This is a genomic window from Streptomyces sp. NPDC003697 (assembly GCF_053587115.1).
In genome coordinates this window covers 1-41,602 of the sequence record NZ_JBSFNN010000059.1, presented here as the reverse complement: position 1 = coordinate 41,602, position 41,602 = coordinate 1, and the positions used below count along the sequence as shown (strand labels likewise).

General features: G+C 75.1%; 34 protein-coding genes and 1 pseudogene. 23 read left to right on the top strand and 12 right to left on the bottom strand.

The window, feature by feature from the left end:
* Positions 1 to 253 precede the first annotated feature (253 nt).
* Positions 254 to 1,534 (top strand): annotated as a pseudogene (locus ACWDNY_RS22010) (hypothetical protein); the annotation flags it as partial.
* A gap of 984 nt (positions 1,535 to 2,518) precedes the next feature.
* Here the strand turns inward: ACWDNY_RS22010 and ACWDNY_RS22005 are convergent.
* Positions 2,519 to 3,415 carry a MaoC/PaaZ C-terminal domain-containing protein gene (locus ACWDNY_RS22005; RefSeq protein ID WP_451647489.1) on the bottom strand — a complete coding sequence of 299 codons (897 nt, stop codon included), beginning with the start codon at positions 3,413 to 3,415 and terminating at the stop codon, positions 2,519 to 2,521.
* Positions 3,416 to 3,779: 364 nt separating this feature from the next.
* On the opposite strand from ACWDNY_RS22005, the gene ACWDNY_RS22000 reads away from it, so the two are divergent.
* From ACWDNY_RS22000 to ACWDNY_RS21970, 7 genes are all read left to right on the top strand, one after another.
* Complete coding sequence (locus ACWDNY_RS22000; RefSeq protein WP_451647488.1) at positions 3,780 to 5,177, top strand: sensor histidine kinase; 1,398 nt, start codon at positions 3,780 to 3,782, stop codon at positions 5,175 to 5,177.
* The gene (locus ACWDNY_RS21995) at positions 5,174 to 5,815 is read left to right on the top strand and encodes a response regulator (protein ID WP_451647487.1); all 642 of its coding nucleotides are present in this window, start codon (positions 5,174 to 5,176) and stop codon (positions 5,813 to 5,815) included. The genes ACWDNY_RS22000 and ACWDNY_RS21995 overlap by 4 nt, the downstream gene beginning before the upstream one ends.
* A gap of 241 nt (positions 5,816 to 6,056) precedes the next feature.
* Positions 6,057 to 7,787, top strand: a complete 1,731-nt coding sequence (locus ACWDNY_RS21990) for an MFS transporter (RefSeq protein ID WP_451647486.1) — start codon at positions 6,057 to 6,059, stop codon at positions 7,785 to 7,787.
* A 197-nt stretch (positions 7,788 to 7,984) separates the two neighbouring features.
* Positions 7,985 to 8,647 carry a class I SAM-dependent methyltransferase gene (locus ACWDNY_RS21985; protein ID WP_451647485.1) on the top strand — a complete coding sequence of 221 codons (663 nt, stop codon included), beginning with the start codon at positions 7,985 to 7,987 and terminating at the stop codon, positions 8,645 to 8,647.
* Between the two features lie 10 nt (positions 8,648 to 8,657).
* Entirely contained in the window at positions 8,658 to 9,638 is a 981-nt protein-coding gene (locus ACWDNY_RS21980) for an N-acetylmuramoyl-L-alanine amidase (RefSeq protein ID WP_451647484.1), read from the top strand.
* A gap of 157 nt (positions 9,639 to 9,795) precedes the next feature.
* The gene (locus tag ACWDNY_RS21975) at positions 9,796 to 10,554 is read left to right on the top strand and encodes a DUF5336 domain-containing protein (protein WP_451647483.1); all 759 of its coding nucleotides are present in this window, start codon (positions 9,796 to 9,798) and stop codon (positions 10,552 to 10,554) included.
* A gap of 178 nt (positions 10,555 to 10,732) precedes the next feature.
* On the top strand, positions 10,733 to 11,026 hold the full coding sequence (locus tag ACWDNY_RS21970; RefSeq protein ID WP_451647482.1) for a hypothetical protein: 294 nt from the start codon (positions 10,733 to 10,735) through the stop codon (positions 11,024 to 11,026).
* A gap of 55 nt (positions 11,027 to 11,081) precedes the next feature.
* On the opposite strand, the gene ACWDNY_RS21965 is transcribed toward ACWDNY_RS21970, so the two are convergent.
* From ACWDNY_RS21965 to ACWDNY_RS21955, 3 genes are read right to left on the bottom strand one after another with little or no spacing between them, the layout of a single operon-like run.
* Positions 11,082 to 12,152: a prenyltransferase/squalene oxidase repeat-containing protein gene (locus ACWDNY_RS21965; protein ID WP_451647481.1), complete on the bottom strand. Its 1,071-nt coding sequence runs from the start codon at positions 12,150 to 12,152 to the stop codon at positions 11,082 to 11,084.
* Positions 12,149 to 12,937, bottom strand: a complete 789-nt coding sequence (locus ACWDNY_RS21960; RefSeq protein ID WP_451647480.1) for a methyltransferase domain-containing protein — start codon at positions 12,935 to 12,937, stop codon at positions 12,149 to 12,151. Before ACWDNY_RS21960 ends, ACWDNY_RS21965 begins: the two co-directional genes overlap by 4 nt.
* Positions 12,931 to 14,418, bottom strand: a complete 1,488-nt coding sequence (locus ACWDNY_RS21955; protein WP_451647479.1) for a glycosyltransferase family 4 protein — start codon at positions 14,416 to 14,418, stop codon at positions 12,931 to 12,933. The genes ACWDNY_RS21960 and ACWDNY_RS21955 overlap by 7 nt, the downstream gene beginning before the upstream one ends.
* A 205-nt stretch (positions 14,419 to 14,623) precedes the next feature.
* Between ACWDNY_RS21955 and ACWDNY_RS21950 the strand changes: the two genes are divergently transcribed.
* From ACWDNY_RS21950 to ACWDNY_RS21920, 7 genes are all read left to right on the top strand, one after another.
* Entirely contained in the window at positions 14,624 to 15,289 is a 666-nt protein-coding gene (locus ACWDNY_RS21950) for a TetR family transcriptional regulator (protein WP_451647478.1), read from the top strand.
* A gap of 387 nt (positions 15,290 to 15,676) precedes the next feature.
* The gene (locus tag ACWDNY_RS21945; RefSeq protein ID WP_451647477.1) at positions 15,677 to 16,903 is read left to right on the top strand and encodes a prenyltransferase/squalene oxidase repeat-containing protein; all 1,227 of its coding nucleotides are present in this window, start codon (positions 15,677 to 15,679) and stop codon (positions 16,901 to 16,903) included.
* Positions 16,903 to 17,607, top strand: coding sequence for an SCO2322 family protein (locus ACWDNY_RS21940; RefSeq protein ID WP_451647491.1), 705 nt, complete (start codon positions 16,903 to 16,905; stop codon positions 17,605 to 17,607). The genes ACWDNY_RS21945 and ACWDNY_RS21940 overlap by 1 nt, the downstream gene beginning before the upstream one ends.
* Positions 17,608 to 18,308: 701 nt before the next feature.
* On the top strand, positions 18,309 to 19,400 hold the full coding sequence (locus ACWDNY_RS21935; RefSeq protein ID WP_451647476.1) for a CbiQ family ECF transporter T component: 1,092 nt from the start codon (positions 18,309 to 18,311) through the stop codon (positions 19,398 to 19,400).
* Entirely contained in the window at positions 19,397 to 21,394 is a 1,998-nt protein-coding gene (locus tag ACWDNY_RS21930; protein WP_451647475.1) for an ATP-binding cassette domain-containing protein, read from the top strand. Before ACWDNY_RS21935 ends, ACWDNY_RS21930 begins: the two co-directional genes overlap by 4 nt.
* Positions 21,391 to 22,302, top strand: coding sequence for an ECF transporter S component (locus ACWDNY_RS21925; protein WP_451647474.1), 912 nt, complete (start codon positions 21,391 to 21,393; stop codon positions 22,300 to 22,302). Before ACWDNY_RS21930 ends, ACWDNY_RS21925 begins: the two co-directional genes overlap by 4 nt.
* A 336-nt stretch (positions 22,303 to 22,638) precedes the next feature.
* Complete coding sequence (locus ACWDNY_RS21920; RefSeq protein ID WP_451647473.1) at positions 22,639 to 23,055, top strand: aggregation-promoting factor C-terminal-like domain-containing protein; 417 nt, start codon at positions 22,639 to 22,641, stop codon at positions 23,053 to 23,055.
* A gap of 250 nt (positions 23,056 to 23,305) precedes the next feature.
* Here ACWDNY_RS21920 and ACWDNY_RS21915 read toward each other — a convergent pair whose 3' ends face one another.
* Complete coding sequence (locus ACWDNY_RS21915; RefSeq protein ID WP_451647472.1) at positions 23,306 to 25,339, bottom strand: bifunctional glycosyltransferase 87/phosphatase PAP2 family protein; 2,034 nt, start codon at positions 25,337 to 25,339, stop codon at positions 23,306 to 23,308.
* A gap of 390 nt (positions 25,340 to 25,729) precedes the next feature.
* Between ACWDNY_RS21915 and ACWDNY_RS21910 the strand changes: the two genes are divergently transcribed.
* Positions 25,730 to 27,112, top strand: coding sequence for an MFS transporter (locus tag ACWDNY_RS21910; RefSeq protein WP_451647471.1), 1,383 nt, complete (start codon positions 25,730 to 25,732; stop codon positions 27,110 to 27,112).
* A gap of 70 nt (positions 27,113 to 27,182) precedes the next feature.
* On the top strand, positions 27,183 to 27,854 hold the full coding sequence (locus ACWDNY_RS21905; protein WP_451647490.1) for an O-methyltransferase: 672 nt from the start codon (positions 27,183 to 27,185) through the stop codon (positions 27,852 to 27,854).
* A gap of 6 nt (positions 27,855 to 27,860) precedes the next feature.
* On the opposite strand, the gene ACWDNY_RS21900 is transcribed toward ACWDNY_RS21905, so the two are convergent.
* Complete coding sequence (locus ACWDNY_RS21900) at positions 27,861 to 28,253, bottom strand: hypothetical protein (protein ID WP_451647470.1); 393 nt, start codon at positions 28,251 to 28,253, stop codon at positions 27,861 to 27,863.
* A 137-nt stretch (positions 28,254 to 28,390) separates the two neighbouring features.
* Here ACWDNY_RS21900 and ACWDNY_RS21895 point away from each other — a divergent pair, with 137 nt between their 5' ends.
* Complete coding sequence (locus tag ACWDNY_RS21895) at positions 28,391 to 28,798, top strand: DnaJ family domain-containing protein (protein WP_451647469.1); 408 nt, start codon at positions 28,391 to 28,393, stop codon at positions 28,796 to 28,798.
* A gap of 288 nt (positions 28,799 to 29,086) precedes the next feature.
* Here ACWDNY_RS21895 and ACWDNY_RS21890 read toward each other — a convergent pair whose 3' ends face one another.
* Positions 29,087 to 29,434, bottom strand: coding sequence for a hypothetical protein (locus tag ACWDNY_RS21890; protein ID WP_451647468.1), 348 nt, complete (start codon positions 29,432 to 29,434; stop codon positions 29,087 to 29,089).
* Positions 29,435 to 29,823: 389 nt separating this feature from the next.
* A complete protein-coding gene (locus ACWDNY_RS21885) occupies positions 29,824 to 30,477 on the bottom strand; it encodes a hypothetical protein (RefSeq protein ID WP_451647467.1) in 654 nt (217 codons plus the stop codon).
* A 135-nt stretch (positions 30,478 to 30,612) separates the two neighbouring features.
* On the opposite strand from ACWDNY_RS21885, the gene ACWDNY_RS21880 reads away from it, so the two are divergent.
* Positions 30,613 to 31,113 (top strand): GNAT family N-acetyltransferase, encoded by a 501-nt coding sequence (locus ACWDNY_RS21880; RefSeq protein WP_451647466.1) that lies wholly within the window; start codon positions 30,613 to 30,615, stop codon positions 31,111 to 31,113.
* A 16-nt stretch (positions 31,114 to 31,129) separates the two neighbouring features.
* On the opposite strand, the gene ACWDNY_RS21875 is transcribed toward ACWDNY_RS21880, so the two are convergent.
* Positions 31,130 to 33,214, bottom strand: a complete 2,085-nt coding sequence (locus ACWDNY_RS21875; RefSeq protein ID WP_451647465.1) for an MDR family MFS transporter — start codon at positions 33,212 to 33,214, stop codon at positions 31,130 to 31,132.
* A gap of 160 nt (positions 33,215 to 33,374) precedes the next feature.
* On the opposite strand from ACWDNY_RS21875, the gene ACWDNY_RS21870 reads away from it, so the two are divergent.
* Complete coding sequence (locus tag ACWDNY_RS21870; RefSeq protein ID WP_451647464.1) at positions 33,375 to 34,796, top strand: peptidoglycan-binding protein; 1,422 nt, start codon at positions 33,375 to 33,377, stop codon at positions 34,794 to 34,796.
* Between the two features lie 564 nt (positions 34,797 to 35,360).
* Here the strand turns inward: ACWDNY_RS21870 and ACWDNY_RS21865 are convergent.
* Positions 35,361 to 36,020: an HAD-IA family hydrolase gene (locus ACWDNY_RS21865; protein WP_451647463.1), complete on the bottom strand. Its 660-nt coding sequence runs from the start codon at positions 36,018 to 36,020 to the stop codon at positions 35,361 to 35,363.
* Positions 36,021 to 36,187: 167 nt separating this feature from the next.
* On the bottom strand, positions 36,188 to 36,769 hold the full coding sequence (locus ACWDNY_RS21860) for a TMEM165/GDT1 family protein (RefSeq protein WP_451647462.1): 582 nt from the start codon (positions 36,767 to 36,769) through the stop codon (positions 36,188 to 36,190).
* Between the two features lie 627 nt (positions 36,770 to 37,396).
* Here ACWDNY_RS21860 and ACWDNY_RS21855 point away from each other — a divergent pair.
* The 3 genes from ACWDNY_RS21855 to ACWDNY_RS21845 all read left to right on the top strand — a co-directional run bounded on the left by ACWDNY_RS21855 (position 37,397) and on the right by ACWDNY_RS21845 (position 40,883).
* Complete coding sequence (locus ACWDNY_RS21855) at positions 37,397 to 38,041, top strand: HNH endonuclease family protein (RefSeq protein ID WP_451647461.1); 645 nt, start codon at positions 37,397 to 37,399, stop codon at positions 38,039 to 38,041.
* Between the two features lie 77 nt (positions 38,042 to 38,118).
* Positions 38,119 to 39,894: an alkaline phosphatase D family protein gene (locus ACWDNY_RS21850; RefSeq protein ID WP_451647460.1), complete on the top strand. Its 1,776-nt coding sequence runs from the start codon at positions 38,119 to 38,121 to the stop codon at positions 39,892 to 39,894.
* A 374-nt stretch (positions 39,895 to 40,268) separates the two neighbouring features.
* Positions 40,269 to 40,883, top strand: coding sequence for a DedA family protein (locus ACWDNY_RS21845; protein ID WP_451647459.1), 615 nt, complete (start codon positions 40,269 to 40,271; stop codon positions 40,881 to 40,883).
* A 244-nt stretch (positions 40,884 to 41,127) separates the two neighbouring features.
* On the opposite strand, the gene ACWDNY_RS21840 is transcribed toward ACWDNY_RS21845, so the two are convergent.
* Positions 41,128 to 41,376 carry a DUF2277 domain-containing protein gene (locus tag ACWDNY_RS21840; RefSeq protein ID WP_451647458.1) on the bottom strand — a complete coding sequence of 83 codons (249 nt, stop codon included), beginning with the start codon at positions 41,374 to 41,376 and terminating at the stop codon, positions 41,128 to 41,130.
* Positions 41,377 to 41,602: the final 226 nt, after the last annotated feature.

Genomic DNA, 41,602 nt, shown 5'->3' with positions numbered 1-41,602 from the left:
GCAGTCATGGGCCGCATCGTACCTACGCCCCCGTAAGTCACCCGTCAGGGGCACCGCTCAACAGGGGCAACGCAAAAAGTTCTTCAGTCCTGCCCGGGGCGGCAAAGGGCCGCGACCGACGGCGGCCAGCACACCCCGCCCCGTTTCCTCAGGCGAATCACGCTCCGGACACCCTTATGTGTGAAGCCACCGCCAGCCGCTCTCACGTCTGTGCGTACGAAAACTACCGTTCGTCGCCGGAGGTGACCGAACGATGACGGCCTGTGCGTCTGCCAAGCTCTCGCCCACGTTCGACCAAGGGGTGGCCCCGCCGCCGACGGCGGGCCGCGGGCACGGCGGTGGGACGCGGGCAGGCTGCACGATCACCGTGGACGGCGCCTACGCCGCCCGTCTCGCGGGCGGCGGCGACTCCCTGTACCCGGAGCGCTGGACGCTGGACGGTCCCGAGCCGTACGCGGTTCCGCTGCCCGGCAGCCGGCCCGAGGAGCCCGGCACGGAGGTGCAGCCGATGGGCGACGGGCGGGTCCTCATCCGCCGGCCGGTGGCGGGCCTGCACGTCTTCTCGCTGCTGTACCCGACCGGTCCCGGCACCGGTGAGCTGCCGCTCGGCACGGTCGAGTGCCCGGACGGCACCTGCCTGCGGCTGCTGCCCCCGGTGCCGGGCGGGGGGCGGGCGTACGCGCTCGCCGTGGGCGTGCGCTCCACCGCGGTGTGGCGGGTGGCGGGCGGCGGCTTCGGGCCGCAGCTGCTGGCCGAGGTGCCGGGGCGCTGCTCGGGCGGAGCCTGGCTGGACCGGCAGGGCCGGATGCTGGCCCTGGACCGGGAGACCGGCGGGCGGACCAAGGCGGTGGTGGTCGACCTGGAACGCGGCGGCGAGGTGTCGCCACTGCTGCAGATCGCCGCCGACAGCGACGACCGACTCCTCCTCGCCGACCCCGACAGCGGGCTGCTGCTCGTCGGCTCCGACGCGGCGTCGCCCGGGCAGGAACGGTTGGGCTGGGGCGTGCTGGGCAGCACCCTGCCGGTGCGCTTCCCGGAGTGCCTGCGGCTGCCCGACTGCGTGGTCACGCCGTTCGCGATCCAGCCGGGGCAGATGCTGACGCCGGAGCAGTGCGGGGTGGCGCTGCGCATCGACGGCGCGCTCGGCAGCTGGGTCGGTGTGTGGCGGCCCGCCGAGCGGCAGGTGTGCCATCTTGCGGCGCCGGAGGGCTGGCTGGCCGGGTCCGGGCTCTGGACGGCGGACGGGGTGCTCCGTCTGCCGTATGCCACGGCGTCGGTGCCGTGCGGGGTGGCCCACTGGGAGGCACCGCTGCCGGGGGCCGCCCGGGAGGCGCGGGGGGCTCGGGTGGCGGTGCCGGCCGGGGCACGCTGGGCCCCGCAGGGGCCGGACGGTACGGCGGACGCGCCGCTGTGGGCGCCGGCCGGAGCGAAGCCGGCGTCGGGCGGGACGCGCCGGGCACTGGGCGGGCCGGACGGGACTGCGGACGGACCGCGTCGGGTGCCGGACGAGGCCGCGGACGCACCGCGTCGGGTGCCGGACCAGGCGAACGCGGCGCCCGGCGAAGGACACCGGGCGCCGGACGAGCCGGACGGGGCCGCCGACGCACCGCGTCGGGTGCCGGACCGGCCCATGGGCGCCGCCGCGCCGCCGCGTCGGGTGCCGGACCAGGTCGACGCGGCGTCCGGCGAGGCGCGCCGGGTGCGGAGCGGGCCGGCCGCGGCGGCGCGCGGACCGCGCTGGGTGCGGGAAGGGGCGGGCGCGGTGCTGGAAGGGGCGCGGTGGGTCGAGGTGCGGCGTACCGCGCGGCCGGGTGACGGCTCCTGGCCGGGCGCGGAGCGGAACGTGCCGGGCGGCGGCTCGGGTTCGGCGGGCTCGGGCCTGAACCTCTTCCTGGACGGGGCGCGTTCGGGTGCCTCGCGGGTCACGCTCGTTCCCCGGCCGTCGGGGGTTCCCATGCTGCCCCCGGGGCCGGGGGTGCCGTCCTCGCCGCCGGCGGACGGGGCGTACGACATGCCGGAACCGGCGTCGGCGGCGCCCGGCGCGCCGCGGCCCGTCCCCCTGCAGCAGGCGCCGCTGACGGGACGTACGGCAGGCCGGTAACGAAGTCGTGCCGATACGCGTGGGCGCCTGGATTTCGCCCGAGGTGTGCCGGTTAGACTCGCCCGGCTGTACGAAGGATCATGGTTGACGGGGTGAATTCTGCCGATGAGCGACGCCAGCACGACCCAGCCGTTCGAGGCCGAGGTCCAGGGTTTCCAGGAGGCCCAGGGGCACGGCAAGCACCGTGGCCCGGTCTCGCCCAGGACGGTGAGGCGGCCCCGCGGGGCCGTCACCGCAGGCCGGCGGCCGAGGAATCCGAAGCGGCTGCCTGACGGTACGTCCGTGACGAGCGGGCCCCGTCCTTCCCCAGGGAGAGACGGGGCCCTTCCACGTGCCGTGGTCCCCGTGCGGAAGGCCCGGCAGGGCCTCGCCCGGTGCCGTACCGGGACGCTCGCTCCCGCAGCGGTGCCGGCCGTCTCAGGAGAGGCCGACGACGCCGGTGAGCACGGGGGCGTCGGCCCGCTCGACCGCGGTCGCGGCCACCCGTACCGCGGCCGCGCCCGTGTCCGTGCTCCCCGCCGCACTCCCGCCTCCGCCCCGCTGCCGCCACATGCGCAGACGCAGGGTCTCCCCCGGGTACACCACCCCGGCGAAGCGGGCGGCCCAGGAGCGCACACGGGTCACGTCGCCGTCGAGCCGCGTGTCGACGACGGCCTTCAGCGTCAGGCCGTAGGTGCACAGGCCGTGCAGGATCGGCCGCTCGAAGCCGGCGCGGCGGGCGAAGACGGGGTCGGCGTGCAGGGGGTTGGCGTCTCCGCAGAGGCGGTACAGGAGGGCCTGGTCGTCGCGGGTCGGCCGTTCGGTGACGGTGTCCGGTGCGCCGGTGGGCGGCTCCGGGCGGACCGAGGGGCCGCGGTCGCCGCCCCAGCCGCCCTCCCCCCGGACGAAGATGTCGGCCTCGGCGGTCCACAGCGGCCCGTCGGCGTCGGCGGCCTCGGTGCGCAGGACGAGGAGGGCCGCGGTGCCCTTGTCGTGCACGGCGGTGATGCGGTCGGTGGTGGTGGCGGTGCCGCGCACGGGAATCGGGCGGTGCAGGGTCAGCGACTGGCCGCCGTGCAGGACGCGGGCGAGGTCGACGTCGACGCCGGGCAGGGACAGGCCGCTGATCACTCCGGGTGGGCCGCCGCCGGCGACGGTGGCGAAGCTCGGCAGGACGTGCAGCCGGTCCTCCAGCGTGTAGCGCAGTTCGCCGGGGGCGGTCGCGGGGACGCCCGCGCCGATGCCCAGGTGGTAGAGCTGGACGTCCTTGCGGTCCCAGGTGATCCGGCCGGTCCTGGGTGCGGCGGCCAGTGCCTGGGCGGGGTCGATGGGCATGTGGCTCCTGATCGCTGACGAGGGCGGCGGGACACCGACGGGACGGCACGACGTGCGGCCGGGGACGGTCCCGTCCGGTCCGGCCAGGGACCGGCCCGGAGAGCCGGCACCGTCCCGGGCGGGCGCACGTCACGGCCGGGTGCCGTCGTCGCGTGACCGCGGGCCGGGGATCGTGCGGAGGGCCCCGGGCGTGAGCTGCCGGCCGTGACAATTGTCCTGCCCGGGACCGTACAAGCGCCTCTGCCGGCCCGGCGCACCGCCCGCGTACCGTCGTCGTCAGGACGACGGCCGGCACCGGTCCGGCGGGCCGTCGCGGTGTCGTACCGCGGCGGCACGGGGATCGTCTGAACGGGGGGTCACGGACATGACGTGGTGGCGAACGGTCTCGGGCCGCCGGGACGCCCGGCGGTCGGCGTGTGCGGAACACAGACGGCACGTGCCGCGGTTCAGGGCGCGGCTGCGGCAGGCCCGGAAGGCCGGGGAGCCGCTGGAGGAGCCGGGCCCGCCGCCCAGCGGTTTCGCCCTGCTGCCCTGGCTGCTGATGGGCATGGGCGCCTTCTCCAACATCTTCCAGGGCAGGACGCCCAATCCGTGGATCGGCATCGCCGGCCTGGTCGTCTTCAACTCGCTGTACATCCACGTGAGCTTCCGCGCCTTCTGCAGGAAGACGCGCGAGGCGGCCTCGACGCGGTGGGCGCTGGCTCTCATGGCCGCGGTGACGTGCGGGCTGGCGCTCGGTTACGGCGGCTCCTGGCTGCTGTTCTTCCCGCTGCTCGGGCTGGCGACGGGGGCGATCCTGCGCGGCCGGTGGCTCGGCCGGACCGGCATCTCGCTGGGCCTGGCCGCGGGCGCGGTCGCCGCTCTGCACGAGGGCTGGGACGGGATCGACATCGCCTACGCCACCTTCCTGTCGACGATGGTGACGGCCGCGCTGCTGAGCCTGTCGGAGGCCGTGCGGGAGCTGCGGGCGGCGCGCGAGGAACTGGCCCGCCGAGCGGTGGAGCGGGAGCGGCTGCGCTTCTCCCGCGACCTGCACGACCTGCTCGGCCACACGCTGTCGGTGATCGTCGTGAAGTCGGAGGCCGCCCGGCGGCTGGCCCACCGGGATCTGGAGGCGGCGCTGACGCAGGTGACGGACATCGAGTCGGTCGGCCGTCAGGCCCTCACCGAGATCCGCGAGGCGGTCACCGGGTACCGCGAGGGCAGCCTGTCCACAGAGCTGGACCGCGCCCGCTCGGCGCTGGCCGCCGCCGGTATCGAGGCCGTCGTGGAACGGTCGGGGGTTCCTCTGTCGGCGCGGACCGAAGCCCTGCTGGGGTGGGTGGTGCGGGAGGCGGTCACCAACGCGGTGCGGCACAGCGGCGCCGGCCGCTGCGAGATCAGCGTCGAGGGCACCGCGGAACGGGTGCGTCTGACGGTCGCCGACGACGGGTCCGGGGCGGCCCGCCCGCCGGCCGGGGCGACCGCGGCGGCATCACCGGCCCCTTCGGCCGGCTCCGCCCCGTCCCCCTGGGCCTGCGGGGCGGGAGGCACCGGCCTGAAGGGCCTGACCGAACGCCTCGCGGCGGCGGGCGGCTCACTGCGGGCCGGCCCGTCACCGCACGGCGGCTTCACGGTCGCCGCCGAGCTGCCGGGGGACGGCGACCTGGGCACGGACGGCGCCGGCTTCCCCGGGAGCGGCGAACTCGGCACGGACGGCGAACTCCCCGCCCACCGTCGGCGGGACCCGGCCAGGACCGCGGCCCCTACGCTGCGCCCGTGAACGAGATGCCGCGCGAGCACCGGCCCGCCACGTCGGTCCGGATCCTGCTCGCCGAGGACCAGGGCATGATGCGCGGCGCGCTGGCCCTGCTGCTCGGCATGGAGGACGACATGGAGGTCGTCGCCCAGGTGGCGGCGGGGGACGCGATCGTGGACGCGGCGCTGCTGCACCGCCCCGACGTGGCCCTGCTGGACATCGAACTGCCGGGCCGCAGCGGACTGGACGCCGCCGCCGATCTGCGCGGGCAGGTGCCCGGCTGCCGGGTGCTGATCCTGACCACCTTCGGCCGGCCCGGTTATCTGCGCCGCGCCCTGGAGGCGGGCGCGGCGGGCTTCCTGGTGAAGGACGGGCCGGTGGAGGAGCTGGCCGCCGCGATCCGCCGGGTGCTCACCGGGGAGACGGTGGTGGACCCGGCGCTCGCCGCGGCGGCCCTCAGTGCCGGCCCGAGCCCGCTCACCGCCCGCGAGTGCGACGTGCTGAGGGCCTCGGCCGACGGGGCGACCGTCGCCGACGTCGCCGCCGCGCTGCACCTGTCGGAGTCGACCGTCCGCAACTACCTCTCCTCCGCCATCGGCAAGACGGGCACCCGCAACCGCACGGAGGCGGTACGGGAGGCCCGGCACCAGGGATGGCTGTAGGGCGAAGGCTCGTGGGGGAAGCCCTTCACCCCGTCCGGCCGGGACGGTTCTCCCCCGCGGGCCCACGGTCGCGGCCGGCCTGACGGGCCGTCAGATGCTCACGAAACGGTCAAGGATTCGTTAGGACGCCGAAGCAACGGAATAGGTGCCTCGGCGAACGAGGTTGACGTCTGCGGCCGTCCCGCACGGTCCCTGCCGACCTCATTCACCTCACGGCCGGAGGCCTGACCTCGTGACGCCCATGTCGACCGACCAGCCCGCCCGGAGCGCGAACGGGGCCGTCGTCCCGGTGCTCGCCTTCGCGGGCATCGTGGTCGCGGTGATGCAGACCCTGCTCGTCCCGGTCGTCAAGGATCTGCCGCACCTGCTGGGCACCGCGCCCGGCGACGCCACCTGGGTGCTGACCTCCACCCTGCTCTCCGGTGCCGTCGCCACGCCCATCATGGGCCGCCTCGGCGATCTGTACGGCAAGCGGCGGATGCTCGTCGCGAGCCTGGCGGTGATGGTGGTGGGTGCCGTCGTCAGCGCCGTCACCAGCCAGTTGCTGTTGATGATCGTCGGCCGCACCCTGCAGGGCTTCGCGATGGGCGCGATCCCGCTCGGCATCGGGCTGATGCGGGACATGCTGCCCCGCGAACGGCTCGGCTCGGCGATGGCCCTGATGAGCTCCTCGATCGGCGTCGGCGGGGGTCTGGCGCTGCCCGCGGCGGCGCTGGTCGCCCAGCACGCGGACTGGCACGTGCTGTTCTACGGCGCCGCCGGGCTCGGCGTGCTGTCCATCGCCCTGACCCTGCTCGTCGTCCCCGAGTCGCCGACGCGCGCCCGGGGCTCGTTCGACCTGCCGGGCGCGCTCGGTCTGTCCGCCGGCCTGGTCCTGCTGCTGCTGCCCGTCACGAAGGGCAGGGACTGGGGCTGGGCGTCCGGGACCACGCTCGGCCTTTTCGGTGCCGCCGTCGCCGTCCTGCTCCTGTGGGGCCTGCTGGAACTGCGGGTCAAGGCCCCGCTGGTGGACCTGCGCACGACCGCCCGTCGCGAGGTGCTGCTGACCAACCTCGCCTCGATCATGGTCGGCGTCAGCTTCTACGTCGTCTCGCTGGTCCTGCCGCAGCTGCTCCAGCTGCCCGCGGCCACCGGTTACGGCCTCGGGCAGTCGATGGTCGTCGCCGGGCTGTGCGTGGCCCCGCTGGGCCTGACGATGATGTTCACGGCGCCCGTCTACGCCCGGCTGTCCGCCCGGTACGGCCCCAGGACCACGCTCGTCACCGGCCTGCTGGTGATCGGCGTCGGCTACGGCGGCGGTCTCGGTCTGATGGACGCGGCCTGGCAGACGGTCGTCACCTCGGTGCTGCTGGGCGCCGGCATCGGCCTGGCCTACTCCTCCCTGCCGGCGCTGATCGTCGGCGCGGTCCCCGCCTCGGAGACGGGCGCGGCCAACGGTCTCAACACGCTGATGCGGTCCGTCGGCACGTCGGTGTCCAGCGCCGTCATCGGCATGGTGCTCGCCGGCACCGCGCACCAGGTCAACGGCGTCGCGGTCCCGAGCATGCAGGGCTTCCGCGTCTCGTTCCTGATCGCGGCGGCCGCGGTCGCCCTCGGTCTCGTGCTGGCCCTGTGCCTGCCGCGGTCGGTCATGCCGGCGAGGTCGCAGCTGCGGGCCAGCAGCGAGGAGGACGCCAACCTGGAGCGCGCGCGGGAGGCGCTGCGCGGTTTCCACGGCCGCGTCCTGGCCGCCGACGGCGCCCCGGTCGCCCGGGCCAAGGTCACACTGATCGACCGGCGCGGCCGTCAGGCCGGCTCGGCGCTCTCCGGCGCCGACGGCGGCTACGCGCTCGCCGTGCCGGCCGGGGGGCCGTACGTGCTGGCCGCCCGTGCCGCCGGTCACGGTCCGCTCGCCTCGGCGGCGACCCACGACGGTGACGACCGGCCGGTCGAGGTGGACCTGTCCCTGCCGGGCGAGACGGTCACCGCCTGACCGGCCCGCTCCCGCACGGGCCGGCGCCCTCCCGCCCACCGCGGCGGCGGCCCGGCACGCGACACCCGATGCGGCCCGGGGAGAGCCACCGTCGTCGGCCGCGTCGCCGGGACCATGTCGCCCGCACCCTCCGTCGGCCGCCCGGCGGGGGTGCGGCAGCATGGGGGCAGACGTTTCGTACGACCGGGAGGACCCTGATGACCGCGGCACCCAAGCCGGAGATCCTGGCCGCGTTCGAGGCCGCGAAGGGGTTCATGCCCACGGACGAGGGGCTCGCGCTGTACGCGGCGGCCGTGGACGCCGGCCGGCTCGGGCTGCCCCTGCTGGAAGTCGGCACGTACTGCGGGCGCTCGACGATCCTGCTCGCCGACGCGGCCCGGCAGGCCGGTGTCACGGCGCTCACCGTCGACCACCACCGCGGCAGCGAGGAGCAGCAGCCCGGCTGGGAGTACCACGACCCGGAGACGGTCGACCCGGAAATCGGCCTGATGGACACGCTGCCCACCTTCCGGCGCACGCTGCACCGGGCGGGCCTGGAGGAGCACGTGGTGGCGCTGGTCGGCCGCTCGCCGCAGATCGCCGCGTTCTGGAACACCCCGCTGGCCCTGGTGTTCGTCGACGGCGGGCACACCGACGAGCACGCGGGCGCCGACTACGAGGGCTGGGCGCCGCACGTGGCCGACGGCGGCCTGCTCGTCGTCCACGACGTGTTCCCCGACCCCGAGGACGAGTTCACCGGGCAGGCCCCGTACCGGGTCTACCTGCGGGCCCTGGAGTCCGGCGCGTTCGCCGAGGTCTCGGCGACCGGCTCGCTGCGCGTCCTCAGGCGAACGGACGCGACGGGCCGGGGGCGCGGTTAGAGTCACTGACGTGTCGTACGCAGGCCCGGACTTCGATTCCCCGCAGCCGCCCCGCCGTTCCCGTCGCGGGCCGCTGACCGTCGCCCTCGCCGCACTGGTGCCCGTCGCCCTGCTGGGCTGGCTCGTGTACGAGGCGGTGGGCGCCCCGGGCGGCTCGGACGGCGCCGGGGCCCGGCCGGGCCCGAGCGCTTCCGCCGCGACCGCCCCGCCGGTGCGGCCCGTCCTGCCCGGCGACGACGGCAAGCGGCCCCACACGCCGGGGTCCGCGTCGCCGACGCCGTCGCCCTCGTCGGCCGCTCCCGCCGCCACCGGGCCGCTGCGGGGGAAGGTCGTCGTCATCGACCCGGGCCACAACCCCGGCAACTTCCGGCACACGGCCGAGATCAACCGCCCCGTGGACATCGGCACCCACCGCAAGGAGTGCGACACCACGGGCACGTCCACCAACGACGGCTACAGCGAGGCCCGGTTCACGCTGGAGCTGGCGCACCGGCTGCGCACGCTGCTCGAACAGCAGGGCGCCACGGTGAGGCTGACCCACGACGACGGCACACGGGCCTGGGGCCCGTGCGTGGACGAACGCGCCCGGATCGGCAACTCCGCGCACGCCGACGCCGCGATCTCCCTCCACGCCGACGGGGCGGCCCCGGGTGACCGCGGCTTCCACGTCATCCTCCCGGCGTCCGTGCACGCCGGAGCCGCCGACACCCGCCCGATCGCCGCCGCCTCCCGTGATCTCGGCGAGCGGATCGCGGGCAACTTCGTGCGCGCGACGGGCAACGCGCCCTCCAACTACGTCGGCGGCGGCACCGGCCTCGTCACTCGGGGGGACCTGGGCGGTCTCAATCTGTCAACGGTTCCCAAGGTGTTCATCGAGTGCGGGAACATGCGCGACAGGACGGACGCGGCGCTGCTGACCAGCGACGCCTGGCGGCGGAAGGCGGCGCAGGGGATCTCCGAGGGAATCGTGGGTTTCCTGCGCGGGTCCTGATCGGCGGGCGGATCCCGGCGGACAGCCTCAGGGTGCGGACGATAATGTCGTCCGTACGACGAGGGGTCATCCCCGCGCTTCGCACCGGGGGCTGACGGCGACATGGTGACAGCGACGCCTCCACCGACGACGAGACGACCTATTCGAAGGACCTGAAGTGAATATCCGCTCCCTCACTCGAGGCGACGGCGTGGTGATCGGAGCAGCGGTGTTGCTGTTCATCGCCTCGTTCCTCGACCTGGCCGACGGTATCTACGTTGTGAACGCGTGGGACCAGCTCGGGCTGGGCTTCGGTGTCTACCTGGCCGGTGTGATCGGTGCCGCGCTCGTTGTGACCGCCCGTCTGCTTCCGCAGCCGCGCAAGGTCGCGGGGCTGGAGCTGGGCACGGTCGGCACCGTGCTGGCGGTCTCGGCGGCCTGGGCGCTGCTGTGGACGCTGATCGACACGGTCAACGCGGGTGCCGGGCTGATCCTCGGCTTCCTCGCCGCGCTCGTCATCGCCGCGGCCGCCGTCGCCACCCCCCTCGTCCCCGCCCTGCAGGCCGCTCTCCTCCCGGCCCCCGGGCCGGCCGCACCGCAGCCCTACGGCGCCCAGCCGCCGGCCGGTTACGGCTACCCGGGTGCCCAGCCGCAGTCGTTCGGCGGGCAGCCCCAGCCGGGCGGGCCCTACCCGGGGCAGCAGGTGCAGCAGGCTCCGCAGGACCAGCAGCCGGCGGCGCCCTTCTCGCCGTTCTGGTTCGCCGTGCCGGGGCCGCGTCCGCTGTACGCGGAGGACGGCTCGCCGGCGCAGATCGCCGAACTGTCGCCGGGCGTCTGGTACCTGGCCGTGGAGCAGCGCGGCGCCGGGCTGCTGACGGAGATGCAGGACGGCCGCCGGGGTGTGCTGCAGGACGCCTCCAACATCCAGCGCGGCTGAGCGCCGCCGCCGTTCACGGCCCCCGCCCCTCCGGACGGGGGCCGTCGCCGTTCCGCGTCCCCACCCACCACGCGACTTGGCGGCCGGCGCGACCCAACTGCTCCCGGTGAAGAAGGCGTTGCGGTGTGCGAGCCGGGCGGCGCGGTTTCAAACGGGATTCCGGGGCCAGACGGAGAGCATGTCCCTTGCATATCGCAGAGGTTCCCACTCCGCCGGAACGGTCGTCGCGGTGATCGCGGACGTCATGGCCGTCATCCTCGGACTGTGGATCGTGATGTACCTGCTGGAGGCGAACCGGGCCAACGACCTGGTGCGGTTCGTCCATGACGCGGCCGACTGGCTGGCCGCCTGGTCGCGGGACCTGTTCACCTTCGACGAGGCCTGGGCGCGTGTCGTCGCCGGCTACGGCCTGGCCGCCGTCGTCTACCTGTTCGTCGGCCACGCCGTCGCGTCCCGTCTCGGACGCCGCTGACGTCCGCCCGCGTCCGGCGCCGTCACAGTCGGTACGGCGCCGGCGGCGGGCGAGGTCAGGGACAGCAGTCGGGGTCGAGGCCGCGCGGCAGGCGGTCGGCGGAGAAGACCGTGCAGGTGGCCTCGTGGCCGCCCAGGGCCGCCACGGCGAGCAGGAGCGAACCGGCGGTCCAGGTGGTGAGTTCACGGGGCCATACGGCGCCGTCCTCGAAGACGTAGCCCGTCCAGTACAGGCCGGTCTCCGGATCGCGCAGATGCTGGATGGACTGCAGGACGTCCAGGGCGCGGTCCGACTCGCCCACCGCCCAGAGCGTCAGCGCCAGTTCGGCGGACTCGCCGCCCGTCACCCACGGGTTGGGCACCACGCAGCGCACCCCGAGGCCGGGGACCACGAACCGGTCCCAGTCCGCCTCGATGCGCTCCTTGGCCTCCGCGTCCGTCACCGCTCCGCCGAGCACCGGGTAGTACCAGTCCATCGAGTAGCGGTTCTTGTCCAGGAACCGCTCGGGGTGCCTGCGGATGGCGTGCCGCAGCGCGCCCACCGCCAGCTCCCAGTCCGGCTGGGGCTCCTCGCGCTGCTCGGCGATCGCCAGCGCGCAGCACAGCGCGTGGTGGATGGAGGAGCATCCGGTCAGCAGGGCGTCCGTGGTGGGCGTGCCGTCGTCCTCCCGCTTCCAGCCGATCTCGCCGCCAGGCTGCTGCAGCCGCAGCACGAACTCGACCGCCGCGTACACCACCGGCCACATGCGGTCCAGGAAGGTGTCGTCGCCGGTCGACAGGTAGTGGTGCCACACGCCGACCGCTATGTAGGCGACGAAGTTGGTCTCCCGGCCCCGGTCGGTGACGTCCTCGGGGTCCCCGTCGGCGTACGCGGCGTACCAGGAGCCGTCCGGGCGCTGGTGCCGGGCCAGCCAGGCGTACGCCCGCTCGGCGGCCTCGTGCTGGCCGGCCGCGTCGAGCGCCATCGCCGCCTCGGTGTGGTCCCACGGGTCGAGGTGGTGCCCCCTGAACCACGGGATGGCGCCGTCCTCCCGCTGAGCGGCGAGGATGCCGTGGACGGTCGCGGCAGCCTGCTCGGCGGTGAGGACCCCGGGCAGGACGAGGTGTTCTGTCCGGGGAGTGGTCACCGGGCGGCCGCCTCGGGCGCCGGAGCCGTGCCGGCCGTCCCGGAGTCCGCGCCGGCCCCGGGGAGCCCGGGCAGGTGCGGCTTGGTCGCGTAGGCGACGAAGCTCTTGCCGATGACCGGGTTCAGCGCCCGCTCGGCGACGCGGGTGGCCAGGGGCTTCTTCATGATGTCCCAGACCAGCAGCTTGTGGTACGCCCGCACCGGCAGCGCCTTGTCGTTGTCGACGCCGAAGGCGCACTTCAGCCACCAGTACGGCGAGTGCAGCGCGTGCGCGTGGTGCGTGCCGTACGGCCTGAGCCCGGCCTCGCGCATCTTCGCCAGCAGCTCGTCCGCCCGGTAGATGCGGATGTGGCCGCCCTCGACCTCGTGGTAGGCGTCGGACAGGCTCCAGCACACCTTCTCCGGGCCGTAGCGCGGCACGGTGACCGCTATGCGCCCGCCCGGCCTGAGGACCCGCACCATCTCGGCGAGCACGCCCTTGTCGTCGGGGATGTGCTCCATCACCTCGGAGATGATGACGACGTCGAAGGACTCGTCCGGGAAGGGCAGCGCCAGCGCGTCACCCTCCATCGCCGTGGCGGTGGCGCCGGCGGGGGCCTCCCCCGCCTCCTTCATCGCGGCGAACCACTTGGCGACCTCGCGGATCTCCTCGCCGTTGCGGTCCAGGGCCACGACCCGCGCGCCGCGCCGGTAGCACTCGAACGCGTGCCGGCCCGCGCCGCAGCCGAGGTCCAGGACGCGGTCGCCCGGGGCGAGCGGGAACCGGGAGAAGTCGACGGTCAGCACGTGGCCCTGCTTTCGGCGTTGGAGGCGATGGGGGCGGTGGGAATGGGCGCGGTGGGGTCGCCGGCAAGGAGGGGGCCGGCCGTGACGACGCCGGCGGCGGTGACCGCTGGGGCCGTCGCACGGCCGGTCCGTGGGGCGGGCGCCGCCGGGGAGGGGCCGGCGGCCCCGGGGCGCCGGCCGGCCTCCTCGGCGACGGCCTCGCGGTAGTGGGCCACCGTGCCCTCCGCGGCCCGCGCCCAGGTGAAGTGCCGCAGCACCCGCTCGCGGCCGGCCCGGCCCAGCCGGTCCCGCAGCTCCGGGTCGCCCAGCAGCCGGTTCAGCGCGGCGGCCAGCGCGCCCGCGTCGCCGGGCGGCACGGCGAGGCAGGTCTCTCCGTCGCGTCCGGCGACCTCGGGGATCGCGCCGCCGGTCGTGGCGACCAGCGGCGTGCCCGTGGCCATGGCCTCCGCCGCCGGCAGGGAGAAGCCCTCGTACAGCGACGGCACGCAGGCGACCTCGGCCGAGCGCACCAGGTCGACCAGTTCGGCGTCCGAGACGCCCTTGACGAACTCGACGGCGCCCTCGAGGCCGTACCGCTCCACCGCCTGGGCGACCGGTCCCTCGATGGGCCGCTTGCCGACGACGACGAGGTGCGCGCCGGGCTGTTCGGTCCGCACCTTCGCCAGTGCCTCGACGAGGAAGACCAGGCCCTTGAGCGGCACGTCCGCGCTGGAGGTGGTCACGATCCGGCCCGGCACCTTCGCGACGGCGGGGTCGGGGGAGAACAGGTCGGTGTCGGCGCCGATGTGGACGACGTGGACGCGGTCCTCGCGCACGCCCAGGTGGTCGACGATCTCCTGCCGGGACGAGCCGGAGACGGTCAGCACCGACGGCAGGCGGCGCGCCACACGCTTCTGCATGCGGGTGAAGGCGTACCAGCGGCGCACGGACAGCCGCCGCTTCCGGCTCCCGGCGGCGTCCAGCTCCAGTTGCCGGTCCACGGTGATGGGGTGGTGGACGGTGGTCACGAGCGGGGCGCCCACGTCGCCCAGCAGCCCGTAGCCGAGGGTCTGGTTGTCGTGCACGACGTCGAACTCGCCGCGCCGGGCGCGCAGATGGCGGCGGGCGCGCAGGGAGAACGTCAGCGGCTCGGGGAAGCCGCCGGTCCACATGGTGGCGACCTCGAGCGCGTCGATCCAGTCGCGGTACTCGTCGCGCCCGGGGGTGCGGAAGGGGTCCGGCTGGCGGTACAGGTCGAGGCTGGGCAGCTCGGTCAGGGTCAGGCCGTCGTACCCCTCGTCGAGGACGGGGTAGGGCTGGGCGCCGATCACCTCGACGCGGTGGCCGAGGCGGGCCAGCTCGCGGGAGAGGTGGCGCACGTAGACGCCCTGGCCGCCGCAGAACGGGTTTCCCTTGTAGGTGAGGAGCGCGATGCGGAGCGGGCGCTCCCCGTCCGCGGCACGGTCCTCGCGGGGACCCGCCTGACTGGCCTCAGCGGTCACTTGGGGCCCCCTTCTGCCTGCACTGCCACGCGAGATTACGCCGGGACGATAATCTAGAACAAGTTTCAGACTTGATCGTTCAGGAGGCTCCGAATCTACCGGCAGGTAGCGGCGCCGCGAGAAGTGGATCAGGTGATTCACGCCACGGCGCAGCCCTGCCATGCTGTTCGGACATCCGCCCTCACCGACTGTCACGGACGGGACCATGCCTGCGGAAGCCCACGGGGAAGCCGGTACCGCCCGGCCCTCCGCCACCGCCGCCCCCGCGGGAGCGGGGGCGGCCCCGCCCCTGACCGAACGGCAGGAGGCCCGGCGCCGCCGCATCCTGCGGGCGAGCGCGCAGCTGGCCGGCCGGGGCGGGTTCGACGCCGTGCAGATGCGGGAGGTCGCGGAGTCCTCGCAGGTGGCGCTCGGCACGCTGTACCGCTACTTCCCGTCCAAGGTGCACCTGCTGGTGGCCACGATGCAGGACCAGTTGGAGCACCTGCACGGCACGCTGCGCAAGAATCCGCCGCTCGGCGCCACGCCCGCGGAGCGGGTCTCCGAGACCCTGATGCGGGCCTTCCGCGCCCTGCAGCGGGAGCCCTACCTGGCCGACGCGATGGTCCGCGCGCTGACGTTCGCGGACCGCGGTGTCAGCGCCGAGGTCGACCAGGTCCACCGCCTGACCACGGCGATCGTCCTGGAGGCCACGGGCCTGCAGGACCCGACCCCCGGGCAGCTCTCGGTGGTCCGCGTGATCGAGCACACCTGGCACTCGGCGCTGATCACCTGGCTGTCGGGCCGCGCCTCCATCGATCAGGTGGGCACCGACATCGAGACGGCCTGCCGGCTGATCGGCCTGACGGCGCCCGGGGACGACGGGCGCTGACCCACCGGCCGGCGCGCTGACCCGTCCGGCCGGGCACGGGCTGCCCTCGGCCGCCTGGTTACGGGCCGGTAGAGTGTGCGCGTCGTCATCACGCCCGTACGGGGAAAGCCGGTGCAAGTCCGGCGCTGACGCTTCGCCGGCTCTCGACTCCGCGCGGGCGGGGGGCCTCCGCCGTGCGCCGTCCGCGAGGGCGGTGTGCCGGAACGCCCCGCGCGGTCGGGTGACCGGCTCACGCGCGTCGGCGGTCCGCCGGCGCACGGCACCGTCGAGGTGTGCGGAGCCCAGCGGCCGGGTCCTTCCGGGCTGTCCGGCTTGCGCCGGGGGGAGCGGAAGGGGCCGGCGTGCCCCCACGCGCCCCGAACAACAAGGAAGAGGCATCCGCCGATCATGAACGTCCGCCGCAGCGCCGCGGTCCTGGCCGCCGTCGCCGTGATCGGCACCGCGGCTCCCGCCGTCGCCGCCGACTCCGCCCCGTCCGCGTCACCGTCGCCGGTGATCCCCTCGGGCCTGTACGGCAGCACCGACCCGCAGTACGACGGTGTCTGGCGCCAGTCCCTCGCGCTGCTGGCACAGCACACGGCGGGGGTCAGGCCCGCAGCGAAGGCCGTCGACTGGCTGACGGGGCAGCAGTGCGCGAACGGCGCGTTCGCCGCCTTCCGCGCCGACGCCTCCCCGGCCTGCGACGCCAAGGTCATGGTGGACACCAACAGCACGGCCGCCGCCGTCCAGGCCCTCGCCGCGCTCGGCGGCCACGACGCCGAGACCGGCAAGGCGCTGTCCTGGCTGAAGTCCGTCCAGAACCAGGACGGCGGCTGGGGCTACATGCCCGGCGGGCCCAGCGACACCAACTCGACGTCCGTCGTCGTCGGCGCGCTCGCCGCCGCCGGCGACGCCCCCGCGAAGGTCGTGAAGGGCGGCAAGTCCCCCTACGACGCCCTGCTGAAGCTGGCCCTGCCCTGCTCCGGCGACGGTGCGGGCGCCTTCGCCTACCAGCCGGACAAGAAGGGCGCGCTCGCCGCCAACGCGGACGCCACGGCGGCCGGCGTCCTCGCCGCGCTCGGGCAGGGCATGGCCGCCGGGTCCGCGAAGGGCGCCGCCGAGGCCCGGTGCGCCGACGCGGCGAAGCCGACGCCGCGGCAGGCCGCGGCCAACGGCGCGTCGTACCTGGCGCGGGCGGTCGGGAGGACCGGCTACCTGACGTCCGTGCTGCCCGGCGCCACCGAACAGCCCGACTACGGCAACACCGCCGACGCGGTCGTCGCGCTCGCGGCGCAGGGCGGAACCCGGCAGGCCGAGAAGCCGCTGCGCTGGCTGGAGCAGCACGCGGAGGCCTGGGCCCACGAGAGCGGCCCCGCCGCCTGGGCGCAGCTCGTCTTCGCGGCCCACGCGACGGGAACCGACCCGCACGCCTTCGGGAGCATCGACCTGGTGGAGCGGCTCAACGCCACCGGTCCGGCCCCGCAGGCGACGGAGAAGGCGGGCGCGCGGGCCGAGGACCCCGGCGAGCAGGACGGTTCCGCCCTCGGCGTCTGGTGGTTCGTCGGCGTCTGCCTCGTCGCCGGGATCGGTATCGGGTTCCTGATCAGCGGCCGCGCCAAGAGGCAGCAGCCGTGATGCGCCGGGTCCGCGCCCGGGCCGCGGCACCGCCGGCCGCGCTGCTCGTGGCGCTGCCGCTGCTCGCCGCTCTCGTCCTGGTGACGGGCGCGGCCCCGGCGCAGGCCACCGGCTACCGGTACTGGTCCTTCTGGGAACGCGACGGCGGCCGGTGGACGTACGCCACGCAGGGCCCGTCGACGGCGCGTCCCGCCGACGGCGACGTCCAGGGCTTCCGCTTCGCCGTCAGCGAGGACTCCGAGAACGCGGTCACACCGCGCGGCACGGCCGGCTTCGCGGCGATCTGCGCGACGACGCCGGCGCAGCCGGGCAGGAAGCGGGTCGCCCTGGTCCTGGACTTCGGCACGCCCGCCGACGCGCCGTCCGCGGAGACCCCGCCGGCGCCGCGCACGGCGTGCGCCCGGGTGCCCGCCGACGCGACGACCGCGGAGGCCCTGGCCGCCGTCGCGGCCCCCCTGCGGTACGACACCAACGCGCTGCTGTGCGCGATCACCGGCTACCCCCGGCGGGGCTGCGGCGAGCAGGTGCCGGCGGACGAGGACGCGGCGGCACGGCCGGCTTCGCCGAGCGGGGCGGCGAGCGCCGCACCGGGCGGCGGCAAGGACCACGGCGGCCCGTCGGTGGGCCTCGCCGCCGGCGCGGCGGCGGTGGCGGCCCTGGCCGCGGCGGCGGTGTGGCAGGCCCGGCGGCGCCGGACACCGTGAGCACGCACGAGCCACGCGGCACCGACCTGGCGGGGGGCCGCGCAGCGGTGCCGGCCGTGGGGCCGGACGCCACGGGCGGCACGGGCGGGGCCCGGCCCCACCGGCCCCGGCCCCACGAACGCCCGGACGCCGTCCACGACACGGACGCGGGCACGGGTGCGGATCACCCGGCCCCGAAGGCCCCGGCAGGCCCGGGTCCCGGCACGCGCCCGGACACCGCCCACGACACCGACGGGAACACGGCCCCGGATCACCCGGCCGTGCCCGGTGGACGCCCGGGGACAGCTGACAGCCACCCCGGACCTCGCCGCCCCGCCGCCCTCCCGGAGGGCTCGGGCGGCACCGCGCGCCCGAGCCCCGCCTCGCCGAACGGGCGCTCCCAGGACGCACATGTCACCGACGAGCCGCCGGCCGGCCCAGCCGCACCGACCCAGCACCCGCACACCGCCCACGACACCGACGCGGACAAGACCCCGGACCACCCGGCCCCGGAGGCCCCGGCAGGCCCGGCCGGTCCCGACGCGCGCCCCGGGAAAGCGGCTGACACCCACACCGCACGCCGCCGCCCGGCCGGCCTGCTGCCGGTAGAAGCAGACGGCGCCGGCGCCGCGTCCGGCCGACCCGTCGGGCCGGCCCGGGGAGCCGCCCGGACAGCTCGGGCCGGCGGTGTGCCGAGCCGTGGTGGCCGTGGACGGGCCGGGGTGCACGCCGGGGCCTGGTGGGTGTGGGCCCTCGCCCTCGGGACCGCCGCGACCCGTACCACCAACCCACTGCTGCTGGCGCTCCTGCTCACGGTCTCGGCGTACGTCGTCGCGGCCTGCCGCCAGAACACCCCGTCGGCCCGGTCCTACACCGCCTTCCTCCGGCTCGCCCTCGCCGTGCTCGTCGTCCGTCTGGCCTTCGCCGTCGTCCTCGGTTCGCCGGTCCCCGGCACGCACGTGGTCGTCACGCTGCCCGAAGTCCCCCTCCCCCACTGGGCGCAGGGCATCCGGCTCGGCGGCAGGGTGACCGCCGAAGGGCTGGTCTTCGCCCTCTACGACGGTCTCAAGCTGGCCACGCTCCTCGTCTGCGTCGGCGCCGCGAACGCCCTCGCCGCCCCCGCCCGACTGCTGAAGTCCCTGCCGGGCGCCCTGTACGAGACGGGTGTCGCCGTGGTCGTCGCCCTCACCTTCGCTCCGCACCTGGTCGCCGACGTCCGTCGCCTGCGGGCCGCCCGGCGGCTGCGCGGCCGCCCCGACCGGGGGGTGCGCGGTCTGCTCCAGGTGGGGCTGCCGGTCCTGGAGAGCGCTCTGGAGCGTTCGGTCGCCCTCGCCGCGGCGATGGACGCGCGCGGTTACGGCCGGACGGCCGACGTGCCGCCCGTCGTCCGCCGCACCACCGGCGCCCTCACCCTCGGCGGGCTGCTCGGCGTGTGCGCCGGGACGTACGGTCTGCTCACCGCCGAGGGCGGCGCCTACGGGCTGCCGGTGCTGCTCGCCGGGCTCGTCGCCGCCCTGGCCGGCCTCCGGCTGGGCGGCCGCCGCTCCCCGCGCACCCGCTACCGCCCCGACACCTGGAACCCGCGCGCCTGCCTGGTCGCCGGATCGGGTGCCGCGGTCGCGGCCGTGCTGACGCTCGCCGCCGCCCGCGACCCCGAGGCCCTTCACCCCGGGGTCGTGCCCCTGACCGCCCCCGCACTGCCGCTGTGGCCCGCGGCGGCCGTACTCGTCGGACTGCTCCCCGCGTTCGTCGCGCCCCCGCCCGCACAGCCCGCCGTTCCGCAGGAACCCGCACCCACCGAGGAGCCGTCGTGATCCGCTTCGAGGACGTCTCCGTGACGTACGACGGGGCGGCCGGACCCACCGTCCGGAACGTGGACCTCGAGGTCCCCGAGGGCGAACTCGTCCTGCTCGTCGGCCCGTCCGGGGTCGGCAAGTCCACCGTCCTCGGCGCGGTCGGCGGCCTCGTCCCGCACTTCACCGGCGGCACCCTGAGCGGCCGCGTCACGGTGGCCGGCCGGGACACCCGCACCCACCGGCCGCGCGAGCTCGCCGACATCGTCGGCACGGTCGGCCAGGACCCCCTGGCCCACTTCGTGACGGACACCGTCGAGGACGAACTCGCCTATGGGATGGAGTCGCTGGGCCTTCCCCCGACCGTGATGCGGCGGCGCGTCGAGGAGACCCTCGACCTGCTCGGCCTCGCCGGCCTGCGCGACCGCCCCATCGCCACGCTCTCCGGCGGGCAGCGGCAGCGGGTGGCGATCGGCTCCGTCCTCACCCCGCACCCGCGGGTCCTGGTCCTCGACGAACCCACGTCGGCACTCGACCCGGCCGCCGCGGAGGAGGTCCTCGCCGTGCTCCAGCGGCTCGTGCACGACCTGGGCACGACGGTCCTGATGGCCGAGCACCGGCTGGAGCGGGTCGTCCAGTACGCCGACCAGGTCGTCCTGCTGCCCTCACCGGGCGCCGCCCCGGTCGTCGGTGCCCCGGCGGACGTCATGGCCCTCTCCCCGGTCTTCCCGCCGGTGGTCGGCCTGGGGCGCCTGGCGGGCTGGCGGCCGCTGCCCCTGACGGTCCGCGACGCCCGACGCCGCGCGGCGGACCTGCGTGAGCGGCTCGCCGGGGCCGGGCAGCACGGGACGGGTGGCACCCCGGCCGCCCGGACGACCGCGTCCACGCCGGAGCCCCCGGCCCGGCCGGCCCGAGCCGCCCTCGACGCACCGGCCCGGCAGCCCGCCCCCGCCGTCCCGGCCCGCCGGGCCGAGGCCGTCCCGCACGCACCGGCTGGATCCGCCGAACCCGACCCGAACGTCCCACCCCAACCCGCCGAAGCCGGCCCGGACACGCCGGCCCGACCCACCGAAGCCGGCCCGCACACACCGGCCCGACCCACCGAGGCCGGTCCGGACGCACCGGCCCGCCGCACCCCCGTAACCGGGCCCGAGGCGTCCCGCCTTTCCGCAGGGGCGGTCTCCGCCGGGCGCCGGTGGGCGCTGTTCCGGTCGCGCCGCGAGCGGCCGGCCGCCGAGCGGGCGGGCAGCCCGGCGGACCCCGCGCGCGTCGCCGACGTGCGGGGACTCGCCGTACGCATCGGCCGGATCGACGCCCTGCGGCACGTCGACCTGACCGTCGCCCCGGGCGAGACGGTTGCCCTGATGGGCCGCAACGGCGCCGGCAAGTCCACGCTCCTGAGCACCCTCGTCGGCCTGCTCGCGCCCTCCGCCGGCGAGGTCCGGGTGGGGGACGCCGTCCCGCACCGCACTCGGCCCGGCGACCTGGTCCGCCGCGTCGGCCTCGTCCCGCAGGAGCCGCGCGACCTGCTGTACGCCGACACGGTCGCCGCCGAGTGCGCCGCCGCCGACCGGGACGCCCAGGCCGCCCCCGGCACCTGCCGCGCGCTGGTCACCGAGCTGCTGCCCGGCATCGCCGACGACGTCCACCCCCGCGACCTGTCCGAGGGTCAGCGGCTGACCCTGGCACTGGCCGTCGTACTCACCGCCCGTCCGCCCCTGCTCCTGCTGGACGAGCCGACGCGCGGTCTCGACTACGCGGCGAAGGCCCGCCTGGTCGCCGTCCTGCGCGCCCTGGCCGCCGAGGGACACGCCATCGTGCTGGCCACGCACGACGTGGAACTGGCGGCCGAGCTGGCGCACCGGGTGGTCCTGCTCGCCGACGGCGAGGTGATCGCGGACGGCCCGACGGCGGAGGTGGTGGTCTCCTCACCGTCGTTCGCACCGCAGGTGACCAAGATCCTGGCTCCGCAGCAGTGGCTGACCGTGGCCCAGGTGCGCGAGGCACTGACATGACCGGCGCCCCGCCCCCGACCGGTCCCGACCGGCGTCGATCCGGCACCGCCCGGCGCCGGGCCCACACCTCCCGGCCACCGGCCCGCCCCGCTCAGCGCCAGGCCCGCGCCGTGCGGCTCGGTCCGCGCTCCGTCGCCGCCCTCGCCCTCGTCAGCGCCGTCGGCGTCGCCGGTTTCGGCTGGCCCTTCCTCGCCCCGCCCGGTTCGCAGCTCGGCGCCCACGCGCAGGACGCGCCCTGGCTCTTCGCGGGCCTGCTCGTCCTGCTGGTCGCGGTGGTCGCCGCCACGATCGCCGAGTCCGGCCTCGGACCCAAGGCCGTGGCCATGCTCGGGGTGCTGGCCGCGACGGGCGCCGCCCTGCGCCCGATCGGCGCGGGGACCGCCGGCATCGAGCCCATGTTCTTCCTGATGGTGCTGAGCGGACGCGTCCTCGGCCCGGGCTTCGGGTTCGTGCTGGGCTCCGTGACGATGTTCGCCTCCGCCCTGCTGACGGGCGGCGTGGGGCCCTGGATGCCGTTCCAGATGCTGGCCATGGGCTGGTTCACCATGGGCGCGGGCCTGCTGCCGGGCCCCGACCGCCTGCGCGGCCGCGCCGAACTGCTGCTGCTGGCCGGCTACGGCTTCCTCGCCGCCTTCGCCTACGGCACCGTCATGAACCTCCAGGGCTGGCCCTTCATGGGGCTGGGGGCGTCGTCGATCGCGTTCGATCCGCACGCCGCCGTCCCCGCGAACCTCGCCCGCTTCGCCGCGTACTGCGTGGCGACCTCGCTCGGCTGGGACCTCGGCCGGGCCGTCGTCACCGTCGTCCTCACCCTCGTCCTCGGGCCGGCGGTCCTCAGGGCGCTGCGCCGGGCCACGCGCCGGGCCGCTTTCGAGGCGCCGGTCACATTCGACGCACCCACTCCGTGAGGAGACGTGCGCCGGCGGTGACAGGCCCAGTGAGGCCCCGCACATGACGCAGCTCACCTACGAAGCGGAACCGTAACCGCACGCTCGTGGCATGCACTCGCCCTTACCCGCGCCGACCTGGGCATTGAGACGCCGCTCACACAGGCGACCCGTCCGGCGAATGCGACCACAACTAGTAAAAGGGGTGTTTGCGGACAGATTGGACGGCTGCTTCTCTGAACCACGTCGCAGGGCGCCACGGACCACACGGACCGCGGCGCCGACGCATGAACCGGCCACGCACCGCCTGGTCGCCGAGTGCCCGCGACACCCCCGTCCCCAAGCAAGAGGATCTACGTGACCGTCTCCTTCATCCGCCGCATCGCCGCCCCGAAGAGGGCCCTCTCCGCCGCCGCCGTGGCCGCAGCCGCCGCCGGCCTGGCCCTGTCCGCAGCTCCCGCCCAGGCCGCCTCGGGCGGCTCAGGCGCCGGTGCACAGGCGATCGCCCGCCAGATGATCCCGGACGCCGCGCAGTACAACGCCTTCAGCAAGATCGTCGACCACGAGAGCGGTTGGAACATCTCCGCGACCAACGCCTCGTCCGGCGCCTACGGCCTCGTCCAGGCCCTGCCGGCCTCCAAGATGGCCTCCGCCGGCTCCGACTGGAAGACCAACCCCACCACCCAGATCAAGTGGGGTCTGAACTACATGAACTCCCGCTACGGCAGCCCGGTCGGCGCCTGGAACTTCTGGCAGGCCCACGGCTGGTACTGAGCCGGCGGCACGAACGAGGTGAGATCCGGCGGCGCACCCACGAGGTGAGCCCCCTCACCGCCCGACGCGAAGGCGGCGGCCCCAGATCCCCTGGGCCGCCGCCTTCGCATGTCCGCGTCCGGCGGCGCCCGCACGAGGAGCCGGCGCCCCCGTGCACGGGCGTCCCGCTACGCCACCCCGCGCCCGGCGGGCGGCCGGGCAGGTACGGGTGGCGGCCCGGCGACACGCTCCGGGACCCCGCCCGCGGCACTCAGCCCGGCATGGGGTCCTTCTCCCTGACCGCGGCCGGCTCCTTTCCGGCCCCGGCCTCGGCCGCGGCGGCCGTCACGGCCCGGACGCGCGGCCCCTGCAGCAGGTACGTCAGTCCGAAGCCCGCGCCGACCACGGCGGCGCCGCCCACCGCGTCCAGCACCCAGTGGTTGCCCGTGGCCACGATCGCCGAGACGGTGAGGAGGGGGTGCAGCAGACCCAGTGCCTTCATCCACCACTTCGGCGCGACGACCGCGATCACCAGCCCGCACCACAGCGACCACCCGAAGTGCAGGGACGGCATCGCCGCGTACTGGTTGGTGACGGCCGTCAGCGTGCCGTAGTCCGGCTTCGAGAAGTCCTGCACGCCGTGGACGGTGTCGATGATGCCGAGGGCCGGCATCAGACGCGGCGGGGCCAGCGGGTAGAGCCAGAAGCCGACCAGGGCGAGCAGGGTGGCGAAGCCGAGCGAGGCGCGGGCCCAGCGGTAGTCGGCCGGACGGCGCCAGTACAGGACGCCGAGCACGGTCAGCGGGACGACGAAGTGGAAGGACTCGTAGTAGAAGTCGAAGAAGTCCCGCAGCCAGGCGACCCGCACCACCGCGTGGTTCACCGCGTGCTCGATGTCGACGTGCAGGAACCGCTCGACGGACAGGATCTGGTCGCCGTGCCGTTCGGCTCGCGCCCGGCCGCCGTCGGCCGCGAGCCGGACCTGCTGGTAGGCGGCGTAGGTGACGCGGATCAGCAGCAGTTCGAGCAGCAGGTTCGGCCGGGTGAGGACCCGGCGCAGGAACGGCACCAGGGGGACGTGGCTCCAGCGGGCCGGCACCGGCGCCGCGTAACGCGTCGGGACGGGCGCGCGGTAGTACGCGGACTCGCGGGTCAGGAACGGCAGGGCGATCGCCGCTGCCAGGGCGGCCAGCAGGACGACGTTGTCCCGCAGCGGGTGCAGCGCCGCCACGTTCGGGAGCATCATCCTCGCGGGCAGCGTCATCACCAGTACGACGGCCACCGGCCACACGTACCGGTCGGAGGCGCGCCGGCCGACCCGGCCGACCACCGCGAGCAGCACCCACACCAGCTGGTGCTGCCAGGCGGTGGGCGACACGGCGATCGCGGCGCAACCGGTGATCGCGACCGCGAGCAGGAGCTGTCCGTCGCGGCCGTAACGCACGGCCCGGCGCACCCCGAGGACGGCGACCACCGTGCCGAGCGCCATGAACAGGGCGACCTCCAGCGGCCCGGTCAGGCCGATCCGCAGCAGGGCGCCGTGCAGCGACTGGTTGGCGAGCCCGTCGGCGCGGCCGCCGAGCCCCACGCCCGCCATGTGGTGCACCCAGTAGGTCTGGGAGTCGTGGGGCATCGCCGCCCAGGCGAGCACCGTGCACACGGCGAAGGTGGCACCGGTGCTCAGCGCGGCGCGGCGGCGGCCGGTGAGCCACAGCAGCGGCGCGAACAGCAGCACGGTGGGCTGCAGCGCGGCCGCGAGGCCGATCAGCGCGCCGCCGGCCCGCTGCCCGCGCACGACGAAGCAGCCGAGCAGCACGAGCAGGACCGGGATGATGCTGGTCTGGCCGAGCCAGAGCGTGTTGCGCACCGGCAGCGACAGCATGAGCAGGCTGACGGCGACGGGCGCGGCCAGCAGGGATGTGCGGCGGCCGACCGGCTGCGGCAGTGCGCGGACGGCGATCAGGCCGAGCGCGACCACCAGCAGCAGCGTGCCGAAGGTCCAGCCCCAGCCGAGGGCCTGCTCGGCGGACCTGGTCAGCGGTTTCAGGACGAGCCCGCCGAAGGGGGTGCCGGTGAACCGGGTCGAGTCGTACAGGGATCCGTTGACGTGCAGGACGCCGTCCGGGCCGACCCAGGTCTCGAGGTCGGTCAGCCGTTCCCCGCGCGGGGTGGCCAGGACGACGGCCACCTGCCGTATCGCGAGGATCCCGGCTATCAGCCACAGACCCAGCCGGGCCGCGCCCAGCCGGCCGGCGGCTACCCCGAGCGCCCCGGCCGGCCCCCCGCTGTGCTCCACGTTCGCCACGCCCCGTCGGCCTCCCGCCCCGTTCGTCCCGCGCGCCGCGCGCGCGGGAACCCTTCGCGAACCCCAGGGGATCGCACCACCCCCGGTGAGGGACGCGGGCAACCCCCGGTTCACCTGACATCCGCTCGCCTTTTGTCCGGATGACCATAGTGCGGAGGAGGCCCGGTTGCGCCTCCGGGGCGCGAGAAGCATCACAGCGGCCGACGCTCACGGCGCCCCGGAGCAGGCCAAAGTGCCTGCATATCCCGCATTTCGACGCAATAGGCCACGACTCGCTACGCAACGTGAGAGGCAGGGACCCTCGTATGGTCGATTTTCGGCCTGCCGCCAGCTCCCGCTGTGTGGGTCACGTCCCTGTCCGTCCCCGTCGAAAGGTAGGCGAGCGTCGACTTGTCGGCTGTCAGCGTCACCACCTCCCCCTCCCTGTCCCTGGCGAAGGACTCCGACCCGACCGTGACCGACCCGGCACTCGTCCGGCGCGCCGTGAAGGCCGCTGCGCTGGGCAACGCGATGGAGTGGTTCGACTTCGGCGTCTACAGCTACATCGCGGTCACCCTGGGCAAGGTCTTCTTCCCGTCCGGCAGCCCGACCGCGCAGCTGCTGTCGACGTTCGGCGCCTTCGCCGCGGCCTTCCTGGTCCGTCCGCTGGGCGGCATGGTCTTCGGGCCGCTCGGCGACCGCGTCGGACGCCAGAAGGTGCTGGCCATCACGATGATCATGATGGCCGTGGGCACCTTCGCCATCGGCCTGATCCCGTCGTACGGGGTGATCGGCGTCGGGGCTCCGCTGCTGCTGCTGGCGGCCCGGCTGGTGCAGGGCTTCTCCACCGGCGGCGAGTACGCGGGCGCGTCGACCTTCATCGCCGAGTACGCCCCGGACAAGCGGCGCGGCTTCCTCGGCAGCTGGCTGGAGTTCGGCACGCTGGCCGGCTACATCGGCGGCGCCGGCCTGGTCACCCTGATGACGGTCCTGCTGCCCGCCGACGACCTCACGGCGTGGGGCTGGCGGATCCCGTTCCTGATCGCGGGCCCGATGGGCATCATCGGCCTGTACCTGCGGCTGCGCCTGGAGGAGACTCCGGCGTTCGCGGCGCAGGCCGCGCGGACGGCGAAGGCCGGGCCGGCCCAGCGCAAGGTGCGGGTCCGCGAGATGGTGACGGGCCAGTGGAAGGCGATGCTCCTGTGCGTCGCGCTCGTGCTGGTCTACAACGTCACGGACTACATGCTGCTGTCGTACATGCCGAGCTACCTCACGAGTGAGCTCAAGTACGACGAGACGCACGGTCTGCTGGTGGTGCTCGGCGTCATGGCCCTGATGATGATCGTCCAGCCCTTCGCCGGGGCGCTCACCGACCGCGTCGGCCGGCGCCCGGTGATCGCGGCCGGCTGCGCGGGCTTCCTGCTGCTGTCCGTGCCGGCGCTGCTCCTCATCCGTGAGGGCAGCCTGGCGGCGGTCGCCCCGGGCATGGCCGCGCTGGGCCTGCTGCTGGTCTGCTTCACGGCCTCGATGCCGGCGGCCCTGCCGGCCCTGTTCCCCACCCGGATCCGCTACGGCTCCCTCTCGATCGGCTTCAACGTCTCGGTGTCGCTGTTCGGCGGCACGACCCCGCTGGTGGTGACGGCGCTGATCGGCGCGACCGGGAACGTGATGATGCCCGCCTACTACATGATGGGCGCGTCGATCATCGGCGGCGCGGCGGTGTGGTTCATGGCGGAGTCGGCGGGCCGGCCGCTGCCTGGGTCGGCACCGTCGGTGGAGAAGACCGCGGGCTGAGTCGGGTCCGGCGCCCGGCGCGTCGGCGGGGTTAGATTCATCGAGCCGCAGACACACGAAAGGCTTGATGATGAGCGACTCGCAGCTCTGGGAAGACGTCGACGCCTATCTCACCGCCCTGCTCTCCCCGGAGGACGACGCCCTGCGGGCCGCTCTCCGGGACAGCGACGCGGAGGGCCTGCCCCACATCAACGTCGCGCCGAACCAGGGCAAGCTGCTGCACCTCCTCGCCCGGATCCAGGGCGCCCGCGCGATCCTGGAGATCGGCACGCTCGGCGGCTACAGCACCATCTGGCTCGCCCGCGCGCTGCCGCCCGACGGCCGTCTGGTCAGCCTGGAGTACGACGCCCACCACGCCGACGTGGCCCGCCGCAACCTCGCCCGCGCCGGTCTCGACCGGATCGCCGAGGTCCGGGTGGGACCGGCCCTGGAGTCGCTGCCCAAGCTCGCCGACGAGAATCCGCCGCCCTTCGACCTGGTGTTCATCGACGCCGACAAGGTCAACAACGCGCGCTACCTGGACTGGGCGCTGCGGCTGACCCGCGTGGGCAGCCTGGTCGTCCTCGACAACGTCGTCCGCGGCGGGCGCGTGGCCGACCGGGAGAGCGCCGACCCGGGTGTGCTCGGCACCCGGTCGGCGCTGGAGATGATCGCGGAGCACCCGCGGCTGGACGGCACGGCGGTGCAGACGGTGGGGTCCAAGGGACACGACGGTTTCGCGCTGGCACGCGTACTGCCTTGAGGGCCTTCATACCTCGTGGTAGAAGCCGACGTCGACGCTGCGCGGGCTGGTGCGGTCCTGGACGACGACCTCGCCCGAGCCGCCCCGGGGCAGCGGGACGGTCCCGCCGTAGACGAGGGCCTGCGTGTACTCGCCGATCCTGAGGCGTACCTCGGAGGACGGGTCGGCCTGCGATCCGCGCAGCCAGGTGAGCTGCCACGTGCCGTCGGGGCCGCAGCGGAACTCCAGGTGGACGCGCGAGACGAACAGCCAGTCGTCCGGAGTCACCAGACGGCACACGGCCCGGTCCCGGCCCACCCGCAGCACGGCCCCCGGGTCACTGGGCGCGTCGGCCATCAGCATGCCGGCCGTCGCGCCCGCGTCCGCCCCGGACACGGAGGCCATGGTGAGTTCCAGCACGTGCGCTCCTCGTGATTCGGGCGCCCGAGCCGCGGTCCGTGCTCAGCTGCGCCAATGCCGTTGGCGGAGCGCCGGGTTGGCGCACCGCGGCGGCATGATAAATCGCCCGGCCCGGGCACGTCCGGCACAATGGACACATGACCGAGCGCAAACCTCCCGGCGTTCCGTTCGAGTCCTTCGTCGACAAGCAGATCCGCGACGCGCAGGCACGCGGCGAGTTCGACCGGCTCCCGGGCGCGGGCAGGCCGCTTCCGGACGAGTCGGCGTACGACGAACTGTGGTGGGTCAAACGGAAGATGGTCCGCGAGGGCATGTCGGTCCTCCCCCCGGCGCTCGCCCTGCGCAAGGAGGCCGAGGACGCGCTCGCGGCGGCCTACGCGGCGCCTTCGGAGCGGCTCGTCCGGAAGATCATCACCGAGATCAACAGCAAGATCCTCGACATGATGCTCAAACCACCGCCCGGTCCCCCGCTGGGCCTGAAGCGGTACGACGTCGAGCAGATCGTCACCGAGTGGCAGAACCGAACGACCGGCCAGACGCGCTGACCGCCCACCGGCACGCACGGCAGGAACCGAGTCGACGACCACGGAACCCGCAGGCACCCACGCCCGGCAGAAACCGTGCCGACGACCACGGGACCCGCAGGCACCCACGCGCGGAAGGGGCCGTGCCGGGGGGTGTCCGCCCGCAGCGGCCGGCGCGTCTGCGCCGGGTCCCTCGTCAAGACACCACGTTCGCGCCGGTCCGAGGACGGACACCCCCCGGCGCGGCCCCGACCCACCCACGACCGCGCGGCACCGGGCGCCGACGTGGCACCAGGCGCCGCGCCGCCGTCAGATGTGCAGCAGGCGGTCGGCCAGTTCCCGGTAGTCGCGCAGCGCCAGCCGCAGCCGCTCGGTGTCCGGGGTCGTCGCGGACGTGCCCGAGTCCGCGGACTGCCAGGCCTCCCGCAGAGTGCGCCGCCGTCGGGTCAGCGCCTCCGCGAGGCGGTCAGCCAGCTCGTCCACGACGCGGTCGGCCTCCTCCACGGCGCCCCTGGGGGCGTCGACGAACCCGGTCACGGCACGCCGCAGGCGCCCGCCGAACGCGTCGCACTCGTCCCGCGCCAACAGCGGCACGGAGCTGGTCCCGTCGTGCAGACCCGCCTCGGCCTCCCGACCCGCGCCGGCCTCCGATCCCACGCCGACACCCGGGCCCGAACCCTCGGTCTCCCGACCCACGCCGGCGACCCGCTCGTCCCGAACCGCCCCGGCCTCCGAACCCACGCCGGCACCCGGGCCCGAACCCTCGGTCTCCCGACCCACGCCGACGACCCGCTCGTCCCGAACCGCCCCGGCCTCCGAACCCACGCCGACACCCGGGCCCGAACCCTCGGTCTCCCGACCCACGCCGGCCACCCGCTCGTCCCGACCCGCGCCGGGAAGACCCGTCCGGTCCTCCGCCGGCTCCCCGGCACCGGCTGCGCCCGTCCCGTGCCCGGTCACGCTCTCCGCCGGCCCGCCGCCGCGCACCGTGTCCCGGCCCGGAGCCGTAGCCCTCTCCTCGCCCGGTGTCATGTCCGCCATCTCGCTCAACCTTCCTTCACATGGCGACGGTTGAAGCCCCACGACGTGTGGCGGGCCGGTCCGTCGCCGCGGGCCGGGGCGCGGTGGTCGTCGGCCGCGTGGTGGCCCGAGTCCAGCAGCTTCTCGAACAGCGCGCGGGCCTCGACCAGGGACTCGCGCAGTTCCTCGGTGCCCGGCCGGCTCTCCTCGGCGCCGCCGACGGGCGCCTGCGCGGCACGGTGCACGCGCCGGTAGCCGTGCACGTGGTGCGCGTGGTGGACGGACAGCGCGGCGAGCTGCTCCTCGTACTGGCCGCCGCCCGGGAATCCCCGGACCTCGGCCAGTTCGGCGACCAGCCGGTCCGCCTCCGCCACCGCCTCACGCGGCGAGTCGACGAACCGCTCCTGCACGGCCGTCCAGCGCGTCTCGAACCGCTCGCGCTCGGCCGGCTCCAGCGGCCGCTGACGCAGCCCGCCGTGCCGTTCCACGCGCGCGGCGAGCTCACGCTCGGCGGCCTCGGTGTCGCCGTCGTGCCGGGCCACGGTCCGCTCGTACTCGGGACCGAAGCGCCGCTTGAGGCTCTGGCCGCCGCGGGATCCGCGGCCACGCAGCATCAGTGCGGCCGCCACGACGACGACCGCGACGATCACGATCAAAGCGATGATCAGGCCTGTGGACATGAATGCCTTCCGGATGTGGTCGGCCCGACTGGCCGGTTCCCCCATCGCATTGCCCGGAAGGCAGCCGACAAACGGCCACCGCGGGCCGGCAGGGGGCGGTATCGGGTTGCGCACCGGGTCCGGGCCGGCCCGACAATGCCCGTCATGACCTGGACGATCTCCCCCGAGCCGTACGACTCCCCCGTCGCCGCCGCCCTGTGGCGGGCGTACTACACGGAGGTCAGCGACCGCTGGTACCTGCTGCACAAGGGCCGCCGCACGGACCCCGCCGAGCTGGAGCGGGAGATCGCCCGCCGGCCGGGTGCCGAGCTGGCCCCGCCGGGCGGGCGGCTGCTGGTGGCCCGGTACGACGGCGCGCCCGCCGGCACCGCGGGCGTGCGTCTGCTGGACGCCGCGACCGCCGAGCTGACCCGGGTCTTCCTGAGGAGGCCGCTGCGCGGCCGGGGCGGTGCCGCGCTGCTCGTCACGGCCGCCGAGGAGGCCGCCCGCGCGCTCGGCGCGCGGCGGGTGGTCCTGGACACCCGGAGCGACCTGGTCGAGGCCCGCGCCCTGTACGCGCGGCTCGGCTACGCGGAGACCGCGCCCCACAACGGCGACCCGTACGCCGAGCACTGGTTCGGCAAGCCCCTGGGCTGACCGGCGGGCGGGCGCCTCACGAGAAGCGGGTCACCGCCCGCCCGTCGTGCGGGCGCTCCGCGTCGGAGCCGCACAGCTCCGCCGTCAGCTCCTTCACCAGCTGGACCAGGTCGGTCGGCCGGTCCGGTCCCCACCAGTCGCCGAGCAGTTCGGCGAGCGATTCCTCCCGCGCCCGTGCCAGCCGGTCGGCGACCTCCTGCCCCGCGGGGGTGAGGACGAGGTCGAGGCCCCGGCGCTCGCCCAGCCGACGCTCCTCGACCTGGCGGGCGGCCGCGAGCACGACACCCAGCGGGACCGGGCCGCGCTCGGCGAGCACGGCCGGCTCCACCCAGCCGTACTTCCTGGTCCGCAGCAGCATCCAGCTCGCCGCGGGCAGCAGGTCGTAGCCGGCCCGCTCGGTGATGTCCCGGTAGATCTCGCGCCGTCCCTCGCGCGTGCCGAGCACGGACAGCGCACGGCAGACCTCGTCGTACGACGACCGCTCGACCGGGTTGGTCACGTAGGTCTCCGTCCCGTCCGGCGCGGTGACGGAGCCCCGCAGCCGGTCCTCCTTGAGGAACCACGCCAGGACGAAGCCGACCGCGGCGACCGGCGCGGCGTACAGGAAGACGTCGGTGATGGCGGAGGCGTATGCGCTCAGGGCCGCCGGGCGCAGTGCGGGCGGCAGGGCGGAGATGCCCCGCGGGTCGGACTTCAGGGCGTCCGCGGAGACTCCCGGCGGCAGTGCGGCTCCCGCCAGGGCGGCGGCGAGCTTGTCGCCGAGCCGGCCGGCGAAGAGCGTGCCGAAGACGGCCACGCCGAAGGAGGCGCCGATGGAGCGGAAGAAGGTGGCGCCGGACGTGGCGACGCCGAGGTCCTCGTAGGAGACGGCGTTCTGCACGATGAGCACCAGCACCTGCATGACCAGGCCGAGACCCAGGCCGAAGACGAAGAAGGAGCCGCTGATCGCGGCGTTGGAGCTGTTCTCGTCGAGCCGGTGCAGCAGCAGCAGGCCGATCGTGGTCACCGCGGTGCCCGTGAGCGGGAAGACCTTCCAGCGGCCCGTACGGCTGACGATCTGGCCGGACCCGGTGGAGGCCAGCAGCATGCCGACCACCATCGGCAGCATGTGCACGCCGGACATGGTCGGGGACACCCCGTGCACGACCTGCAGGAACGTCGGCAGGTAGGTCAGCGCGCCGAACATGGCGAAGCCGACGATGAAGCTGACGACGGCGGACAGCGTGAAGGTGCGGACGCGGAAGAGCTTCAGCGGCAGGACCGGTTCTGCCGCCCGGCGCTCCGTGACCACGAACGCCACCGTGAGGACGGCGGACAGCACGGCGAGGCCGACGACCTGCGGCGAACCCCAGGCCCAGGTCGTGCCGCCCAGCGAGGCGATGAGGACCAGGCAGGTGGCGACGGCGGCGATGAGGAAGGTCCCGAGGTAGTCGATGACGTGGCGGGCCGCCCGGCGCGGTATGCGCAGCGCGGTCGCGATCACGGCGAGGGCGACGATGCCGACGGGGACGTTGACGTAGAACACCCAGCGCCAGCTCAGGTGCTGGGTGAACAGCCCGCCGAGCAGGGGACCGAGCACGCTGGTGGCGCCGAACACCGCGCCGAAGAGTCCTTGGTAGCGGCCCCGGTCCCGGGGCGGGACGACATCGCCGACGATCGCCATCGACAGCACGATCAGCCCGCCGCCGCCGAGTCCCTGCAGCGCCCGGAAGGCGATCAGCTGGGGCATGTCCTGCGCCATTCCGCACAGCGCCGAACCGATCAGGAAGATCACGATGGCGGTCTGGAACAGCTTCTTGCGTCCGTACTGGTCGCCGAGCTTGCCCCACAGCGGGGTGGCCGCGGTCGAGGCCAGCAGATAGGCGGTCACCACCCACGACAGGTGCTCCAGGCCGCCGAGGTCGCTGACGATGGTCGGCAGCGCGGTCGACACGATCGTCGAGTCGAGCGCCGCCAGCAGCAGGCCGAGCAGCAGGGCCCCGATCGGGACGAGGACGTGGCGGGACACCCGTCCCGTACCGCCGCCGTCCGGTGACGGCGGTGCGGGCGAGGGGTCTGGGTCCCGCACCTTCCCCGTGATGCCCTGCGCATCCCCGGCCATGAAGACCTCCCGCGGCTCTTGTGACACCTCCCATCGTGATCGGTGTGACCGGTTATGGCCTGTTGAGTCCCACCGGAGGCCGCCATTCCGGGGGCTTCGGAGGAGAGGTTGTGCGGAAGATCTGCATAATCCTTGAAGCCGCAAGGAAGGGGAGGGACGCGTGCAGCAGCCGGAGGGGCACGTCTGCCCGGAGTGCGGGGCGTCCAGGGACGCGGACAGCACCCCGTCCTGCCCCTGCGCGCAGCGGGTGGCGGACGCCCTGCGTGAGGCGCGGACGGCCGAGGCCGCCGCGGCGGAGGACTTCGATCCACTGCGCATCAGGCCGTACGTCGGCGTGCCCGCGACCGACGAGCCGGACGCACCCGGCACCGAGGCGGCCGGCGTGGAGGCGCCGGGCGTCAAGGCACCCGACATGGAAGCGCCCAACCGAGACGCACCCGACATGGAGGCGCCCGGCGCGGACCCGTCCGGTGTGAAGGCGCCCCGGAGTCCGGGTGCGGCGGGACCGGTGCCGGGTGCCGACGCGCAGGCGGCTGGGGCGGGCGTCACGGCTGAGCCGACCGGGGTGGCGGGGGTCGGCCGTAAGACGAACCAGGGCGCGGACGCCGGGGTCACCGTCGGCGGCGCGGACGCCGAGGTCAGCGTCGGCACCACGGACGCCGGCATCGTCGACGGCGCGGACGCCGGGACGACCGACAGCGGCGCGGGTGGGAAGGCGGCCGGCACCGCGGCCGCCGTCGCGCACGCGTCCGAGGGCGCGACCCGGCCTCTTCCCGCGGCCGGCGCCACGCTGCCGCTGGGGACGGCCGCCCCGCCGCTCCCCGGTCCACCGACGGCGGCACCCCGTGCCGAAGGCCCCACGGCGATCGGACCGGGGCAGGCGGGGAAGCCGGGGCACACCGACCGCCCCGGCACCGGGACCCCCTTCGACCGCCCTCACGAGCCGGGGACCGGGGCCGGGGCCGCCGGTGACGGGGCCCGGCGCGGGAGCGGCCGGAGCCGCCGTACCGCCCTGCTGGCCGTGTCCGGAGCCGTGGTCGCCGTGGCCGCCGCGGCCGGGTTCGCGAACGGGCTGCTGTCCTACGAGTCGCCGGCGCGGGACGGAGCGGCACCCGAGGAGGTGCGGCACGGCGTCCCGGACGCGCCGACGCCCACACCGTCGTCTCCGGCGGGGGCCGGCGTCGCGTCCTCGTCGCCGGCATCCGCGAATCCGCCGCCGTCCGCCGGCGCGAGCCCGTCGGAGTCGCCGGTCCCGTCGTCCTCGGCGTCGAGTGCGGCGCCGTCCGCGTCACCCTCCGCCTCCGCCGGGCCGACCGGGCCGGCCGCGACCGCCGGCCCGACGGAGACCATGGCGGTGCCCCCGGTCCTGCGCCGCGGCGACCAGGGACCGGAGGTCACCGAACTCCAGCTGCGGATACGCCGGCTGTACCTCTACACGGGCGAGGCCGACGGCGTCTACGACGGGCAGCTGGAGGACTCCGTCCGCACCTATCAGTGGACCCGCGGCATCCGGACGGACGAATCGGGCGTGTACGGCCCGGCCACGCGGGCGAGCCTGGAGGCGGAGACGTCGGAGCCGTAGACGGCCGGCCCCGGAACCTTGCGCCCGGCCGGCACGCGAACGGCGCGAACCCCCCGGGGACGGCCGGCCGCCGGATGACGCCTGCCCGGCCGCCCGACCGCCGCGCCGGGCGCCGGACCACCGGACGATCCCGCCGGGCCGCCGCACCCGCCGGGCCGCCACACCGCCGAGCCATCGGACGCCCGGCCGTTGGCCCGCCAGGCGCCGGATCACCACCCGACCACCGGACGCCGGGCGCCGACCGCCGGACACCGGGCGCCGACCGCTGGGCGCTGGGGTATCGGAGGCCGCCCGCCGGACGCCGGGCGCCGGGCGCCGGGGTATCGGACGCCGGGCGCCGACCGCCGGACACCGGGCGCCGACCGCTGGGCGCTGGGGTATCGGACGCCGGACGCCGACCGCCGGACGGCGGGCGCTGGGGTATCGGACGCCGGGCACCGGGGTATCGGACGCCGGACGCCGGCCGCCGGACGGCGGGCGCTGGGGTATCGGCCGCCGGCCGCCGGACAGCGGCTCCGCCGCAACCCGCACGCGCCGTACCGCCGGCCCGCGCCGAACCCCGTCTCAGCCCAGGTGCAGCCGGATCGTCCCGTCCGCCGTGGCCTCCACCCGGACCTGCGTCAGGTCGCTCACCAGCGCGTCCGGGCGGTGGATCGCGGCGCGCGGACCGACGCCGACCACCCTCGCCCCCGCGGCGCGTCCGGCGGCGATCCCCGCGCCGGAGTCCTCGAAGACCACGCAGTCGGCGGGCGCGACGCCCAGTTCGGCGGCGCCCTTGAGGAAACCCTCGGGGTCGGGCTTGCTCGCGCCGACGGACTCGGCGGTGACCCGCACGTCCGGCAGCGGGAGGCCGGCGGCGGCCATCCGGGCCGTGGACAGCGCGACGTCGGCGGAGGTCACGAGCGCGTGCGGCAGCCCCCGCAGGGACGCGAGGAACTCCGGAGCCCCGGGGACGGGGATCACACCGTCCATGTCCGAGGTCTCCTCGGCGAGCATGCGCGCGTTCTCGCTGAGGTTCAGCTCTCTCGGGCGGCCGGGCAGCAGCAGCGCCATGGACGCGTGCCCCTGGCGGCCGTGCACGACCTTCATGACCTCGTCACCGCCCAGCCCGTGCCGGTCGGCCCAGCGGCGCCAGATCCGCTCGACGACGGCGTCGGAGTCGACCAGCGTGCCGTCCATGTCCAGCAGGAGGGCGCGGGCGGTGAGCACGGCGGTGGCCGTCATCGGCAGCTCCAAGGCGCGGCGAGGGGCGGAGGACGGGCCCCGGGGTGGACAAGGCGGCCCCGCCCGCCGGTCAGGGAGAACGGGCGGGAGCCACTTTGTTCCCCCACGGTACAAAACAAGCCCGCATCCCGCCACTGCCCCCCGGAAGCCTTCACCTTCCGTTCGGCTCAGCCCGCCACGGCCTCGTACAGGCTCCACACCCCGAGAGCCGTCATCAGCAGCGCCGCGATCTTGGTGATGAGACCCAGCGGCACCCGCTTCATCAGGGCCTTTCCGCCGACGATGCCGATCGCGGCCACCGCCCACAGCCCCAGCACCGCACCCAGGCCGACGGAGAGCGGGCTGTCGTACCGGGCCGCGAGGTTCGCCGTCATGATCTGGGTGAGGTCACCGAACTCGGCGACGAGGATGAGCATGAACCCGGTCCCGGCGACCTTCCAGAAGGACTGCCCCTGCGGAGTGCGTGTCTCCTCCTCGCCGTCGCCCTTGTGCAGCAGGAGCATCGCCGCGCCACCGAGGAAGAGCACGCCCGTCAGCGCGTGGACGATCCGCTGCGGCAGGAGCGTCAGGACGCTGCCGGCCGCGACGGCGAGCACGACGTGCACCAGGAAGGCGGCGGCGACGCCGGCGAAGACGTACGAGGCGCGGTAGCGGGTGCCGAGGACGAGCCCGGTGAGAGCGGTCTTGTCAGGCAGCTCGGCCAGGAACACCAGGCCGAACGCGAGCGCCAGGACGCTGAGACTGATCACGATTCCTCAATCGGTCGGGGCTGCCCCGCCGAGAGCACTGTGAACACGATGGGACACCTCGGCACGGCAGCACACGGAAGGCCCTCGCCGTACGGCTCGGGCATGGCATGCACTGCTGCCGAAGGTCTCGCTGGCCGGCCCCGTGGAACGAGGTCTGCCTCCGGGCGCCGGCTCAGACGAGCTGAGCAGTGTGTCGACGGTCCGGCGAAGAGCTACTCCCCTTCTGCGCGCTCCATGGTACGCGACCGCCCACGGTTCCCCGCCGGGCCGGTGAGCTGCGGCAAGGGCCCGTGGCCGGCGACGCCCGCGTGCCGCGCCGGTCCGCCGGCGGGGCCGTGGCCCAGGGCGCGCCCGCACCCCGGATCGATCCGCCCCGCGGAGACGGTCCACGCGTCCGCCCCCGGGCCGATCGACCCGGCGATCGACCCCGAGGGGGCCGTCGCCCACCCGCCGGCGCCCCGGGTCGGACCGCACCGCTGTGAAGATCCGGCGAACGCCGTCCGCACACCCCTTGTTAGGTCATGTACGCGTCATTAGGTTCTCACCCGACGCACACCCCACCGCAACACGGCGTCGCGAGCATTCCCCTGCTCGTGACCACCACCCCAGATCCCCACGGGAGTTCGCATGCCGAAGTTCTACGCGCGTCAACGGGCCGGTTTCCTGGCTGCCCTCACCGGGCTCATAGCGACGGTCGGGCTGTTCAACGGCCCGACCGCCTCCGCCGCGCTCCCCACACCCGTCAGCGCGTCCACCGCCCGCAGCTACCTCGCCTCGCTCACGGTGGCGACCGAGAACCGCACCGGCTACAGCCGTGACCTGTTCCCGCACTGGATCACCATCAGCGGCGCCTGCAACACCCGGGAGACCGTCCTCAAGCGCGACGGGTCCGGCGTCGTCACCGACTCCTCCTGCGCAGCCACCAGCGGCAGCTGGTACTCCCCCTACGACGGCGCGACCTGGACCGCAGCCTCCGACCTCGACATCGACCACCTCGTTCCGCTCGCCGAGGCGTGGGACTCCGGGGCGGGCAAGTGGACCACCGCGCAGCGTCAGGCCTTCGCCAACGACCTGACCCGCCCGCAGCTCATCGCCGTCACCGACAACGTCAACCAGACCAAGGGCGACCAGGACCCGGCGACCTGGGTGCCGTCGCGGACCGCGTACCTGTGCACCTACGTCCGGGCCTGGGTTCAGGTGAAGTACTACTACGACCTGTCCGTCGACTCCGCGGAGAAGAGCGCGCTGCAGAGCTACCTCGCGAGCTGCTGACCAGGGGGTCTCCCCGCCGGCCTCCGTCGTTCCGTACCGTACGGGGCGACGGAGGGGTGACGGAGAGGGGTACGGACATGGCCGGACTGCGCCTGGGACCACTGCTGCGGTACGTCGACGGCGAGTCCGCGACCGTCTGGGTCGAGGCGAGCCGGCCGTGCACCGCCGAGGTGCGCTGTGCGGACGGCGCCCGCGGGGAGGCCCGCACCTTCCAGGTCGAGGGCCACCACTACGCGCTGGTGCCGGTGACCGGACTGACACCCGGCACGGCCGTGCCGTACGAGGTGCTGCTCGACGACGTCCGCGTGTGGCCGCTGTCCGGAGCGCCCGAGGAGTCGGCGGAGCGCGAGGAGTCGGCACAGTCCGCGGAGTCGGCGGAGTCCGCCGAGTTCGCGCAATCCGGCGGGTCCGGGCCGCAGGAGTCCGGCTGCGCTCCGGGCGCCGGGCACCGGGCGTTCCCGCCCTCCGTCATCCGCACGCCCGCCGAGGGCGAGGAACTGCGCGTCGTCTTCGGCTCGTGCCGCTGGGCCGCGCCCCCTGCCGACGGCAAGGACCCGGTCGGCCCGGACGCCCTCGACACCCTGGCCACGCGGATCGCCGCCGACCCGGACGGCGAACGCCCCGACGTGATGCTGCTGCTGGGCGACCAGGTGTACGCCGACGAGACCTCCGACGCGACCCGGCGCCGGCTGGCCACCCGCCGCGACGTGACCGAACCCCCGGGCGGGGAGGTGGCCGACTACGAGGAGTACACCGGCCTCTACTACGAGTCCTGGCTGGACCCCGAGGTGCGCTGGCTGCTGTCCACCGTGCCCAGCTGCATGATCTTCGACGACCACGACGTCATCGACGACTGGAACACCTCCGCCTCCTGGCTCGCCGACATGCGGGCCACCGACTGGTGGGAGGAACGCCTGCTCAGCGGTCTGATGTCGTACTGGGTTCACCAGCACCTGGGGAACCTCTCGCCGGACGAGCTGGCCGCCGACCCCGTCTACGCGGCCGTCCGGGCCACGCCCGACGGCACCGACGCCCTGCGCGACTTCGCCGCCGGGGCCGACGCCGACCCGGCGTCGTGCCGCTGGAGCTACCGCCGCGACTTCGGCCGCGTCCGGGTGGTGATGGTCGACTCGCGGGCCGCCCGGGTCCTGGAGGAGGGCAGCCGGGCGATGCTGAACACCGACGAGGCGGCGTGGCTGCGCGAACAGGTCCTGGACCGCCCCGGCTCCTACGACCACCTCCTGATCGGCACCTCCCTGCCCTGGCTGCTGCCACACCTCGTGCACGACATCGAGGCGTGGAGCTCGGCCCTGTGCCGGGGAGACCGGGGCGCACGCTGGGCGCGGATCGGGGAGCGCCTGCGGCGGGGGGCCGACCTGGAGCACTGGGCGGCGTTCCCGGACTCCTTCGCGGACCTGGCGGACCTGATCGCCGAGGCCGGCTCGGGGCCCGGGGCGCCGGCGACGGTGTGCGTGCTGTCCGGGGACGTGCACCACGCCTACGTCGCCGAGCCCGCCTGGCGGCCCACGGCGGGACGCGGCTCCCCCGACGCCCGCGTGCTGCAGCTCACCTGCTCCCCCGTCCACAACTCCGTACCGCTGTCGATTCGGCTCGGTTTCCGCTTCGGCTGGAGCGCGGTGGCACGTGCGCTCGGGCGGCGGTTCGCCCGGCACGGGCGCTGTTCCCGGCCGCCGGTGACCTGGCGAAGGACGGGCGGACCCTGGTTCGGCAACCAGCTCATGACGCTGACCCTGCGGGGTCGCTCGGCCCGGTTGCGCCTGGAGAAGGCCCAGGCCGCGGGGGCCGGGCAGGCCCGGCTGACGACCGTGTGGGAGTCCCGGCTCGCCTCCTGACGGTCCCCCGACCGCTGCGCCGTGAGCGCCCCGCGGCCGGTACGCGGCGGTGGTCCGGGCCGTCGGCGGCGCTCACCTCCCGCTCGGGCCCGGCACCCCGGCCGTCGCCGTCGCCGCGGACCGCCCGGCTCCGCGTACAGCGGGCATCCACCGGCGGGCGGCGCCGTGCGGACTCCGGCGCCCCTGTGCGGGGCGGGCCACCGGGTGAAGGGACCGTGTCGATCACGGGAGCCCCCGGTGAACTCCCCGCGGCCCAGGCGGCGTACGCTGTACGGCTGTCATCAGGCCGCCCCCGCCGCTCCCCCGCGACGTAGCGGCGGGTCCGGTCCACGGGGGGCGTCACGGGAGCATCGGTGCTGGACAGTCTCGGGGGAATGGGGTCGCTCACCGGCACTCCGTGGATCTACGGGGTGGTGGCGCTGTCGGTCGTCCTCGACGTCTTCCTGCCGGTCCTGCCCAGCGGCGTCCTGATCGTCACGGCCGCGACGGCGGCGGCCGCGGGCACGGGCGCCGCGACCGGACACGTCCCCCACGACGCCCCCGGCGTACTGGCCCTGACCCTGTGCGCGGCCACCGCGTCGGTGCTCGGCGACCTGGTCGCGTACCGCCTGGCCTGGCGCGGCGGGGAGCGGCTGGACCGGGCGATCTCCCGCTCCCGCCGGCTGAGCACGGCGCAGAAACGACTCGGCGCGGCACTGTCCCGGGGCGGCGGCGCCCTGGTGGTCCTGGCCCGTTTCGCCCCGGCCGGACGGTCGGTGGTCTCCTTCGGCGCCGGCGCCGCCCACCACCGCGTGCGCGACTTCCTCCCCTGGTCAGCTCTCGCGGGGCTGACCTGGGCCACCTACAGCGTGGCCGTGGGCTACTTCGGCACCCAGTGGCTGGGCGCGAGCTGGCTGGCGACGGCCGTGTCGGTGGGGGCCCTGTTCGCGGCCGGCTCGGGCGCCGCGTTCCTGATGCGCCGGGCACCCCGGCCGGCCGAGGCGCCGTGACCGCCCGAGGGGCGGCAGCCGGACCCTGCGTCGTAGCGGGCCGAGGCGTCGTAGCCCGGTGAGACCGAGGAGCGGTGGCCAGATCCTGGGTCGTAGCCGACCGAGGCGCGCGTAGCCGACCGAGGTGTCCCAGCCCGCCGAGGTTCAGTAGCCGGCCGAGGCGTCGTAAGACCGGCCCGAGCTCCCCGTACGCGGCCGGGAGTCGCAGCCGGACGGACCCTCGCCGCGGCCCCGTCCGCTCGGGTCAGGCCGCGCCCGGCTGTCCCGCCGCCCCGCGGGCCGGCCGCCCGCGCACCTCCAGCCCCGCCAGCAGCTCCGTCGTGGCGTCCGCGATCACCTCCACGGCACGGTCGAAGACCTCCTGGTTGTGGGCGGCGGGCGCCCTGAACCCGGAGACCTTCCGCACGAACTGCAGCGCGGCCGCCCGGATCTCGTCCTCCGTGGCCTCCTCGGGCAACGCGGGCGGGCGCAGGGTCTTGATGCTCCGGCACATGGCCCCAGTGTCCCCCAGGACGGCGGCCCCGCCCAGACGACGACCAGCCCGGACGGACGTCCGGTACCGCCGCCGGCCGTGCGGTGACCGGCGGGCCGCGGCCGGCCCGTCCCCGCGCCGGTGGCCCGTCGGGCCGGTGCGCCGCGTACCTGCTGCCCGTCGTGCTGGTCTTCGGCATCGGCGTGCCCGCGGCCGTCCTCGCCACCGTCGTCTACGCCGCCCCGCC

Excerpts from the sequence above, each read along its gene's own strand:
- ACWDNY_RS21925 (WP_451647474.1), top strand. The coding sequence starts at position 21,391 with ATGACCGGCGCCCCGCCCCCGACCGGTCCCGACCGGCGTCGATCCGGC.
- ACWDNY_RS21950 (WP_451647478.1), top strand. The coding sequence starts at position 14,624 with ATGCCTGCGGAAGCCCACGGGGAAGCCGGTACCGCCCGGCCCTCCGCC.
- ACWDNY_RS21855 (WP_451647461.1), top strand. The coding sequence starts at position 37,397 with ATGCCGAAGTTCTACGCGCGTCAACGGGCCGGTTTCCTGGCTGCCCTC.
- ACWDNY_RS21985 (WP_451647485.1), top strand. The coding sequence starts at position 7,985 with ATGACCGCGGCACCCAAGCCGGAGATCCTGGCCGCGTTCGAGGCCGCG.
- ACWDNY_RS21895 (WP_451647469.1), top strand. The coding sequence starts at position 28,391 with ATGACCGAGCGCAAACCTCCCGGCGTTCCGTTCGAGTCCTTCGTCGAC.
- ACWDNY_RS21945 (WP_451647477.1), top strand. The coding sequence starts at position 15,677 with ATGAACGTCCGCCGCAGCGCCGCGGTCCTGGCCGCCGTCGCCGTGATC.
- ACWDNY_RS21850 (WP_451647460.1), top strand. The coding sequence starts at position 38,119 with ATGGCCGGACTGCGCCTGGGACCACTGCTGCGGTACGTCGACGGCGAG.
- ACWDNY_RS21880 (WP_451647466.1), top strand. The coding sequence starts at position 30,613 with ATGCCCGTCATGACCTGGACGATCTCCCCCGAGCCGTACGACTCCCCC.
- ACWDNY_RS21990 (WP_451647486.1), top strand. The coding sequence starts at position 6,057 with ATGTCGACCGACCAGCCCGCCCGGAGCGCGAACGGGGCCGTCGTCCCG.
- ACWDNY_RS21865 (WP_451647463.1), bottom strand. The coding sequence starts at position 36,020 with ATGACGGCCACCGCCGTGCTCACCGCCCGCGCCCTCCTGCTGGACATG.
- ACWDNY_RS21905 (WP_451647490.1), top strand. The coding sequence starts at position 27,183 with ATGAGCGACTCGCAGCTCTGGGAAGACGTCGACGCCTATCTCACCGCC.
- ACWDNY_RS21845 (WP_451647459.1), top strand. The coding sequence starts at position 40,269 with ATGGGGTCGCTCACCGGCACTCCGTGGATCTACGGGGTGGTGGCGCTG.
- ACWDNY_RS21885 (WP_451647467.1), bottom strand. The coding sequence starts at position 30,477 with ATGTCCACAGGCCTGATCATCGCTTTGATCGTGATCGTCGCGGTCGTC.
- ACWDNY_RS21875 (WP_451647465.1), bottom strand. The coding sequence starts at position 33,214 with ATGGCCGGGGATGCGCAGGGCATCACGGGGAAGGTGCGGGACCCAGAC.
- ACWDNY_RS22000 (WP_451647488.1), top strand. The coding sequence starts at position 3,780 with ATGACGTGGTGGCGAACGGTCTCGGGCCGCCGGGACGCCCGGCGGTCG.
- ACWDNY_RS21940 (WP_451647491.1), top strand. The coding sequence starts at position 16,903 with ATGCGCCGGGTCCGCGCCCGGGCCGCGGCACCGCCGGCCGCGCTGCTC.
- ACWDNY_RS21970 (WP_451647482.1), top strand. The coding sequence starts at position 10,733 with ATGTCCCTTGCATATCGCAGAGGTTCCCACTCCGCCGGAACGGTCGTC.
- ACWDNY_RS22005 (WP_451647489.1), bottom strand. The coding sequence starts at position 3,415 with ATGCCCATCGACCCCGCCCAGGCACTGGCCGCCGCACCCAGGACCGGC.
- ACWDNY_RS21840 (WP_451647458.1), bottom strand. The coding sequence starts at position 41,376 with ATGTGCCGGAGCATCAAGACCCTGCGCCCGCCCGCGTTGCCCGAGGAG.